The following is a 56,799-nucleotide window of genomic DNA, read 5'->3' on the forward strand; positions in this document are numbered from 1 at the left end:
AGGAAAGAGCAACAGCTAACGGAATAAATAGCGCACTGGATTGTTTCGTACAATCACCCAAAAACTATAGAAACATTTATTCACTAGGAGGACTCAATTATGCGTCAAACATTTATGGCAAATGAATCAAACATTGAGCGCAAATGGTACGTTGTCGATGCTGAAGGGCAAACATTAGGTCGTTTATCATCAGAAGTAGCAGCTATCTTACGCGGTAAAAATAAAGTAACTTACACACCACACGTTGATACAGGTGACTACGTGATCATCATCAACGCATCAAAAATCGAATTGACTGGTAACAAAGAAAACGATAAAATTTACTACCGTCACTCAAATCACCCAGGTGGTTTAAAATCAATCACAGCTGGCGAGTTAAAACGTACTAACCCAGAACGTTTACTTGAAACATCTATTAAAGGAATGTTACCAAGTTCACGTTTAGGTGAAAAACAAGGTAAAAAATTATTCGTTTATGGTGGCGCTGAACATCCACACGCTGCACAACAACCAGAAAACTACGAGTTACGTGGTTAATTAGAAGGAGGAAATGACATTGGCACAAGTTGAATATAGAGGCACAGGCCGTCGTAAAAACTCAGTAGCACGTGTACGTTTAGTACCAGGTGAAGGTAACATTAAAGTAAATGATCGTGACGTACGTGAATACTTACCATTCGAATCATTAATCTTAGACTTAAACCAACCATTCGACGTAACAGAAACGAAAGGTAACTATGACGTTTTAGTTAACGTTCACGGTGGTGGCTTCACTGGTCAAGCACAAGCAATCCGTCACGGTATCGCACGTGCATTATTAGAAGCTGATCCGGAATACAGAGGTTCATTAAAACGTGCTGGTTTATTAACACGTGACCCACGTATGAAAGAACGTAAAAAACCAGGTCTTAAAAAAGCCCGTCGTTCACCTCAATTCTCAAAACGTTAATATCGATTATATATTATGTTTCAAGACATCTTCTCATTGCGGGAAGATGTCTTTTTCATTGTTGAAAGTCAGATGACTCATAGTGATGTATTGCAGAATAGGTGGGGCATAAAGCGAATGTTATTAATCACTGAAATGACCGGGCGAATTGAAAAATAACAAATGCTGTATGATAAATGGCAGCAATAACTGTAAGATAAAAGAAAGCCTGCTAAATTGTACATGACGTTATGAATGAGTTTGTCATCATGCCTATACACCAATAGTAGTCAAAGAATATAGAATGAATTATGCTTTTATCCAATCGTCAGTAGACATTACCGTTGAAAAATTACTTAATGACGAAATAAATGCGTTTTGTACATCATTTGCTTGAACATTGTTTTCATTAAATGCTAAATTGCGTGTCGCTGTCGCATTATGAATCAACACAGGATTGTAACCTAATTCAGCGGCAGCTCTTGTTGTAGAATCGACACACATATGCGTCATCATACCAGTAATGACGAGTGTATCCACCTCTAGCTGATCAAGTGTGGCTTGAAGTTTTGTTTGAAAGAAACTGTTTGGAAAATGCTTTTCAATGATGACGCTATCATCTTGCAATGATAATTCAGAGTGTAATGCCACCCCATCCGTTCCTTTTTCAAAAAATGCAGGATTTGGCTGTATATTGATATGTTGAATATAAATGATAGGTAAATTTTTTGATTTAAAGTCATGCTCAAGTTGTTGAATATGATGAAGGGCCTTTTCGGGTTCATGTAAAACCATTTTTCCTCCACTGAAATAATCGTTCTGAACGTCAATTATAAGTAAACCATATTTTGTCATAACTCAAACCTCCTTAGTTTATACTATTTAGCATAAACGAGATGGGGACAATGTTAAAGTGATTGAGAAGCGGAAAGTCAATCAATATTAACGGTAGGATCCTATGCACATATCATGTATAATAGATTTACGAATAGACTTGAGAAGGTTTGAGCTGGTGATGATGGAAAGAGGTGTGACGATGGCAACAATCAATATTTTAAATAAAGTGTTTTCTAAAAATGTGTTAAGAGAATTGATACGTGAAGGCGAAAGTGACCTACTGAACAAGGCTTATTACCAAATTTTTAATGACGATGCCCCTCATCTCAATAATCATAAAAAAATAGAACAACTGTATAATGTATTAAAAAAGAATTATCGGAATGAATATTTTTTTAAAAACACGATGTTAAACAAATTACTTCTAGGTAAGCACGCTTTGAATACGACTGTTGCTATGACAGAATTACCTATAAAGCGCTCAAAAGCAGATTTCATATTAATCAATGGTAAGGCGATTGTATATGAAATAAAGACAAAACTTGACGCTTTACAAAGATTGGACAATCAAATTATGGATTATTATACAGTGTTTGACCATGTCGAAATCATTGTAGATGAAGCACATCTCAATAAAGTAAAGTCACGCTACTTAAATACGTCGGTTGGAATTTCTGTGTTGTCTAAGAAAAATACGATTAGTCAAAAACAGAGGCCTAGCCCAAATCGCCAATGGTTAAATCATATCGCGATTTACAAAGTGTTAAGGAAAGAAGAAAGAAAATCAATTATTAAAATGTTTTATGGCTACAGTCCTGAATTTGATCAGTTTTCTGAGTATCAAGCGTTATTAAAAATGTTCCAGAAAATTGAAATAGAACCTTTGTACGAACAGTTCATTCAGTTATTGAAGCAAAGAGACACAGTTAAAGCTTATCAAAATGATTTTAAGAATGTACCTTATGAACTCAGATTTATAACGTATTTTAGTCAATTCAGGAAAAATGATTACCACAATTTAAATATCGCATTAGGAGGAGGTAAAGATGTATTATCCATATCTAAGAGGTAAGCAGTATGAATTAATCGCAGTACGTGAATTAATTGAAAAAAAGTTAATCAGCAAAAATGTTGTTCCAATTATAGAACCTATTAAAGAAACTGCGACTTTAAGATCAACATTAGAAACCGGAATTGAAAATAACCATCAGATTTATACGATTATCAATCCTCAAGTAGGGGAGTATAGCTTGTATGAAGAAAATCATCCTATTACAGGTGAGGTTTTGGATCTTAATTATGATGCGATTTTAATGAACAATGCTAAAGATGTATCGAAAAACGCGCATTTGCTTTCGAAAAGTGAAAAATTTATTGCCATTTATTCTTCAAGAGATGATCTTAAAAATTTTGCGATGCTTAAAGAAAAAAGCTTAGTGCCAAGTATTAATTTTGTGAAAGACGGTCATCGCTTTAGTCGTTTTTTTAGACAAGAGCACCAAGAAATAGGGTTAATTAGAGATGCATTTGACAAACAAAAAAGGAATGTTGATTATGCAGATGAGTCAGACAAATTTTTCTCTGATGATCATTTGTACTATAGAGACGAGGGCTATGTTGCATTCTCAGATTATTCGATTGTAGGTGATCATTATTTAGATAATGGTTTTGCACCTGTTGCAGTTGCGATACACATCGTTTATTTTGATTCAAATGATGTTTTGAGAATTAAGCATTTTGTTTCAGAATCAAACGATGATAATTCAGATCCAGCCGGAAAATTTCGAGAAGCACTTGAAAAATTAATCAATTGGGCGGAGACAACAACAACATTAAACCATTCAGATGCTTTGAAACAATTTCAAGTGTTGTGGAATGAAAAAAGGTATCCTGGATTAGGTTTTACAAAGAAGTTGTCAATTATGCATCACTTAGAAATTATGGACAATTATTTGAGTAGAAGGTGAAGTCATTGAAATTTTGTGAAGAATGTTTTTCTAATATTGAAATTCAAGCCATTATCAAATCGTTTGGTACAGTTGGTCACTGTGATATTAATAGAAATCACACAGACGTTCATACAGTTGAAATTGAAAATGATACTCAAATGACGCCTATTAGAGATATACTCAGACAAATTATTGATATTTATAAACCTAAAGCAGATCTGCCAGCAAATTTTCCTATGTCTAAATTAAAATCATTACATGACAGTCTTGCAACTAAGTGGTCAATATTCAATTTAAATGGTGAGTCTATTTATACCATTATAGCAGAACTTTATAAAAATGATGAAAATATAGATAAACGTCTACTTCAAGAATTTGTAGGTGTGAAAGAAGAGTTTGTTACCGATAATCATAAACTTATTGTAAAAGACAACGACTGGGATAAGTTTGCTAACGCCATCAAATATCAAAATCGATTTCATACCCAAAATATCAATTTACAACTATTAAATCATTTTTTAAAGTTTACAGAAAGTATCATTAAGCCTGAAGACTTTCTGTTGTATCGTTGTAGGATTTCTAACTCCGAGCCAATAGATATTTCAGGAATGTACGCCCCACCCAAAGAAAAAGCATCAGCAGGAAGATTGAATTCCCAGTGGATAAGTCATCTTTATTTAGGAGATGATGAATTGGCATGTATTCAAGAAGTCAGAGCGGGTTTTCATGACAACGTATATATAGGAGAATTTAAATTAAAAGAACCGATAAAAGTTGTTGATTTACGACATTTTGAAGACAAAACGTTAGATTTTAGAGATGAACTCCAATTAGAGTATTATTTAAATAGAGATACATTTATAAGAATTTCTAATGAACTCGCCAAGCCTGCTAATAATGATGACAAATATATCCATTACTTGCCCCTACAATACATGAGTGATTTTATTAAAAGTTCGGATGAAAAGTTTCAAGGTATTTTGTACAAAAGTGTTATGAATGAAAATGCTACGAATTTATTGCTTTTTAATCCCAATCTTGTTGAATGTGAACGCGTTAAAAAGAAAACAATCAAATATATTGACTATCAATACAGTCGATAATGCAGCATTAAATGTTTTGAATCATTGTAAATAGATAGTTGAACCAGTTACTCGTATTTTATCTTCTGCTTCACAAGCCACTTTATACCGCCTAAGAATACTGTAATGAACTACTCCCCCTAAAAAGCGATAAAATAGAATTATATTTAAGAGATGAATAAGGAAATGACAACTTCTTGCGGTTTGATCCTACCGAGTGATTAAAATGTTGTTCTCCTTTTTCGAACTGGTTTTCACTAAAAAGATTGAATTTTCTGTTTTTATGTAAGATATAATTGTCGGGATGTAAGGGATGATGGTACCGTACCAAACACATCAACCTAAACTGTCATATAAAACGAAAGCATTTGTGCTGGAAATAAATAAGCACTTGTGTAGAAAGCTATAATAACAGCAGTGGAGAAACAAGGCGATTGTTCAAACAATGAAATTTAACAGAAAATAGGACATTTAATAGGGGATATCATGAACAAAAGTATAATTATATATCTGATTTCGTATGCTTTGATTATATTAGGGAATAGTGCAACATTTGTGGCGGTATATTGGATTATTGGCGAAAAATCAACTTATTCTACTTTAGCTCTTATCGTTTCAATCGTCTTTTTCATTCGATTTTTGACGTCTAGAGTGATTACCAACAAAATTGATTTATTTCATCATGTGAAATTAAATAGCAATTTGTTTATTACAAGAATATGCATTTTGATTATCGCTTTATTTTCACTGAAATATTTTGATGATGTATGGACGGTCTGTCTATTAACGATTGTTTTGAACTGTTTAGACGTGGTCAGCGGTTCTATTACACCGAAATTCATTAAGAGTTTTGGAGAACAGCAAATTGTTACATTGAATTCATATTTATCTATTGTTGAAAAATTGCTCTATGTGTTATGAATGTCAATCGGCTCATTTTTAATTGCAAGGACAGGAATTGATAAGATCATCTATATTGAGTTAGTCATGTATGCGATTAGTTTAGTCTTCATATTATCGATATCAAAAGATTTGGACCACAATTTTGAAAAGGTGGCTGAGCAAGAAGAGAACGTGGTTACGATACTTCTATTGTGAATTACATTTTGATGATAGCGATTGCGGCAAATATTATGATTACACCCTATACGACACTCATTATCCCGTATATTAGAGAAAATATTAGTGCCACTCCTGATATCTTTACAGCAACTGAAATATTGATGATGGTTGGTGGCGTGTTAATAGGGATATTGACCTCGAAATATTTAAAACTGGATTCGTATCAATCGGACAAGTTATTTGTAGTGAGCGCGATATCTCAAGGTATTTTGATTATATTGCTTTCGTATAATTCGAGTATGATCCTATATTTTATTGTCATGTTTCTTCTAGGGGCTTGCAGTACGGCATTTAACATTCCATTTTCAATTATTTTACAAAGCAAAGTACCTATCAAAGCTATCGGCAAAGCAAAATCTCATATTATCAGTATATCGACCATATTTTCAGCCATTTTATATGTGTTATCGTCGTTTTTAGTTAGATACATGGACATTTCTCATGTCTACCTTATTTTTCCGATATTAGGTTTGTTGACATTGGCGGTTTATAAGTTTAGAGGCAAGATTAAATTTGGAATGTAAAAATGGTTGCGTGTGTATGTTTTTGAAGGCAGTCACTTTTAGTCCATATTCTCAGCATTTCTCAAATTCACGTTTGGGAAGTGCTTTTTAATTGTTGGAAAGTAGGAAAGGAAGTTGATGAATTAGAGTTAACGCCAATGATTTACTTCAACTGGTCCGAACGGTGTCTTTTATAAAAAAATTATAACTAAATATAATATATTTTTGATTTAAAAGTCTAAAATGTTATGATGAGGTCGATGGCACGATACGTATGAAAGGGCTTGGAGGGGTTCGATGATTAAGAAAGAGAGTGTCCATATATTAAAAGACGGCAGAGAAATTAAAGTGTTAGATGTGATTCAAGATTTTAAAGATGAAAAACAATATGCTCTGATATTATATGACAACCACCAGTATATTTATGAGATGACTGCCTTGAAACAATCCGTTGCGCCGAAAAATAATACGACAACTAACAAATCGACTGATGAGAAAATTGCGTTGTATCGTGCATATTTTCGTGGGAATGACGAAATTGTTGCGACAAGTTTTCGGACAAAAGTAGGCAAGATGGTGTATTATCCATGGTGTTTAATTCGTAAGCAAGCACCATGTCCGAAAGTTAAAAAGCCACAATTTCAATGCTCGAAGTGTACCGTACATCGCTTTCAAAAGATGACGGATGATGTGATTTTTAATCATTTAAAAGGAGTAAATCGTTACGGGAAAGAAGTGATGTACGGACTTTATCCGATTGTCGATCAAAATCAAACATTTCTGCTTGTATTTGACTTTGATAAAGCGGACTGGCGACAAGAAGTGAAAGTGTTAGCGAAAGTGGCTCAATCGTTAAAATTAGACTATTTAATTGAAATTTCGCAATCTGGTAATGGTGCACATGTATGGTTGTTTTTTGAAGATAAAATATTAGCACGTAAAGCAAGAGCGTTGGGTGATATTATGCTGACTCAAGCGATGAAACAATATCCTGAGCTGAGTTTTGAAGCATTTGATCGGATGTTTCCGAATCAAGATGATGTATCCAATGGTGGTTTTGGAAATTTAATTGCTTTACCGCTACAAGGCAAACGCGTATTGAATGGTTTCAGTCGATTTGTAGATGATGATTTGGTGCTTATTGATGATATATGGAGTACTTTAGAACAGACCACGAAAATTAGTGAGGAGGAAGTCGATGGTATTATAAATAAGTATACGCATAATCTCCCTTCTAATTATTATAAAGCTGAGAAAAAAGTACAGCAAGATGATTTGACGCTATTTGAATATGCGAGTGCTTCATCGGACAAGAAAATTGATGTGACTTTAGGTTCAGAAATAACCATTCCGATAAAAGAGTTAACGAGAGATGAAACAGTGCGGTTAAGATTTTTAGCTAGTTTTTATAATAAAGCTTATTTTAAAGCATTAAATCAGAGGCTCAACACACGAAATATTCCTAAAATGATTTCACTATCCGAGGTTGAAGCGGGTGAAATAAAACTGCCACGAGGGTTATATCAAAACGTGTTAAAACTTTATCCAAAAGCAAATATCATTCATCAACAAGTCGAAGGTAAAACGATTCATGCGACTTTTCAAGCTGAATTATATGAAGCGCAACAACAGGCTTATGACGCACTTACTCAACATAACGATGGTTTATTATGTGCGGGAACAGGTTTTGGTAAAACGGTTATTGCGAGCAAAATGATAGTTGAAAAAGGCGTCAGTACATTGATTATCGTACATAGTAAAAGTCTAGCAGCACAATGGAAATCACAGATAGAGACGTTTGTAGATTTAGAAGATGACCCCTTTCCTGAATATACTGAGAAAGGTAGATTAAAGAAGAAAGATAAAATTGGTATGATTCAAGGAGGCAAATCAAAAAGAAGTAAAAATATAGATATTGCACTATTTCAAACATTAACGACGATGGATAATTTAGAAGATGTATTTAATGACTATGGCATGGTAATTGTCGATGAGGCCCACCATGTGGCAGCAAAAACTTTTGAGGATGTCATGGCTAAGGTCAACAGTCGTTATGTTTATGGTTTAACAGCCACGCCTAAACGAGAAGATGGTTTAGAAAATATTATTTATTTTAGAATTGGACCTATTCGTCATTTTGCTAAAAAAGAAGTGCCTCATCATATTGCACAAAAATTGTATTTGAGGTTTACAGCAAGTGGAGAACATCTCTCAAACATTCAAGATCAATCAATTCATGATAATCATGAACTGATTGTAGCTGATGCTCAAAGAAATGAAGTCATTGTTCAAGATATAGTAGATTGTATTAAAGAAAAACGACATATCATCGTGCTATCACGTTTTATTAATCATATTCAAGCACTAAAAAGACAATTTGAAAAGTTAAATCAAGAGACAAATGTGTATATTTTAAATAGTCATATGAAAACCTCACAATTAAAAGAGGAAATGACAGCATTAAAAGAAGAGGGGAAACCGTTTGTTCTCTTTACAACAGGAAGTTATGCTGGCGAAGGATTTGACTTGCCAGCGTTAGATACATTAATGCTAGTGATGCCTATAAAAGCAAAAGGAAGTATTCAACAGTATTTAGGGAGACTCTTGAGAAACTTGAATGATAAAGAAGAGTTACGTGTATATGATTATGTCGATTATGCGATCCCTATGTTTTATAAAATGTATATGAAGCGATTACGCACGTATAAAACGCTTGGTTATATATTGGAGGAGAATAGCGGTTCAGAGTTATATCAAAGTAATATGATTGAAGGGGATTATATGTCATTACTCATGAAAGATTTGAAAGCAGCTAATTGGACTGTATTCATGATGGCTTATTTATCCAAAGATATGATTCACTGGCTGGTGTCATTAGATGATTTACATTCAACAGACAAAATAATTGTTATGTCAGAAAAAACGGAAAGGATAATGGCAAAAAATTTAACACCATTATATGAAAGTGGCTTTCAAATACAAGTGGTACCCAAAGTGAGTCAAAATTTCATCATTATTGATAATAGACTTGTGTGGATGTTGTCCAGTACGAGAGAAGACGATGTTAAACATCAAATGTCTTTACGCTTGTTTAGTGAGTCGATAGCGAAGAAATTAGTGAACAAAACATAAAAACACAGAATGCACAATGATGTTTGAATTTGTTGGAAATATCGTTTTTGTGTGACTTTCAAACATTTTGTAGTAACCTTATGATAATATATGTTTGAAATGTTAAATATAACTTAAGATAAGTATTAAAAACGTTAATATAAAGGTGTGAAATGTTTGAACAAATATGAACGACTAGATGAGATAGCACGTCGAGTAAACGAAAAAGGTACAATACGTATTACGGATATTGTGGAAGACTTGAATGTGTCCGATATGACTGTAAGACGGGATTTAATCGAATTAGAGGAACAAGGGATATTGACGAAAATACATGGGGGTGCCAGAAGTAATAAAGCTTCTCAATATAAAGAGATGTCTCACCGTGAAAAACATACCCGAAAAAGCGAAGAAAAGTTAGAAATTGCTAAAAAAGCGGCAAAGTTGATTGAAGATGGAAATGTTATTTTTCTAGGTCCTGGTACAACAGTTGAAATGTTAGCGAAAGAAATCGATAATCAACGCCTATCTATCGTGACTAATTGTTTGCCTGTTTTTCAAATTCTAGAACATAAGCGTTCAGAACAATTTTCTGTGTATTTAATCGGTGGTTCAAAAAGACAGTTAACAGAATCATTTGTTGGTGAGATGGCCAATACATTGTTAGAAAAAATGCGCTTCTCAAAAATATTTTTTAGTGCAAATGGGATTAAAGGGAATGATGTGATGACGTCATCTTATGAGGAAGCCTATACACAAAACTTAGCTATTAAGCACTCAAATGAAAAATATATTTTAGCTGATGATTCAAAAATAGGAAAAGAGGATTTTGTATCATTTTGTGAATTGAAAGATTTAACTGCGATTGTAACGAATACTTTGAACAATGATCAGTTGCAGTATTTACAAAAGTTTATTGAGATTATTTAATAATGAATTAATGAAAAGGACTACGACAACCCCATGTCTTAGTTCTCTTTTTTTGTTTATAAATGATTAAAAATGTTTATATTTGATTGAAAGTAAACAAATAATGTTGAATTTTTGTTTAGATAGTTGTATGATTTAACTGTAAAACAATGAAAGCGTTTGAAAATTGATGGATTTAGCTTTTATTTCGAAAGGATGATTATTGTGAAAGTGATTATTGGTGCAGATCAATATGGTTTAAGTTTAAAAGAACATATAAAAACTTTTTTACTTCAACACCAATATGAGGTTTTAGATGTCACAAGCGAAGAATTAGAAGATTTCGTAGATGTTACCGTTGCTGTTGCTAAAGAAGTACAACAAAATGATGAAAATTTAGGTGTTGTTATTGATGCATATGGCGTTGGAAGCTTCATGGTCGCAACAAAAATTAAAGGAATGATAGCAGCAGAGGTGTCAGACGAACGTTCGGCCTATATGACGAGAAGCCATAATAACTCGAAAATGATTACAATGGGTGCAGCATTGGTAGGGCAAACTTTAGCTGAAAACATTGTGAAAGGCTTTATCGAAGGTCACTATGATGGTGGACGTCACCAAATTCGTGTAGACATGTTAAATAAAATGGGATAAGAGGAGGAGCATGAGATGAAGATTGCAATTGGTTCGGATCATATTGTAACAGATACGAAAATGGAAGTATCACAATTTTTAAAATCATTGGGTCACGAGGTGCTTGATTGTGGTACGTATGATTTTGCACGAACACATTATCCAATTTTTGGAAAAAAAGTGGGAGAAGCTGTCACAAGTGGAGAAGCAGATTTAGGGATATGTATTTGTGGTACAGGAGTGGGAATCAATAACGCTGTCAATAAAGTGCCAGGTGTGCGTTCTGCATTGGTTCGTGATATGTCATCAGCTATCTATGCTAAGGAAGAACTAAATGCAAATGTCATAGGCTTTGGTGGCAAAATTATTGGCGAGTTATTACTTTGTGATATAGTCGAAGCCTTTATTAATGCTGAATATCACCCTACCGCAGAAAATAAAAGGTTGATAGAAAAAATAGCGCAAGTTGAGTCGGAAAATGAAAATCAAAAAGAAGATTCCTTTTTTGATGAGTTTTTAGAAAAGTGGGACAACGGAGAATATCACGATTAACTTATCTAAATCATTAAAGTATATTTGCAGATTTGAGTGTATTGATTTTATTAAATGTAGAGGTGTAAAAATGAGTAACAAACAAGAATTATTAGCACGCTTAAGTGACGAGAATGGAATCATTTCAGCATTGGCTTTTGACCAACGTGGCGCATTAAAACGTATGATGGCACAATTTCAAGCATCTGAACCCGAAGTTAGAGATATAGAACAATTAAAAAAATTAGTTTCAGAGGAGCTCACACCTTATGCGTCTTCTATTTTATTAGATCCGGAATATGGTTTGCCTGCAACACAAGTAAGACATAGCTCGACAGGTTTATTATTAGCATATGAAAAAACGGGATATGACGTGAATGCTAAAGGACGTTTACCTGACTGCTTAGTTGATTGGTCGGCCAAACGTATTAAGGAAGCAGGCGCACAAGCTGTCAAATTCTTGCTCTATTATGATGTCGATGATGAAGCATATATCAATGATCAAAAAGAGGCATATATCGAGAGAATCGGTTCAGAATGTAAGGCAGAAGAGATACCGTTCTTTTTAGAAATTCTAGCATATGATGATTCAATAAAAGATAACAAAAGTAAGGAATACGCAAAAGTAAAGCCAAGAAAAGTTATTGAAGCGATGCGCGTATTTTCAAATGAACGTTTTGGAGTGGATGTTTTAAAAGTGGAAGTACCTGTAGATATGAACTATGTCGAAGGGTTCAGTCAAGGTGAATTTGTGTACACGCGTGAAGAAGCAGCAGCGTATTTCAAGCAACAAGATGAAGCAACACACTTACCGTATATTTATTTAAGTGCCGGTGTTTCTGCCCGATTATTCCAAGAGACATTAAAATTTGCACACGAGGCTGGAGCGCAGTTTAATGGTGTGTTATGTGGACGAGCAACATGGTCTGGTGCAGTGAAAGCATATATAGAAAACGGTGAGGAGGCAGCAAGAGAATGGCTGCGCACTGAAGGTTATCACAATATAAATGAACTAAATCATGTGCTAAAAGAAACAGCTGTTTCATACAAAAGCAAATAATTAACAAACGGTGGAGGTAATGAGGATGAACAGAGAAGAAGTTGCAATGTTAGGATTTGAAATTGTGGCATACGCTGGAGATGCACGCTCAAAATATTTAGAAGCATTATCAGCAGCACAAGTTGGCGATTATGATAAAGCTGAACAACTGATTGAAGAAGGTAATCAATGTATTGTGGATGCGCACAAAGCACAAACGAGTTTATTACAAAAAGAAGCGATGGGTGATGATATTGCTTACAGCGTAACCATGATGCATGGACAAGATCACTTAATGACAACCATTTTATTAAAAGACATGTTAAAACATATCATCGAATTGTACAAACGAGGGAGCTGACATCTATGAACAAACTGATTGGGTTTATTGAAAAAGGGAAACCGTTTTTTGAAAAACTTTCTCGTAATATTTATTTAAGAGCGATTCGTGACGGTTTTATCTCAGCTATGCCAATTATTTTATTTTCAAGTATTTTCTTATTGATTGCTTATGTACCGAATATATTTGATTTCAAGTGGAGTAAAGAGACCGAAGCACTCATTATGAAGCCATACCATTATTCAATGGGAATTGTAGGATTATTTGTTGCGGGAACAACAGCCAAAGCGCTAACGGATTCATACAATCGTAAATTAGAAAGAACAAATCAAATCAACTTTATCTCGACGATGCTGGCTTCGATGAGTGGTTTCTTATTTCTAGCTTCGAATACACTTGAAGCAGGAGGATTTGCAAATGCTTTCATGGGAACGAAAGGCTTACTAACAGCATTTTTATCTGCCTTTATTACTGTGATGATTTATAACATTTGTATTAAAAATAATATTACAATCAAAATGCCTAAAGAAGTGCCCCCAAATATTTCACAAGTGTTTAAAGATTTAATTCCATTCAGCCTTGTTATTTTAACTTTGTATGGATTGGATATCCTTTCAAGATCAGTGAATAAAACAAATGTCGCTGAATCAATTTTAAAGGTTTTTGAACCATTATTTACCGCAGCAGATGGCTATGTGGGTATTACAATTATATTTGGTGCTTTTGCGTTTTTCTGGTTTGTTGGTATTCACGGTCCTTCTATCGTGGAGCCTGCTATTGCAGCCATTACTTATGCCAATATCGAAACAAACTTTAAATTACTACACGCTGGTGAACATGCAGATAAAATTTTAACACCAGGTACACAAATGTTTATCGTAACTATGGGGGGCACTGGTGCGACGGACATTGTAACATAACTACCATTCAATATTTAAAGCATATCCGATTGATTTTAATTGTGTTTGTACTACCGTTTTTATTCTCTTTACGCGATATATAATCAAAATGTATTTCTTTCACCGTACTTAAAATTATCTCTTCTTTTTCCTCAACACTCATTAATTGCCAACCTTTTAAAAGCAAATTAGTGACAGATTCTATTTGTTTTCTACTCAAATCATTACTGATAGGCTGTATTTCTTCTTTTTCTATCGAATCGAGCAGTTTTTGCGTTTCACCCATCAACTCGTAATATTCATCGTCATCAATATATCCCATAGACCATGATCGCGTATATTTTTTTCTTTGAGCTTTTATCTTTGTTTCGTTATATTCTATTTTAGGTACTTTTTTCGGTTCTAAATCGATTTTAAATTTGTTTAAATCGAACCCCTTAAGCGTTTCTATAAAAACGCGCTCAACTTCACTTTCATTTATAGAAACGCTTTGCACTGTCTTATCTTTGCTACATCTATCGCATTTACATCTTCTAACTTTGTATTGATAGCCATTTGAAGTTTTTATTCTACCAGCATACAAATGTAGCCTATTTTTGCATTGAGGGCACACTAACACACCTCTAAAGATAGAATGATGTTTTGTATTACTCTTATGCGTACGCTTTTCTAGCGTTTCTAAAATTGTTAAATAATCATTTTCTGAAATAACAGGCTCGTGAGTGTTTTCGATAAACATGTCTCCATGTTTTGTGTGGCCTCTCAAAACGGGATTGCGTATTAATCTGTTAATCGTAACACGGTTCCAACTTTTGATTTTAGGTGGTAATTGATTTGTTGCATTCAAACGTTTGGCGATTTCATTCGCTGACAACCCTTTTTTAAACTCACTAACGATATAATCTATTATTTTAGAATGTTGGTTTGGTACAAGTTTGCCATCATTATTGTCATAACAAAAAGGAGCTTCTCTTATATAGTTACCTTCGCTAACTGCTGCCCGACTTCCGAATAACGATCTTTCTCTAATTGTTTCACGCTCCCATTCAGCCATAGCTCCGACCATAGTTATAAATAACTTACCTATTGCAGTTGTAGTGTCGAAAACTTCTGTAGCGCTTTTAAACGATACGTTTTTACTTTCGAAAACTTCTAACATTTCAAGCAAATCACGCACGTTTCGTGTAAGCCTATCTAGCTTGTAAACTAGCACTAAATCATAATCATCTAAGCTATCAAATAATTTTTGTAGTGACGGACGTTTTGTACTCCCACCACTAAATCCGGCGTCTGTAAAAACTTCGTAAGAATTCCAATCATGTACTTCGCAAAAAGATATTAATTTACGTTTTTGTTCTGTTATAGAATAACCTTCATTTGCCTGCTCTTGTGTACTAACTCGTGTGTAGATCGCTACTTTCATTACTATACCCCCTCAAAAAAAGTAAAAAATAATAAGGGTAGGCGTGCTACCCGTGGAAATTATTCATAATGTCCAGGTTCTAACCCATCCTCAATTAAAATTCTATCACTTTCCTCTTTTGCTCTTTGAGCTTCTTCTGGCGTATAAAAGTGTTTATATTCATGTTCGTAAATAGGGTCGGTTTCTCCTTCAACATATTCCTCTCTGACTGGATTATTAGTCGTTGTGTGTGTTTGTCCGTTGTAATATTCTGTAACAGTATTTTTATTAACCACTGGGGTTTCTTGTTGAGAAGCATAATTTTGAGATGCTTGTTGTTCTGGCTGTTGATACCCATTATTATTTTGTTGTTGCGGCATCTCAACTGTTTGCTCTTGTGAATTAGGTTGTTCGTCTGATTGTTGCTGCGGTTGTTTTGCGACTTCTTTATCTTGATTTTCTTTATCTTTTTTCTTTCTGTTCTCTTTATCTTTATCAACGTTCTTTTCTTTTGATTTTGTCTCTTTTTTAGGTTCTTCCTTTTCCTTTTCATTTCCACACGCTGATAAAACTAATAAACTAGCGAACAATAAAAATATCAATCTATTCATGTTTTACACTCCTTAAAAATTGTTTTTATATAAAGCGTATAAAGCGATTTAACCAGTTTTATAAATCCTTATATATAATCAACGGTTCAAACTCAATTATGTAGTTACCATACCTAGTCCTTAAACCGTATTTTTGTTTGTAATGTTGTATAGTATCTAGCACAAAATCTTTAGTGACCTCGAAATATAACGCTAAGTCATAAATGTTTTGTACACCATAATTGAAAGCGTTAATTAAACCTTGCAAAGTAATCACTGATTCATTTGCAAGGCGTCTCGCTTTTAATTCGAATTTTCGATTAAGCATGTCTGATTGATCTAAGATGTTTCCATATGTAATTTTATGATGTGCGATTTCTTCTGCTAATGTTTCGTGTTTTTTATAATCACTCATATTCTCTTTTATGTAAATTGTTCCCTCATAATACAATCCACTTTGAAAATATGGTAGGAAAGATGTCTCAATTACATCTATGTTTTCATTTTCTATTAATAGGTCTTCGTATCTCAATTTACATCACCCTTTGCCTGTTGCTAGTTACTTTTTACGGTTTTTAATAAATTCTATAAATTGACGTACTTCCTCCATTTCTTCCTCTGTCAAATCTTCTTTATCAAAATGAGCTGCAATTGTCTCTTGGTGTTCTTCTTTTTTTTCTTGGTCTTGCGTCAATCTAGACATAGGAACATCAAAATATTCTGCTATTTCTTCTATCTTCCCAATTCTTGGATACTTATTTTCTTTAATCCAATGTGTTACGGAAGCGGGTGAAATATTCAAATCTATAGCCAATTGTTTTTGGTCAATACCTTTTTGGTGTAATAAAGATAAAAGATTCTCGGAGAAAATTTTTCTAGCTGATTTTTTGGTCATTTTAACCCCTCTTTTTCAAAGTTTAGTATTACTTTGTAATACTAATTTACCATAAGTTAAAGCAATTGACAATAAGTTATTTAACTTTTAGGAAACTTTTTTATCGAAACATGTTGACATTTAACTTTAAGTAAATTAAAATTTGATTATCGGAGGTGACAAAATGGCAAAATTATCAATCAGAGCCTTGCGAGTAAATAATGAAAAGACTCAACAAGACGTAGCTGATATCTTAGGTGTTAGTAAACCCACTGTAATTAAGTGGGAAAAAGGTGAAGTCGAACCAAAAGGGTTAGTTATTTATGCACTAGCCAAGCTGTACAATGTAGAAATAGAAGACATTGAAATCCGACAAAAAATTTTACAACACGATTAACTTTAAGTAAAACGAAAGGGGATACTATGAATATTCAAGAGGCAACAAAGTTAGCAATGAAAAAAGGTATCGCTATTAGACGAAAGAATCAAGGCGTATACGGAATATTACCAACGAATTTGGTTAATTACCAGTGTCTAATTATCTCGAAAAATTACAAAACAAAAGGGCAAACCGCCGGCGCTAGGTGGCAGCCAAGCGCCGACGATTTAATTGCAGATGATTGGGTTCTAGATTATTAGTTTTTTCAAGTCAGAGATAGCTTTTAACAATAATGAATAATTCTTATTAGTTTCATTTTCACAATAAGCTATTCCTTTGTTAGATAAAGCTAATGCAGCAAAACCATTATCACCCTTAGCAACTGTTGCGAATCCGTATCTACCTAATTGGTGAACCGAGGAAACATACTTATCAAAATTCATACCCAAAAAGTAATTATAATGTGATTCCTCATCACTACCAAAATACGATGCAGTGTTAATAGATCCTCCATCTTCAATCCTATCTAAATAAATTTTATAGAGATGGAGTATCACGAACTTACTATCGGAAGTAAGCATACTTCTCACCTCCTTTCAATAGGAGATAAGAAAAGTATAGCACAACAAAAATTAAGGGGGGACAGACATGCCGAAAGAAGTACAACAAATTTGGTTTGATTACATGTTAGAAAAAGGCATTATCAAACGTGTTTTAGAAAACGAGGGGAAGAGGTGATTAACATCAAACACACACTAGCAATATTCATGACTGTATCAGTCGCTATCGTATTGACAACTGTCTTAGCATTCAGTGGCGTGTACTTCACCACACTGCTATTCATAGTAATTTTAGCAGAAGCGGTGACGTACAACTTAACTAAGTATGTGTACGACACATTAAAAAAGACTGAAACTTGCGCCAACAAGTAACAGTCAAAGCAATTAAAAAACAATTTATATCTTAAATATATAACTTATTGGAGGTAATTACAAGATGGGTATTTTAGAGGAACTTTTAGAAGAAGTGAAGCGTCTAAACAAAAACCTACAAGTTACAAACGTTGAACTTTCTACCGTAGACGAGTCTGTAATGCAAAAAGTAAAAGAAGTGCCAATGAAAAAAGAGGAAGCATCAAAAGAGGATGTCAAAGAATTTGAAGAACCTACACAAGACTACTCTAAAGATTATGTTTTATCGCTTGGTAAAGAGTTTGTAAAAAATGCAGATGATAGCGACAAAAAGGCTTTTAAAGAAAAATTATCAGAACTTAATTCAAGCAAATTATCTACTGTTGAATCAGAACACTATCCAATTATTGTTGACTTCATGAAAGCGAGACTCGACGCATGAGTCTTGATCACACAAGTAGAGCACACGCCAAATTAAGTGCAAGTGGTGCAAAGCAGTGGCTCAACTGTCCGCCTAGTATAAAAGCTAGTGAAGGTATAAGTGATAAGACTTCAACATTTGCCGAAGAAGGCACTTTTGCTCATGAATTAAGTGAATTGTACTTTAGCCACATGTATGAAGGGTTGACTGAGTTTGAATTCAATAAGGCTTATGCCAATTATCAGCGTAACGAATATTACAGCGAAGAGCTAAGAGAATATGTTGAGCAGTATGTTGACATGGTTGAAGAACGTGTTAATGATGCGAAAGCTCGAGATAAAGATGTAATAACGATGTTTGAAACGAGACTTGATTTAGGTAAGTACGTTCCTGAGTCATTCGGGACTGGTGATGTAATTGTGTATGCGGGTGGTGTACTTGAAATCATAGACCTTAAATTTGGTAAAGGTGTTGAGGTGTCAGCTATAGACAATCCTCAATTACGTCTTTATGGTCTAGGCGCTTATGAACTGCTAAGCGTTTTGGAAGACATACACACTATTAAAATGACAATTATACAACCTCGACTCGATAATTACTCAACTGAAGAATTAGAGACTGAGGCGCTTATTAATTGGGGTCTAGAGTATGTTAAACCTAGAGCCGAACTTGCCTATAATGGCGACGGAGAATTCAAGGCTGGCGAACATTGTCGGTTTTGTAAGATTAAGCATTCTTGCCGAACACGCGCTCAATACATGCTTGATATACCTAATAAGCCTGCTCATTTATTAAGCGACGATGAAATAGCCGAGCTACTTTATAAGGTACCTGACATCAAAAAGTGGGCGGATGATTTAGAAAGCTATGCTTTAGAACAAATGACAGAACACGACAAAAACTATGACGGATGGAAGTTAGTAGAGGGGCGTTCAAAACGTGTCATGACAGACACAGAAGCCGTTAAGGACAAGCTAATTGAAAACGGCTTTAAGCCCGAGAATATTACTGAAACAAAACTTTTAAGCATTACAAAATTAGAAAAGAAAATCGGTAAAAAAGCATTCAACGATATTGCAGGAGAGTTTATCTCCAAACCTCAAGGCAAGCTGACACTTGCTAAAGAGTCAGATAAAAGACCTGCAATAAAACAGAGTGCTGAAGAAGATTTTGATCAAATATAAAACGACTAAAAAAGGACGGTAATTATTTATGAAAGCAAAACAAAAAGGAACTAAAGTAATCACAGGAAAAGTACGTGCGTCTTACGCTCATATTTTTGAACCACACAGCATGCAAGAAGGACAAGATGCTAAATACTCAGTTAGTTTAATCATTCCTAAATCAGATACAAGCACAATTGAAGCAATTGAAAAAGCAATTGAAGAAGCAAAAGAAGCAGGTAAAGCAACAAAGTTTGGCGGTAAAATTCCTGCAAACTTAAAAACTCCATTGCGTGACGGTGATATCGACAGAGAGGATGACCCGAATTATAAAGACGCTTATTTTATGAACGTTTCAAGCAAACAAGCTCCCGGTATTGTTGATCAAAACAAAATCCGATTAACAGACCCAGGAACAGTTGTAAGCGGTGATTACATTAGAGCGTCTGTCAACATGTACGCTTTTAGCGCAAGTGGCAATAAAGGTATTGCTGCAGGCTTAAACAATATCCAACTTGTTGAGAAAGGCGAGCCGCTTGGCGGAGCAAGCAGTGCAGAAGACGACTTTGACGAATTAGATACAGATGATGATGACTTATTGTAGTCAACACACGGGGCTACACAGCCCCTTACTTTTTTAACTGATTGAGGTGATACGCACTTGAAATATATGAATATTGATATTGAGACCTACAGTAGTAATGACATTTCTAAATGTGGTGCGTATAAATACGTAGAAGCGGAAGACTTTGAAATTTTAATAATCGCTTATTCAATAGACGGCGGTCCTGTTAGTGCTATTGACATGACTAAAGTCGACAACGAACCATTTCACGCAGATTATGAGACTTTCAAAATTGCGTTGTTCGACCCGGAAGTTAGAAAGTATGCTTTTAACGCTAATTTTGAAAGGGTTTGTCTAGCTCAACATTTTAATAAAGAGATGCCTCCCGAAGAATGGACGTGCACGATGGTTAATGTCACTCGCATTGGTCTGCCGGCTTCACTTGATAAAGTTGGCGAGGTGCTAAACCTACAAAATCAAAAAGATAAAGCAGGTAAAAACCTCATCAGATATTTTTCTGTGCCATGTAAACCTACAAAAGTGAACGGTGGCCGAACAAGAAACCTACCACAGCATGACCCAAAAAAGTGGCAACAATTTATTGATTACTGTGTAAGAGATGTAGAAGTCGAAATGTCTATTGCTACGAAGATTAAAGACTTTCCTGTTACTAAAGAAGAACAGAAATACTGGTCGCTAGATCAGCATATTAATGATAGAGGGATAAAGCTTTCTAAGCCCTTAATGCTAGGTGCTAATGAACTTGACAAGATAAGCAAAGCAGAACTTCTTAAACAAGCCACGAAAATTACAGGATTAGAAAACCCTAACAGTCCGAGTCAGTTGCTTAAATGGCTAAACGAGGAACAAGGACTCGACATACCAAACTTGCAAAAGAAAACGGTGCAAGAATATCTAAAGTACGCTATTGGCAAAGCAAAACAGATGTTAGAGATTCGACTTCAAATGTCGAAAACAAGCGTTAAAAAGTACAACAAGATGCACGACATGATGTGTGGCGATGAACGCGTAAGAGGTCTTTTCCAATTTTACGGGGCAGGTACAGGCAGATGGGCAGGAAGAGGCGTACAACTTCAGAATCTAACCAAGCACTACATTAGCGATACCGAGCTCAACATCGCACGTGACTTTATTAAAGAACAAAGATTTGATGATTTGGATTTACTACTTGATATTCATCCACAAGACCTATTAAGCCAATTAGTACGTACCACATTTACAGCTGAAGAGGGATATGCCCTAGCGGTGAGTGACTTTTCTGCAATAGAAGCGCGTGTTATTGCATGGTATGCGAAAGAACAGTGGCGATTAGATGTGTTTAATACACATGGCAAAATTTATGAGGCGTCAGCTGCACAAATGTTTGGCGTTCCAGTTGACTCCATAAAAAAAGGTGACCCACTCAGACAAAAAGGTAAAGTATCAGAATTGGCATTGGGCTATCAAGGTGGCCCAGGAGCCTTAAAAGCAATGGGTGCTTTGGATATGGGCATCGATGAATCAGAATTACAAGGCTTAGTAGATAGTTGGCGTAAAGCAAACCCGAATATTGTCGCCTTTTGGAAAGGTTGTCAAGATGCTGCAATTGAGACAGTCAGAACAAGACAAACACATCTGACACATGGGCTTAGATTCTACATGAAAAAAGGCTTTCTTATGATTGAACTGCCAAGCGGTAGATCACTAGCCTATCCGAAAGCACGAGTAGGAGAAAACAGTTGGGGCAGTCCTGTTGTTGAGTTTATGGGTTTAGACCTTAATCGTAAATGGACAAAGTTAAAAACTTATGGCGGTAAGCTTGTCGAAAACATCGTACAAGCAACTGCTAGGGATTTATTAGCGATATCAATGTACAGAATTGAGCATGCAGGCTTTTCAATTGTGGGGCATGTACACGATGAAGTGATTGTTGAGATTCCTGATGGCTCAGGAGGATTGAAAGCCATAGAAAATATTATGAGCAAACCAGTCAAATGGGCGGAAGGATTAAAACTTAATAGCGATGGCTTTACATCGCCTTTCTACATGAAAGATTAGGAGGAATGAAAATGTACACGATTGCGTTAGGACGTAATGGCGATAAAGTAACAGAATCAACACAAGATAGTTTCGACAAATTAAAAACTGATCGTGCGTATAGAGAATATAAAAATAGTCGTAAAGATAAAACACACTTAGTTAAATATCCGCAATCAGTTAAAGCGAGTGACTACTATAAATATTTAAAAAGCCAGGCGTTGTGGAGTGAATGATGTAACTTGGAAAGACCTCAAATTTATAGGATTTACTAGGTCGCAAAAAGCAAAAATGATACACAAAGGTATCACGCCTAGCATCGCGCTGAGTAGATATAAAAACTATTGGAGCATTGAGGAAATTGTTAATACAAAACCTTATATGAAAAGGAGACGCAAATAATGCAAATTAAAGACTTGAAAATTGGTGATAAAGTACAGATTGTTCGTGGTGTACAACGCGTGCGTGATGAAGATGACGAAAAATGGGTTTATGAACCGTGTTTTGAAAATGGAGAGGTTATCGATGTGTATGAAAAAGGTAGCAAAGCGCAAGTTGATTTTAAAAATGGTACCTGCACTGTTATAAATGCAAACACAGAATGGTACAAAGTGCCTAGCAACACAAAAATTGCGACACATTCAGAGGTAAAGAGACCTCATCACTATATGTTTGAAAATGGTACTGAAGCCATCAAGGTTATAAACATGATTGTAAAAAGATACAAACAATCGATTGTTTCAGCACAAATTTATAACGCGATCAAATACATCATTAGAGCACCTTTTAAAAATGGAGTTAAAGATTTGAAGAAAGCAAAAGAGAGTATAAATTTTGCTATCAAATTTTGGGATAACAAAGAGATGGAGTATAAAAAATGAACGTTACGAATGAGGTCAACAAAATATTAAACATCAAAGATAGTTATCAAGCGCCCAAAAGACTAATGGACATCTTGTGTGGTGATAGAGATGAACGAGACAAAGTGTTTAAACAATTTCTAGAGTTATTCAAATATGACGTTACATTCGATTGGTTCCATGAGTACTTTCAAGACGAACATGCAGACCGTAAAAAGAAGAAGCAAGACTTTACACCCCAGTCAATTTCAAAGTTGCTTTCTGAAATAGTTAACGGCGAAGATGGTACTTATTACGAACCCGCAGCAGGAACTGGAGGAATCTTAATTCAAAAATGGGATGACGACAGAATGAAGCACTCACCTCTTGAATATATGCCCTCGTTTTACTTCTATACCGCTGAGGAGTTAAGCGATAGAACAATACCATTCTTATTATTCAACATGCTAATAAGAGGCATGAACGGGCTTGTGGTACAGTGTGATGTTTTAACGCGTGAAGCTTATGGTGCGTGGTTTATACAAAATGATGATAATGATCACTTCCATTTTTCATCACTGAATAAATTGTCGCCAAACGAAATGATTGAACGTGAGTTAAACGTGACGTTTGTAGACGACAATTATCCGCACATTATGCAGACAACGAAGTGGCCTGAGTGGCTAGGTGATGTGAATGAGTACATCCCATCGTGATTTAAGCAATGTTAAACGTGCGAAATATAAATACAACACAGCAGGCAAAACGCCGACAGAAATTAATCAGGAGTTGCGCAAACGTGGCGTAAAAGGTTTTGTCGTAAACGTAAATCACAATCGCGTAACGATGTTAGTAGACAGACGCGATGTAAAGAGGAATAAGGAGTGTATGAGATGAAACCCAAATTTAGAGCATGGGATAAAAGAAGGAATGAAATGTATAGCCCTAATGAACTAACCATTCAAATTAACGGGTCGGAAATTCTAGTAGCATTAGCAAGCTCCTTACATCAAATATTTAATTATGAACTTATGCAGTCGACAGGATTGACTGACAAGCATACTGTCGAGGTGTACCAAGGTGATATTGTGTGGGACGACATGAATGAAGAATATGGTGTAGTTCGAATTGAAGAAGCTAAAACAATTATTGAGTGGGATATCTATGTGGAAGATTTATTCGAGAGAATAGAACTTTTAGAGGTTGTTGGGAATATTTACGAAAACAAAAAATTGTTAAAGGAGGAACGATGATGAAAATTAAGAAAAAAGTAAAAATGAATTTACACGAGTTAATTCAATGGGCTCGAGAGAATAATGTGAAAGGTGAAACTTTCACATCAAATTATGGAAGGAACGTGAAGTTTTATAGCGACGTCTCGTTCAACACCATGGAACCCATCTATCATTGGGACACTTTCACCGTCGAAGCGGAAGAAGAAATCACGGAGAGAACGGTTATTCCTTTGTTATTAGAAGTGTATGAGCATGAGGGAGAATTAGTTTTTTTACCTCAAAGAGAAAAGTCTATAAAAAAACTTCTAGAACAATCTGACCTTGAAGAAAATATTACTACTAAAACATTATACATTATAAATGATGATGGGACGCTAACGTTAATCTGGCGTGACGGGGAGCTGATTAAGTAATGGAACACGGTTCAAAAGAATACTGGCATAACGAACTAATTAAATGTTCAAAAGAACGAGACGATCTAAAACGCAAATTAGACGATGTAGTTGATTTGTTCAACGCTCACTTACACCACAAAAAAGCATGGTCGGACAATCCTTATTACGACAGAGTGCAACAGAGATTAAATAAAATTATGGAGGACGAATAGATGGAAGCACCTTATAAAATTCAATCAGAGATTAAAAAAAGAATTATTAAGCCCGAATATAAATTTGAATATATGAACAAATTAGCGGGTGAAACTTTAACACATGTCTTTCATGTAAATCTTAGTGTCAATTCATTTAATAAATTACCTGCAATAGTTTTTGTTTCCGAAAGTAAGAAGGTATTTATCCATTGTTTGAGAATTGATACAGATATGCAAGAAGACGAAGACTTAGCTGATATTGATGCTATTAAAAGGTATCAGATTAACCTTTTTAGATTTGTAAATATGTTACTAGATGATGAAATACAATTTGAAATACTTGATAAAGGAAAATTGCCATTCATCAACCAACAAGTGCTAAAAGAATATTTTGATTACAAGATAAATAAGCGAAAACAGGAAGAAGAAAAATACCGAAAAGAACAAGAATACAAAACATATTTAAAATTAAAAGAAAAGTTTGAGGAGGACGAGTGAATGACTAATGAAGAACTATTTGAGGTGTTTCAAGAAGCAATGCGTGAATTAGAACATTCTATTCGGCAAATTGATAACGAAGCCGATAGATATATTATTAATAAAGCTATTGAATTGATTGATTCGGTTGCATGGAAATATGAGGAGGACGAGTGAAATGGAGATAAGCCTAGCTGAAACTAGAGAACTTTTAACGATAGCAAAGAGAGTTACACCAGTATTAACACGAGAAGAGTTTGAAATGGTTGGCTTAATTTATTTAGGCGCGCTTGAAAGATTAGAAAATAATATGGAGGACACAAACAATGACTAATACATTACAAATCAAATTATTATCAGACAACGCAACAATGCCAAAACGTGAGCACGATACTGATGCAGGATTCGACATATACGCTGCCGAAACAGTGGTGTTGGAACCACAAGAGAAAGCGTTAATTGCGACAGATATTGCAGTGAATATTCCTAAAGGTTATGTTGGGTTATTGACTAGCCGTAGTGGTGTGAGTAGTAAAACGCATTTAGTGATTGAGACAGGAAAGATTGACGCAGGGTTTCACGGAAATATGAAGATTAATATTAAGAATGATTATATCAACTTAAAAGAATATGATGAGGCAAAAATAGACACTAACTACGGCGATGTTATGTATCCTATTTACAATGTCGATGGTCAAGCGTATTACGATAAAATTTATGATAATCCAGTATACAAAATCAACAAAGGCGACCGACTAGCGCAATTAGTTATTGTGCCTATCTGGACGCCAGAGCTAGAGCAAGTGGAGGAATTTACAAGTGAGTCAGCAAGAGGAGAAAAAGGGTTCGGGTCAAGTGGATTCTAAACGGGTCGAATTCGACGGGTTTAAGAAGGACATACTAACTAAAGTGAAAGAGGTGCTGCGTAAGTGAATATAAAAAAAGCTAAATCTAGACAAGAAGAATTTGAGTTTATTCAATATGTCGATACCGAAATCGGTGAAAAAATAAAAAAATGGGCTAATAACAAAGCACGTTTTTCTATAGCGTTTGTTGATTGGGAGTATCAATTAGAATTTTTTAACAATGGTTGGACAGAAGTTGCTAAACTTGGTGACTATGTAATAAAAGGTCACGATAGTAACTTTTATGCATTAAATGAGATGACGTTCAAGCTATTGTTCGATGTGATGGAGGAGGATTAAATGAAACGTATTTTAGACGCTTGTTGTGGTAGTCGAATGTTTTGGTTTGATAAGAATAACCGAAACACAGTTTTTATGGATAACCGTCAACTACAAACGAATTTGTGTGACGGTCGAAAATTAGAAGTTAATCCTGACATAGTGGCCGACTTTAGAAATATGCCATTTGATGATGAAAGTTTTTATATGGTCGTGTTTGATCCACCGCATTTGATAAGGGGTGGCGATAAAAGTTGGTTAGTACAAAAATATGGTCGGCTTAATGAAACGTGGCCAGAAGATTTAAAACAAGGTTTTGAAGAGTGCATGCGTGTTTTGAAAACGAACGGGACATTAATTTTTAAATGGAACGAAGAACAAATAAAATTGTCAGAAGTTTTAAAGTGTTTCAGTCAAAAGCCGCTGTTAGGTAACAAACGAAGTAAGACACATTGGTTAGTTTTTATGAAAGGAGCAGACGAATGACTCAATACTTAATTACTACATTTACAGACTCAACAGGTCAAACATTCACAGAAGCAACTAAAGCGCGTGAGAATCAAACGTTTAGTGTTGTGTTAGCAGAAAGTAAAGAGGAAGCGCTGGAGATATACACGAACGATAAAGGGTGGCAAGATTTTATAAAGACGCTTAAGGAGGAAACAGAATGGGATTAGCTGAATTATTAACAATTGTATTTGTCGTTTTAAAACTAACTGGGGTTATTGATTGGTCGTGGTGGTTAGTACTTCTGCCTGAGATTATAGCAATCTTGATTTATACTGTATTGTTTATTATCACCGTTGTCTATGCAAGAATGCAGAACAAAATATTCATGAGTAAATACGAACGCGCAGCTAAACGAACACGTAATAAACATGAAGAATATTTAAAGCGACGTCAAAAATGGTTTGAGAATCATAAATTAGATAGAGGTGAAAAGAAATGAAATACATCATCACAACAGCAATGATTTTATATATCGCATATCAATACTACATCAAACGTACTGCTAACGATGAGGTAGACGCATTTAATGAATATGATCATACACATTTAAATAATATACGTGCAGAGGTGAGTGGGTAATGGACATTGCTGCGTTAAGAAATCAAACAGAAAAAAATAAAGAGGAAATATTTCAACGTTCTAAAGATTACTGTATTTGTGTAATAAACAGTGCAATACATGAGGCAGTCGAGAAAGGTAAGTATTCAGCTCAAATAAGAATTAGTACATTAAAGTATGGAATGCCTGTGGTTATGAATAATTTTTATTATAACGTTACACGTGATGTTATAAACGCAATAGGTAAACAATATACCGCACTGGGTTTTAACGTTGAGTTCAGTAGTACATTTGGAATGACTATAGATTGGAGTGAACAAAATTAATGTGGATTATAACAACGATCATCTTAGCACTGATTGCGTTAATTCTATTAGCTGAAAACAGTGCGCTAAAAACCAAAAATGAAAGTCTTAAATACGCCATTCTTTATTTACAGACTAAGTTTAAAGATGATATTGATTATGAAGAACTAAAGCGAATTACTGATCAATATAAATAAGGTAGTTATTAGAAAGTATTAAAGAAAGGGGACCATCATGTTAGACAAAGTCACACAACCTAAAAAAATTAAATATGATCGTGATATTCAGTATGCCTTTGCTAGCAGTCGTTTAGCTACGAACTGGACAAATCACAATATGGCTTGGTCTGACTTTATGCAAAAGCTTTCTTCAACCGTAAGAACAAAAGAGAGCCTACTCGATTACAACAAAATGTCTAAATCCGAACAAGCTAATGTGAAAGACGTTGGTGGGTTCGTTGGGGGCTATCTAAAAGAAGGCAAGCGCAGAGCGGGGCAAGTGATGAACCGCTCCATGCTAACGCTTGACATTGACTATGCTGCGCAAGATATGGTCGACATGTTATCAATGTTTTATGATTTTGCATATTGTGTCTATTCAACGCACAAGCATAGAGATGTCAGCCCTAGATTAAGATTAGTTGTTCCTCTTAAACGCAATGTCAATTCGGACGAATATGAGGCGGTTGGGCGTAAAGTTGCTGATATGGTAGGTATGGACTATTTTGATGATACGACATACCAACCTCATCGGCTAATGTACTGGCCATCTACAAGTAATGATGCAGAATTCTTCTTTGCTTATGAGGACTTACCTTTATTAGATCCCGATAAAGTTTTAGATGAATATGTAAATTGGACAGATACCCTCGAGTGGCCGACGTCGTCGAGAGAAGAAAGCAAAACAAGACATTTAGCAGACAAACAAGGAAACCCAGAAGAAAAACCTGGTATTGTTGGTGCATTTTGTCGCGCGTATTCAATAGAAGAAGCAATTGATACCTTTATACCTGAATTGTATGACCACCATAGCAGCAACCGTTACACGTACCATGAAGGCTCAACATCAGGTGGGCTTGTATTATATGAGAATGGCAAATTTGCCTATTCACATCACAATACTGACCCCGTGAGTGGGCTATTGGTGAATAGCTTTGACTTAATACGGATTCACTTATATGGTGCGCAAGATGAGGACCTAAAAGCCGATACGCCGATTAACAGGATGCCAAGTTTTAAGGCAATGCAGACCAAAGCCCAAAATGACGAGCGCGTTAAAAAGCAATTGATTAACGACAAGATTTCAAGTGCAGTAGATGATTTTGACGAGATTAATACAGGCGATGATGACAGTTGGGACGAAACTCTTGAGATCACTTCAAAAGGTACATTCAAAGCGAGTATACCTAATATAGAAATTATTTTGCGCAATGATTCTAACTTAAAAGGTAAAATCGCATTTAATGAATTTACCAAACAGATTGAATGTCTAGGTAAAACTCCATGGAACAAAGACTTCAAGACAAGACAATGGCAAGATGGCGATGATAGCGCGTTACGTAGCTACATTGAAAAGATTTATGAGATACACCATTCTGGTAAAACAAAAGATGCCATTATAAGTGTGGCGCTTCAAAATGCCTATCACCCAGTTAGGGACTATCTTAACAATTTAGAGTGGGACAAAAAGCCAAGATTAGAAACGCTATTCATTAAATATTTAGGCGTTGAAGATTCAAAAGTGAATCGCACAATTACACGTAAATCATTAACGGCTGGCGTTGCTAGAGTGATGGAACCTGGTTGCAAATTCGACTATATGCTTACGTTATATGGCCCTCAAGGCGTCGGTAAATCGGCAATTCTTAAAAAACTAGGTGGCGCGTGGTTTTCAGATAGTTTAGTTTCGGTGACTGGAAAAGAAGCTTATGAAGCATTACAAGGGGTTTGGATTATGGAAATGGCCGAACTTGCAGCAACACGTAAAGCAGAGGTTGAAGCGATTAAGCACTTTATATCAAAACAAATTGACCGCTTCCGTGTCGCGTACGGACATTACATTGAAGATTTTCCACGCCAATGTATTTTTATCGGTACAACAAACAAAGTTGATTTCTTAAGAGATGAAACGGGAGGTCGTCGTTTTTGGCCTATGACTGTTAATCCTGACAAAGTGGAAGTTAAGTGGTCTAAGTTGACTAAAGACGAAATCAATCAAATTTGGGCTGAAGCAAAGCACTATTACGAACAAGGTGAAGAACTTTATCTTGATCCTGAACTTGAAGAAGAAATGCGTTCAATACAAAGTAAACATACAGAAGAATCTCCATACTTGGGTATTATTGAAGAATTTTTAAATACGCCTATACCTAGCAACTGGAATGAAATGTCTATTTCTGAACGACGGGACTTTTATAAGTTTGGTGATGACTCAATCAGTGAGCAGAGCAGCAAATTGGTTCAAAGGGATAGAGTGTGTGCTTTAGAAATTTTTGTCGAATGCTTTGGAAAAGATAAAGGCGACGGCAGGGGTTCTATGGAACTTAAAAAAATAACAAATGCTTTAAGACAGTTAAATGATTGGGAAGTTTATGACGGCAATAAAGAAGGCAAATTAAGATTCGGAAAGGACTACGGATTGCAGAAAGCTTATGTTAGGCAAGATGATTTTGACAACTTAATATAAGTTAAAATGAATTTTTATGCAATTTAAGGTGTTACTCTACTGTTACTGGAAGTGTTACTTCAATTTTTTAAAAGTAACAGCAAAATGGTAATAATACACTTAGGTGTTACTAGTGTTACTTTACTGGATATCTAAAAGTAACACCTCTAGTAACACCTCTATGCCTTGAGGCTCTAAGAGGCAACCTTTACTGTTACCAGTGTTACTTTAAATTTACTAAATAGATTAAAAAGTAATGTTAGGGAGTAATAGTAGTAGAGCTTCACCCCTAATAGCAAATAAGTATAGAAAAAGAGTTTTTGAAGTAACACGAGTAACACCACTACGAATTATGTATACATTATGCAGGTGAGCTAAATGAGAGAATCAAACATTGAAAAGTATTTAGTAAGAGAAGTTAAAAAGCAAAACGGCTTGTGCTTAAAATGGGTTGCACCTGGTACAAGAGGTGTTCCTGATAGAATCGTCATCATGCCAAAAGGAAAAACCTATTATGTTGAGATGAAACAACCTAAAGGACGAACAGATCCGTTACAAAAATATATGCACAAGCAATTAGAAGATAGAGGGCATCAAGTATTCATCTTATGGGATAAAAAACAAGTTGATGCGTTTATAAAAAAAGTAGGTGGTAAATGTGGCGATTGAGTTTAAGCCCCATATCTACCAAAAACATTCGATTGATAAATTAATTGATAATGAAAAATATGGTTTGTTTTTGGACATGGGTTTAGGTAAAACGGTATCAACACTTACGGCATTTAGTGATTTACAGTTACTTGATACAAATAAGATGTTAGTCATAGCACCTTTAAATGTAGCTAAAGACACGTGGGCGGATGAGATAAATAAGTGGGAGCACTTAAAGCATTTACGTGTATCTAAAGTATTAGGCACACCCAAGCAAAGGTTAGCAGCACTGAGTAAAGAGGCTGACATCTATATCACAAATAAAGAGAATACAAAATGGTTGTGTGATCAATATAAAAAAGAATGGCCCTTCGATATGGTGGTGATTGATGAGTTATCAACGTTTAAAAATCCATCAAGTCAAAGGTTTAAAGCAATTAGGAAGAAGCAACCTTTAATAAAAAGGTTTGTTGGTTTAACTGGTACACCTAGCCCGAACAGCTTACTGGATTTGTGGGCACAGGTCTATTTGATTGATAGGGGTGAACGTTTAGAAACGTCCTTTAGTCGATACCGAGAAAAATTTTTTAGACCTACACATCAAGTCAGTGACCACGTTTTTAATTGGGAGCTTAGAGACGGAGCAGAAGAAAAGATATATGAGTTGATAGAGGATGTATGTTTGAGTATGAAGGCCAGTGACTATTTAGATATGCCCGAAAGAATAGATGCCGTTCAATCCGTTAACTTATCCAGTAAAGAACGTAAGTTGTATGATGAGCTTGAAAAACATTACATCCTAGACTCAGAAGAAGATGGAACCATAGTAGCGCAAAGTGGTGCTTCATTAAGTCAAAAGCTTTTACAGTTATCTAATGGTGCCGTTTATACAGATGACGAAAGCGTCAGACACATACATGATAAAAAATTAGATAAACTTGAGGAGATTGTTGAAGAATCACAAGGACAGCCTATTCTTTTATTCTACAACTTTAAGCATGATAAAGAGCGTATACTCGAAAGGTTTGATGACGTACTTACATTAGATGATGACGGCTATAAAGATAAATGGAATGCGGGCAAAGTTAAAATCTTATTAGCGCATCCGGCGAGTGCAGGTCACGGATTAAACTTACAACAAGGTGGGCACATCATTGTATGGTTTGGTCTAACGTGGTCCTTAGAATTATATCAACAAGCAAACGCTAGGCTTTATAGACAAGGACAACAACATACAACGATTATTCATCATATTATGACAGATAACACCATAGAGCAAAGAGTCTATAAAGCACTTCAGAATAAGGAGCTCACACAAGATGAATTGATGAAAGCTGTTAAAGCGAGAATAGAAAAATATAAATAGTGGAGGTTGTTTGATGTATACGCCATCTGAAGTAAAGCAAATAATATTAGATTATCATTGGATGAGAAGATTAATAGATCATCGAGTGTATGAATATGATAGTACCTCAACTGGGCAATATGGTATAGAGTCAGCCATGCCTAAAGCTAAAGGCGCAACTGGCGATAAGGTACTCGTTCGTGTGATACAGAACGATAGGGACAGACGAAAGACACAAGAGCTTATTGACAAGGTGACGTTTATAGATGAGCACGAGCATCTAATATCGAACGACAAGAACTATCATATCTTGCAACTACTTAAACAAGGTGAGAGTATCGCAAGAATAGAAGTATTAATGTTGATAAGTAGAAGGAACATATACAATCGATTAAGCGATATTGTTAGTGTATACCTGAATGTTCAATAGTACACAGATTGCACAAAATGCACAGATTGCACAAAATGCACACAATTATGTTTGTTGAAGATTATTTTATATACTTGAGTTACAACGATAAATAAAGGCGTTCAAACATACTATATTATACTAGGCACATCACGTTGTGGTGTGTCTTTTTTTGATGGAGCGATTAATATTCAATGGATCGAATAGATTATAGAGATGTTAACGATAGAAAAAGATTCTACAAAACATCAGAATGGAAAGGATTAAGGAAGCAAAGATTAATCAAAGATAACTATGAATGTCAGTGGTGCAAAAACAAGGGTAAAGTTGTTACTAACAATGACGCACGCCTTATTGTGCATCATAAGCAAGAAGTTAAAGACAGACCTGATTTAGCTTTAGACATTGATAACTTAGTTACAGTTTGTTTTGAATGTCATGAAAAACATCATGACAGAAATATTTACAAAAGAAATAAAACAAAATGGAAAGATGAATGGTGGTAAATCACACCCCCCACCTAAAAGTTTTTAATTATATTTTATTCTTGGGGAACGGGGCGGGGACTCTTCTCTCCACATTCATTGTAAAAAATTCACATACGACCCCCTAGAAGAAAGAAGGTGACTAAAATGGAAAGAAATCAAGAAGAAATTAAACAACATGAAGCAAGAGTAGAAAAAGAAAAGAAGCGACTCGATAAAATATTCAAATCAATTCCAGAAGATAAAAAGCGCGTTGCGCAAGGGTTAATTGTTCAAGCTGCAAGAATGCGTGTTTTATTAGACGATGCGTGGTTAGATATTCAAGAAAAAGGCGATTACGAATTATTCACCCAATCTGAAAACACGCCAGCATACGAACGAGAACGCCCGATAGCCAAATTGTTTAATTCACGTGATGCAGCTTATCAAAAAATCATGATGCAATTGTCAAAACTTCTTCCTGACGAAATAGAGGTAGTAGTTGATAAAGAAACTGGCAATTTAAGGAGTTTGTTAAATGAAAATAAATAAACATGTTAAATGGTATATCGACAAATATAAGCACGGTGAGATTAAACTTAATAGTGACAGAATAAAACTGATTGATCATTTAGAAACTAATGTTTTGTGTAGAGATGGATTGTATTTTGATAACGATCAAATCGAATTATGTATTGCTTTCATCGAACGATTCTATTTCAAGTTACAACCTTTTCAAAAATTCTTAATAGCGTTTGTCTTTTTATTCGATGAAGAAGATGAACTTTATTTTGAACAATTTTTCTGGTTGGTTGCTCGTGGCGCAGGTAAAAATGGTTTAATCAGTGGATTATCAACATATTTTATTAGCGAACTGCATGGTATCGATAATTATGATGGTACTGTTGTTGCGAACACAGAGAAACAAGCTAAGACGTCTTTTGAAGAAATGCATAGAATGATTATCAAGCATGGTTTATACGAAGGTAATATAAATGATGTAGAAGGTGAAGGAGTATTTGACCTTACTAAACAACGTATAACTTCGACTCAAACACAAAGTAAGTTCGAATTCGCAACGAGTAATGCAGGCAGTAAAGATGGTGGCCGTGAAGGGTTTATCATTTATGATGAAGTTCACAGGTACGAAAACAACGATATTGTAGACGTGTTTTCTAGTGGTTTAGGTAAAGTTAAACACCCTAGAGAGTTTTTTATAGGCACGGATGGATTTGTTCGTGAAGGTTTCCTAGATAAGATGAAAGAACGCTCTAAGGAGATATTAGAAGGACGCGCGACTGATGACCGTCTATTTCCTTTCATTTGCCGATTAGACAAACGGGAAGAAAAAGACGACCCTAGCACATGGTCAAAAGCAAATCCGATGTTTGAAGAGCCTATGAGCGATTATGGTAAGCGTCTTTATCGTAAAGTTTTAAACCAATACAAGGATTTGAAACACAGTCCTAGCGGTTACGAAAATTTTATGACTAAGCGTATGAATCTGCCGGAAGAAGATTCCAGTAAGATTGTCGCTTCTCGTGATGATGTGCTTGCTACGAAACGCGATATACCACCACTAAAAAATAAAACAGCTATCGGTGGCGTGGATTACGCAAGTATTAAAGACTTTGCAGCTGTAGGTTTGTTGTTTAAACAAGGTGATAACGTTGTTTGGCTCTCTCACTCATTTGCGCGTAAAGAGTATTTGGACCAAGCGCAGTTAAAGCCTCCTATCAAAGAATGGGAGAGACAGGGGCATTTGACAATTGTAGATGAACCGTCAATTAATCCTGCGCATATAGTGGGTTGGTTTATACAAATGCGTGAGAAGTACGCTATTCAAAAAGTGGTAGCCGATAATTTCCGAATGGATTTAATGCGCCCGCTATTTGAAGAAGCTGGATTTGAAATTGAAGTTTTAAGGAATCCAAGAGGTGTACACAGTAAGCTAGCACCTCGCATAGAAACGTTATTTGCAAATCATAGAATTATATTCGGAGATAATCCTTTAATGCGTTGGTATACAAATAATGTTGCGGTTCAAGTTAAAAAAGATGGTAATAAAGAATTCGTTAAGAAAGATGAGCATAGACGAAAAACGGACGGATTTCATGCATTCTTACACGCATTATATAGTGTAGACGAGTTGCAAGAAATAGATTTAGATAAAGCATTCGACTTGTTAGATCAACTTAATTTTTAGTGACAAAGGAGGTGGTTAATTGGGATTTTTAGATTCAGTTTTCAAGCGTAATTTGGAATTAAGAGACATGCTTGATTTAGATTTAGCTAATGACCCATCAAATCGAGCATATTTGAAGCGAATGGCAATTGAAACCGTAATTAATTTTATTTCACGCACGTTCAGCCAATCCGAATTCTGGGTTAAAGATGGACAGGAATTAAAAAAGGACAGACTTTACTACAAATTAAACGTAAGGCCAAACACAGATTCAAGCGCTACTGATTTTTGGCACAAGGTTATTTATAAACTTGTGTATGACAATGAAGTGTTAATCATAAAAAATGATTCAGATGATTTGTTAATCGCTGACGATTTCTACAGAGAAGAATTCGCGGTTTATGAAGATGTGTTTAAAGATGTTGTAGTTAAAAATTTCAAATTTGAACGATCATTTAAGATGAATGAAGTCATCTATTTAAACTATAACAACGATAAGTTGCAACGTTTTGTAGAAAGCTTATTTGCGGATTATGGTGAATTATTTGGGCGTATGATGGATACACAGCTTAGAAAAAATCAGATTAGAGGTATAGTGAGTGTTGATTCTGGCGCTGGTAATATCGATAGTAAAAAAATGGCAAAGTTGCAGAAATATATCGATAAAATTTATAGTCAATTCAAAAATAATGGTGTTGCGCTCGTCCCTCAAGTTCCCGGTTTCGATTATAAAGAGTTATCGAAAGACAGTACTAGCGGAACTGATAATGGAGGGGAAAATCTACAAAAAGTAAAGCGCATGATTATTGATGATGTTGCTAAGATTATAGGTGTTCCATCAAATTTGATACATGGAGATGTCGCAGATTTAAGTAATGCCATGACTGCATATATAGATTTTTGTATCAATCCTTTAATCGCAAAGATTGAAGATGAGTTAAACAGTAAATTTTTTACTGAAGATGAATTTATAAGTGGTAAATGTATTAAGGTTGTCGGTATTAACACAGTGGATCCAATTAAAAATGCTGAAAAAGTAGATAAACTAATTTCATCAAGCGCAGCTAAACAAAACGAAGTGCGTGAAATGCTCGGTCTTGCACCTGTTGACGGTGGAGACCGTTTTATTTTGACTAAAAACTATCAAACTGAAGATGAATTGAAAGGGGGTGAGAATGAAAATGAAGACGAAACAAGAGCTAATGAAAGCAACGTCTAAATATGCTTTTAAAAATGAAGTGAAAGACGATAAGGTCGTTCTCACTCTTAGTGGTCCTGTTGCACAATCCTCAATTTTTGCAGATGAAACCATTAACAGCCATGATATTGCAGAAGCTTTGGACGGTGTCGATAAAGACATTTTAATTCGCTTAAACAGCCCAGGTGGTGATGCTTTTCAAGGGATTGAAATTTATAACTATTTAAAGAATCATTCATCACATATTACAGTTGAAGTGACTGCATTAGCTGCAAGCGCTGCTTCTATCATTGCAATGGGTGCTGATGAACTTGTCATGAGCAAGGGTGCTTCATTAATGATTCATGAGGCTGCGACAATTGCAATCGGTAATAAAGCGGATGTTAAAAAGACATTAAATGCTTTAGAAACAGTGGATGCATCGATTGTAGAGGTTTACAAAGATAAAACGGGACTTGATGACAAAGAAATCGAGCAACTTATGACTGATGAAACTTGGTTTACAGCGAAAGATGCTGTTGATAAAGGATTCGCAGATAAGTTGAAAGATACGGTTGAAACACCTAAAGAAACTCAAGATGCTGTGGAAAACAATAGCGAAATGATTGCTATAAAAAATGAAATCGAGGGATTGAAAATTCAATTATCCAATTTCAAAAATATTGAGAATAAATCAAAGAAAAAACGATATTTATAGGAGGAATTTTAAATGGTTGTTAAATTTAAAGACGATATTGAAAACAACGTAGACAAATTGAAAAATGAATATTTTGAGGCAGTACGCAACGATGCTGATCCTGAAACGATTGAGAATAAATATGCAGAATACATGGCTGCTTTCTCGTCTAATTTGCATGACAATATTTTAAAAGATGCGCGCGAAGAGGCTTTAAATGCTAATACAGACGAACAAGTATTAATGAAGCGTGGTCAAAACGTATTAACATCTGAAGAAAAACGATTTTTCACAAATTTAGTTGAAGATGATGCTAATTTAGACACTTATAAGGAAGAAATCATCTTACCTGAGACAACTGTTTCTAGAGTGTTTGAAGATATGCAAAGTGAACGTCCTTTGTTATCTAAAATTAATTTCCAAATCGCAGGTATTAAAACGCGTATTATTGCAGGTGATCCTGATGGTGCCGCGATGTGGGGTGAGATTTTCGGTAAAATTCAAGGACAAATTCAAGCTAATTTCCGTGAATACACATTCTCTCAAAACAAACTAACAGCGTTTGCGATTGTACCTAAAGATTTATTAGACTTTGGTCCAGAATGGGTAGAGCGTTATGTTCGCCTACAATTAGCAGAAGCTATGGGAGCTAAATTAGAAGAAGGTATTGTAAAAGGTAATGGTCCAGTACAGAACCAACCCGTTGGATTAATTAAAGATATGGTAAAAGATGACAGCGGTAATATTACTTCTGTTAAAGATAAAACAGAAAAAGGAAAACTTACATTTGCTGATGCTAAAACGACGGTGACTGAATTATCAAATCTTATGAATTCGCTATCTGTTAAAGAAGATGGTAAGCGTATTAACATTTCAGGAAAGGTGTCATTACTTGTTAACCCTGACCAATTATTTGCAATTCAAGCTAAATACACGATTCAAAATGCTAATGGTCAATGGGTTACTTCATTACCTTTTAACTTAGATATTTTACCATCTGAATTTGTTGAAAAAGGAAAAATTATTGCCTTTGTTCCGTCACGTTATTACGCAATGTATAAAGGTGCTACACAAATTCGCGAATACGGCGAAGTATTGGCTCTTGAAGATGCTAATGTTTACATTGCAAAACAATATGCGCATGGTATGCCAGATGATAATAAAGTAGCTGAGGTTTATTCTTTTAGTGATGTTGTAGTAGCTGAATCAGACGAATCAGATTTAAGCGCATAATTGAAAGAGGTGGTTAGATGATCACTCAAAAGCATGTTAAAGAGATGAAGCAACGATTAAAAATATTTCATACGTTCGAAGATGAGCACATACAATCATTACTTGAACAATCCTGTGAGGATATTAAATATCGTTGTCAAGAATTTGATATGGATAAGAATAAACGTGGTGCCGAACTTGTTTATGAGCGTACAAGATATGCTTATAACGACAGTTTAGAGTTTTTCCACGAAAACTTTCTAGGACAAATCACCTCTTTCGCGTTAGAAAACATGAAGGAGACTGATTATGAACAAGAATTATAGACCACCTAAAATAAGTAATGGGGACTTGAGAGTTCCTGTTACTTTTTTTCGTATGATTGAAAATGATGGACCATTTCCAGGAAGTAAAAAGAAAGAAGAAGTGTTCGCTACCCTTTGTGAAGTGTACGAAAGTTCAACAAAGGATTTAGAAAAGACAAGCGGCATCACTGGTATCCATAAAATCACTATTAATTTTAGAAATCCACATGCCGATTATCATATCAATCATTCAGATACGTTCGAACTGATTCATGGATTGTATGAAAATTCGACATTTAAAATAATCGACTTTGCGCCTAATTCAAGTAATAAAGAAATGATTAAGGTAGTAGGTGTAGCAAATGCCAATTAAATTAAAAGGTATGAAAGAGTTGGAACGTGAACTTGAAAATAGATATGGTAAAGCGAAAATGAAGCGTATAGTAGATGAAGCTTTAGTTGCTGGTGGTCTTGTAATCGTGCAAAAAATCAAAAGTAACTTTGAAAGCTTTAAAGACACAGGAGCTAGTAAAGCTGAAGTAAAGTTATCTAAACCTTTTACTTTAAATGGTGTTCGAACGATTAAAATACACTGGAAAGGCCCTAAAGAACGTTACAGAATTATTCATTTAAATGAATTTGGCACAATCAAGAACCCTAACCCACGTGGTAAAGGGGCTGTTGAAAGAGCTTTAAGAAGTGGACAAGAAGCTTATTTCCAAGCTATTAAACAAAGGTTAAAAAGGGGTTGATATGATTGAGAGATATTTTAATGGATATTTTTAACGTGCTTATTAAAGATACATTAGTCCAAAAATATGTTGGCAATCGTATTAAGTTTTATGAATACCCCGAACCATCAGATATGACAAAACCTTATATTGTGATGAGTGAAATTGATGACACACTACCTGTAGAATATGCAGACAATGACAATATGGCTTTAAGCTATCTTGTACAAATTGATGTGTTTGTACCTGAATCTGATAAGTATCAAGCGTATTTTGTAAGGAATAAAGTCAGTTATCACATTTCGCGATTAATGAAAGAACAATTGAAAATGGAGAACACATCAAATGCAAAACCGGAATACGACGAAGAATCAAAAATGTACAGGTCCGCTCGAAGATACGAGGGGACCTTTTATCGTACTGAATTAAATTTATAGGAGGAATTAAGAATGGCAAAAAAATACAATTCATTTACAGGTATTACAGGATTTTACTATATGCCTTTAGGGACAGAAGAAGTTTTAGGCGGAAAAGAGCCTGAACGTATTAAATACTTACAAGAAGTACAAGTTTCAAAGGAACAATCTATTGAGAAAGCATACGGGGACAACAGTGTGGCGGAATTAGCAGTGTCTAATGGTACCGTTGAATTAGAGTCTACATTCCACCACTTACCGATTGAAGATAGAGAAGTATTGTTCGGTTTAGATAAATCAAGTGATGGTGTTATTGGTGTGGGTAATAACACGCCACCATATGTTGCGGTTATCTTCGAAAAAACAACAGAAACTGGCGCATCTGAATATGTTGGATTATTAAAAGGTATGTTCACGTTTCCTGAAGTTTCTGGTCAAACAAAAGAAGATGGTGTTGAATTCTCTCAAGATAAATCTACAGCTGAATTCATGCCTGCTGAAGTTGAAGGCTTTGAGAAAGAACAAACTATGCTTCTCGGTCGCGATGAAAAAGGTGTAACTGTCATGCGTGATGCAATTTGGAAAAAAGTTTTTGGTAAAGAACATCCAAATAAGTCAGTTTCCGAAGATTTAGATTCAGATGATCTTAGCGCTTAATCTTTTAGGAGGTAATAGTTAATGACTAAATATGAAGTTTTAAAAACATTTAAAGATTTACAAGATAACGATAAATTGTATGAAAAAGGTAAGACATATCCCCGTCCAGCTAATAAAAAGGTTGACGAGGAACGTATTCTTGAACTTTCTTCAAGTGACAATCGTCAACGTAAACCACTAATCAAAAAGATTGAAGATTAATTTTGAGGGCATTGCGCCCTCTTTTTATTTGCAAATAAAAATTTAAAGGAGTTTTACACATGGCTAAAAAAATCAATTTTATTAAATTAGTAGTATTAGATAGTGAAGGTAATGCAAAAGAAGATAAAAATGGTAATTTCGAGGTTGAGACGCATTTTACACCTAACTTTATCCCATTCCGTAAAATTTATGAAGCGACTGACATTATGGAAGGTACGTCTGAAGACGGTAGCGAACTAACAGAAAAAGAAATGGTTAAACGCATGACTGATTTTGTTGTTGATGTATATAACAATCAATTCACAAGTGACGATTTATTAGATCGTTTACATGCACCTGATGCGGTTGAAGAAATCAAATCACAAGTTCAATTTATCGCTCAAGGTCAGATGGATGAACAAAGAAAAAAGCAATTAGCGAAGATGATTTAAAGAATAAAGTCATCACATGGGCTGAACACAAACGAAATTTAAAAAAAGTAGCATACGACATGATGAAAGAGGGCGGAAAAGATATCAACGATATCTTGGACATGCCCTTTTCTTTTTTTATGGACGTTATTGAGGATGGTAGAAAGCCTGTCAAACAAGTTGATAAGAAAGATAGCATGTTAGATGCATTCACCAATTTATAAGTAAGGAGGTGGAAGAATGGCAGAAAGAATTAAGGGTTTGCAGATTGACCTATCTATGCAAGATATGGGGATTGGTTCAACACTTGCAGGTATTAAGCGCAGTTTTAAACAATTAAATTCTGACTTGAAATTGTCGAGTAACAACTTTAAATATTCCGAGAAGTCTATGACAAGTTATAAAAATAGAATACGAGAACTAGATGCTGCGACGAAACAACAACGTAACAATGTTAAAGAATTGCGCAAGCAATATGAACAAATGGTTAAAGATAAAGGAGCGAATAACGCTGCTGCTGTTAGGTTGCGTACAGAGTACAATAAGCAAGCGGATACATTGAATAGACTTGAGCACGAGTTAGAACAAACTGTAGATGGCTTCAAACGATTTCAAAAAGAAGCGCAAGAAGCAGCTAGAGTATCTAATAGTAGTTTCGGTCGATTGGGACAAAAGTTTACTGATATAGGACCAAAACTTACTAGTGTCGGTGAATCGATGAAAAGTGTTGGTCGTTCAATGTCTATGTATGTGACGGCACCAGTAGTAGCTGGTTTTGGACTAGCGGCTAAGAAAAGCATAGATTTTGATGACTCAATGCGCAAAGTTAAAGCGACGTCAGGGGCAACTGGTAAAGAGTTTAATTTATTAAGAGACAAAGCGCTTGAAATGGGTGCGAAAACTAAGTTTAGTGCATCCGAATCAGCAGAAGCTCTTCAATATATGAGCTTGGCCGGGTGGGATACCAAAGATATGCTTAACGGTATTGATGGTGTCATGCAGTTAGCGGCTGCATCTGGTGAAGATTTAGGACAAGTAAGTGATATTGTTACAGATGGATTGAGTGCATTCGGCTTAAAAGCAAAAGACAGTAGTCATTTTGCTGACGTACTTGCTCAAACAAGTTCCAAAGCAAATACTGACGTATCAGGATTAGGTGAAGCGTTTAAATATGTTGCACCAGTAGCAGGGTCGTTTGGATTTTCTGTGGAGGATACATCAATAGCACTGGGGTTAATGGCTAATTCAGGAGTTAAAGCATCGCAAGCTGGTACGGCTTTAAAATCCATGATGACTAAGTTAGCAAAGCCAACAGGTGAAGCTAAAAAGACGATGGAAAGCTTAGGTATTTCAATTACTGATAGCGAGGGCAAAATGTTGCCTTTCAGGGATATCATGGATCAATTAAGAGGGAGTTTAGGAGGATTATCCAAAGCTCAACAATCTGCCGCTGTTAAAACCTTATTTGGTCAAGAAGCAATGAGTGGTATTTTGCCTATTATTAATGCGTCAGATGAAGATTATCAAAAGTTAACTAAGTCTATTGATAATTCCGCAGGAGCAAGCAAACGTATGTCAGATGAAATGGAAGGTGGCATAGGCGGTTCTATCCGTAAGATGAAGTCAGCCATCGAATCGATGGCGATTAGCATAGGAGACGTTTTAGCGCCGCATATTAGAAGAGCAGCTGATTTTCTCGCCATGCTAGCGGATAAATTCACAAGTATGCCCGGCTGGGTTAAAACAGGCGTTGTAGGGCTTGGCGTATTCGCAGCCTCACTAGGACCATTAATTTTAACAACAGGAATGTTTACAGCTGCATTAGGTAGCATTATGACAACGTTAGGTCCATTGATGACGGGAATCGTTAAAGCTGGTGGTGTAATGAACTTCTTAGGAATCAAAGCACCATTTGCAGCTAAAGGTTTAACTCTTGTCGGTGGAGCATTTAAATTTATGCTCGGACCAGTCGGATTAGCTATTGCGGCAGTTGTAGCAATTGGTACGGCGTTTGTAGTAGCTTATAAAAAATCTGAGACATTTAGAAATATCGTTCACACAGTGATTGATCCAGCCGTGAACGCATTTAAAAATCTTTGGAACACAGCTAAAGAAGTTTTTAACTCTTTAAAAAGTCTTTTATCAGGAAATACATTACCTACAGTTGATTTACTGTCTAAAATTATGCCTAAAGCCACAGCAAATAGAGTTACAGTAAATTTAATGAAAGTTAGACAAACTTTTATAAATGTTTTTAACGCTATATGGAATTTCGGTCGAGAAATAGGTGGAAAAATTGCTTCTTTTTGGAAACAAAACGGCGATGATGTGATTCAAGCATTCGTAAATATCGGCAACTTCTTCAAAGGGTTCTTTATCGAATTGAGAAACTTAATAGGTCCTAATTTAAGAGAGTTAGGTACTTTAGTTAAGACGATATTTACCAATATTATTGTGCCAACAATCCAAATAGCGATGAAAGTTATTTGGGAGGTTATGAAATTCTTATGGCCTCTCATTAAAACACTAATTGTAGATACGTGGAATAACATCAAAAATATCATCAAAGGTGCGCTAGATGTTATCTTAGGTATCGTCAAAATATTTAGCGGAATCTTTACTGGCCAATGGGGTCAAGTGTGGAACGGTGTAAAACAAATATTCAGTGGTGCATTGACTCTAATATGGAATCTTGTTCAATTATGGTTCATTGGTAAAATACTAAAGGTTGTTAAATTGTTCGGAGGCTTCTTTAAAAGTGCAATCAGTACAGCATTTAATGGTGTTAAAAGTGTAATAGCAACTGTGTTGAAGTTTATATGGTCAATTATTAGTTCTATATTTAAACGTATATTATCAATCACAAAATTAATTTTTAACGGGATATGGACATTCATTAAATTTGTATGGAATGGTATTAAAAACGCTATATCGAATGCAGTTAAGTTTATATTTAATGCTGTGAAGCGTTATTTTACAGCAGTTAAAAATACAACTAGCACTATCTTTAATGCAGTTAAAAGTTATATTTCAAAACTTTGGACAGGCATAAAGAATATAGTTTCGAGTATTGTAAGGTCTTTATGGTCTTCCGTTAAAAACACATGGAATACTCTTTATAGTGGAACAAGAGGTATTTTTAACAAAGTAAAATCATGGATTACAAATTTATGGAACTCTATAAAAAGAACAGTGTCAAAAATTGCTTCAAATTTATGGAACTCAATAAAAAGAACTTGGAATTATTTGTGGTCAGGAACTCGAAATATTTTTAATCGAGTGAAAAATAGTATTGTAAATGTTTGGAACTCTATAAAACGTTCTGTAACTGGAATTGTTTCAAGTTTATGGAATGGCGTTCGGCGTATTTTTACTAATATGTCAAACGGTTTACGCGGTATTATAGGGAGAATCAAAGGCCATATTGGTGGAATGGTAAGTAAAATTAAGAGTGGCTTAAATAGCTTAATTAGAGGATTGAACTGGGTAGGTTCAAAATTAAGTTTACCTAAAATTCCTACACTCTCAACTGGTACGGTTCATAACCAACAAATCAATAGAAGTGTTAAGACTACTTCTGATGGACGTATGAAGCAAGATACAATGGCTATAGTAGGAGATAAAGGTCCTGGCAATGGTAAAGGTCGTGATGGTAGACGTGAGCTGATTCAATATCCAAATGGTCGCACAGCTTTAACACCCGCAAAAGACACCCCAACCATCATCCCTAAAGGTGGACGTGTTATAAGCGGTGGCATTCGTCAACAAATGGCAAATTCGGGAACGTTGCCTAAGCTTAATGGAGGAACGTGGTTTAGTAAAGCTGGTAGTTGGATTGGAAGTAAAATGAGAAGTGCCGGCGATTGGTTGAAAGATCGATTGGGCGATGTCCTAGATTTTGTAGGCAAACCTAGTAAATTATTGAATAAACTTCTATCTTCGTTAGGTATTGATTTCGGAAGCTTAACTAAAGGGATGGGTATTGTTGGTCAAATCACGCGTGGCGCTTGGAACAAAATTAAAGATGGCGCTATTAAATGGTTAAAAGGCGGGCTTGATTCAGCCGGTGGAGACATCAAAGGCGGAATTTTAGACCCTCGATTGATTAACTATCATTTTGGTCACACTGCTGCATATACAGCCGCTACAGGTCGCCCGTTCCATGAAGGTGTTGACTTCCCGTTCGTTTATAAAACTATACGCACACCTATGGGCGGTAAAGTAGCTAGACAATCGTTTATGCACGGCGGATATGGTAATTGGGTTAAAGTTATAAGTGGTGCAATGGAAATGATATTCGCCCATTTGAGAGATTTTAGTAAAACACCACCAAGCGGTAAAACTGTTAAGGCAGGAGACGTTATCGGCCTTACTGGTAATACAGGCTTTAGTACAGGACCCCACTTGCATTTTGGTATTAGGAAAAACGGCCGAGATGTTGACCCTGAACCATATTTATGGAGAGCTCAAAGGCAAGGTCGTTTAAAAGTGAGCGGAAAAGGTGGCGGTGGTCTAGGGCGTATTGCTGAAACCGTCAAAACGGCATTAAACCAAACCGGACTTCCTACAACTAAACGATTTGTAGATTTTTGGTCGAAGAAAATTAATGAAAAAGATGGTACGGGCTTATTAGATATAAGTAAATCGACATTCAATGCCTTCAAAGCTAAAGGTCACGACAAATATAATAACACTTTAGACAACTTAATGGCGGGCATGCGATATGCTAAAGTTAATTATGGAAGTAGTTTATTAGATAAGGCTAAGCGCTTCGCTAGTGGAGGATTTATCAAAAATTCAGGTTGGTATAACCTTGCTGAAGGTGGTTATCCTGAATATGTAATCTCCACTGACCCTGCTTTATATAGTGATTCGATGAAGTTACTTGCTTTAGCAGCGCAAGATATTGACAGTGGTAAAACATCAGGTAATAAACGACCTGGTCAGCTACCACGCATAAATTCTAATGATAACACTGAATTGTTATTAAAAATGATCGAGAATCAACAACAACAAATTAATGTACTAATGGAAATTGCACGTAGTAATCAAGTTGTTTCAGAAAAGGACTTTGAACTTGTCGTAGACGATGATTCATTTGAACGTCGTCATAATCGTTATCAAGATAAACGAGAGCGTAGAGAACGGAAGTCAAACATGTATAGAGGTGGTGCATTCGCAACATGACAAATGAAACAATCATTGTAAATAATAAAAAAATAGACTGGCTTATTGTTGAACGAGGGTTTGAGATACCCTCGTTTAATTTTGCCACAGAAACTGAAAAAGTTCCTGGCCGAGCAGGTGGTATTGTGTCGTCTCGTGAATTAAACGGCTATGAATTTGATTTGCCACTGATTGCTAGAAATGATTATTTAGTAGGTCGAAAGAATCATGATGAAATACTTAATGAGCTAACAAAATTTTTTAACTACAACGAACCGGTGAAATTACAACTATCTAAAAAGAATTGGTTTTGGTATGCGTATTTCGATGGCCCTATAGAAGTTGTAAGTATTAATAATGGTTTTGTGCAATTCAAAATACAAGTCGTACTTACTGATCCATACAAATATTCAGCTACAGGTAATAAGAATACAGCTATTTCTGATTCGATTTCAGTTGTAAATGCAGGTACTGCAGATACACCAATAATTGTAGAAGCAAGAGCGTTAAAAGACTCTACTAATTTCATTATTGCTAAAGATGAACGGAATTATTTTATGATTGGGAAATCAGAGGACGCAAACAAAGTCACAAAAGACATCGAACCATTTGTATTCAATGACGAATTTCATACAACTGGTTTAAGTAATTGGAGATATATGCCGAATGATACGTCTTTTGGGAATTTGTTAGATGGCGGCGACGCTATGGGTGGCAAATTCAAGTTATCTAAAGAGAGGGAGAGTATATATCCTGAAAATTGGGGGAATAATACTCAAACAAACTGGCATGGACCTGCAATATATAAATCGCTAACTAAATCAGTTCAAGACTTTAGAATTCGTTTCAAAGTTTCTATTCATCAAGGTTTAGGAATTGGGACAGGTAAAGCGGTCGCATTTTTAGTTGATGAGAACAATCGAACATTGTTTAGTATTACTTATGTGAATACGAGTGCAACGACTAATAATAGTCAAATCCTTGTGTATGCATATAACGAACACAATGAAGCGCGTCGTATATACAAAAGAGATGTACCCCAACAATTAAAGCGTCTTAAAAACATACACGCTTTTATATTTTTAGAGCGTAAAGGTACAAACCTTAAAGTGACTACTTATTTTTATGATATTAATAAAGACCCAGACAGAAAAAAACCCTTGAACAAAGATGAGAGAATTACAGTTGACAGAGGGAATTTGTATCAACGTCCTGCAAGGATTGCACGTTTATATCGTGGTAAAGCAGCTAAATATAGTAAGTATTTATGGCATAGTATCCTTGCATTTAAAATACAAGAATTATTGCCTAAGCAATCTGATGTTACACCAATTGAAATCCGAGAAGGTGATTTAATACAAATTGATATGCATAGAAAGTCTGTAACAATTAATGACGAAGATGCGCTTAGCTTAAAAGATTTTGGTTCAAACTACTTTAATGTAGACACAGGCGTATCAGAACTAGTAGTATATCCATCTGAAACTTTTGATACGACCGTAAAATGGCAAGATAGATACTTATAGAAAGGAGGACAGATCATGATTCACGTATTGAATTTCAATAGTCAAATTATCGATTTTATCAGCCGTGATGATAACGCTGTAACTATAGCAAAATATCATAAGACGAAAGACAACGATTTGCTTGATATACGCATTTTAAGTCAACGTGCAGAACATTTTAAGAAAAGAAATCGTATCATCATTCAAGATAAGAATGGTGTATATCGCGAGTATATTATTGATCGCGCTGAAGAAGATGGCAGATACGTTGACGTAGAGTGTACAGCATCACATCTAGTTGATATTTCAACTTCTAAACCAATTCCTCCAGGAAAATATGAAAAGATGACGATTAATCAGAAGTTATCTGAAACTTTGAGAGATAGTGGTTGGGTTGTTGGTGATTGTGATTACGCGGGACTAAAAACGAATTCTTGGACGTCTGTACGAACGCCGTTAGAAATGATTAGTCAACTTGAAACAGCTCATGAAGTACAAGCAGATTATGAAATCGAAATCGATGGTTATGAAGTTGTTGAACGTCGTGTAAATATGAAAATACCGGCTCCTTTATTTAAAGGTAAAGAAATCGAATATGGTAAAGACTTATTAAGCATGAAGCGCGTTATTGATTTTTCGGAAGTTAAAACAGCGTTATTTGCGCTTGGTCCTGAACCTGAACAAGGAAAAAGAGTCGAAACATTTGTTTACGATGACGAAGCGCAAAAACAGTTTGATTTACCATATCGCTATATTTGGGGTGTATATGAACCTGAAACAGAAGACGACAACATGTCGTTACAACGACTGACGACTCTCGCTAAAACTGAACTTAATAAACGCAAATCAGCAGCAGTATCGTATGAGATTAGTGTTGTTGATATTGAAAAAGAATTTCCTCATGAAGTGATAAGATATGGTGATATTGTAAGAATCAAGAATCCTGACTTTACACCTACTTTGTATGCAGAAAGTGAAGTTATAGGCATCGAACATGACTTGATTAGCAATAAGTGTACTTACGAATTTGGTAAAGTCGTCGAGTATCAAGAAGATGATTTATTGCGCTATTTCAGAAATAGATTAGGCTACTTTAATCAGAAATTTAATGATAAATTCAGTAACGTCAATACAATCGTTAGAGAAAGCATCGAGGGAGAACTACAGTATTTTGAACGTAAGATATTAAAAGGTGATACACCACCAGAGAATCCTATTAACGATTTACTATGGTTAGACACGAGCAATACTAAAGTGCCTGTATTACGTCGTTACTTTAACGGTAAATGGATTAAGTCATCGGCCGAAAACGCTTCTGATGTAGGAGCTATTACACGTGAACAAGCGATGTATAGCGGGTTGAGTAATACATTCATAAACCTAACTATTCAACATAGTCGACTATTAAAAGAAGTTTCGGAAATTGTTGAATCAGAATACTTTGTTGATGTTGAGTTGAAAAAAGAAGTTAATGACAAGTTAAATGCTACTGTTGACGTGTTTAACCACATCAAAACAAACCTCGACAGTATGAATGAGGAAACGGCAACAATTGGAAAACTTATCGATACACAAGCATTATTTGTAGATTATCGTGAAAAAATGCAATCCTTATATAACGCTGTCGAAAATGCAAAAATTGCAATTGATGAGCGGTTTAAACTTTTGCAATCACAATATACAGACGAAAAGTTTAACGAGGCGATGGAAAAGGTTGCCAGTGCGTTACCTAATGGACATTGGGATTCTGATAATAAGCAATTAACAAGTGACGTTCCAAACGAAGCAAGATTAAAAGAAATTGAAAAAGTTTTAAAAGAGAATGTAAGTGAACTCGACAAAACTTTGAAAAACTATACCGATAGCGCAGTACTGAAAACAAGAAATGAATTAAGCGCCAGTGTGAGAGATATAGACGAAAAAGTTGAAAATCTTCAGTTTGGAGGTAGAAACCTACTTTTAGGAACAAATGATTTGCTAAAATTCGTGAGAATGGTAGGAGCGAAAGGCGATAGGTCTTTAGAGTCCTCTGAAACTTCTCGAACAGGGAATATGGTAAAAGTTACTAATATTGTCAGAACGAGTTCAAGTAGTGTTGTTGGTTTTAATTTTAAAGATATAGCACCATTGTTTGGAGTAGACCTAGAGGAATATGTGTTGAGTTTCTATTTAAAAACAAATAGTGAACAAAAAGTTAATTTTTTAGCATATAACACAGAGACGATAAGTGTAACACCTAAATTGATTTCGGATAAATTCCAAAGAGTAATCATTAGGTTAAGACCTAAAGCACTAAAAAAAGACGTACCACACCACAACGGTAATTTATATCTAGTGGGCGAAAATTTAACAGATTTATGGATTTACGATATTAAACTTGAAAAAGGTTTAATACCTACTGACTGGACACCTGCGCCAGAGGACACAGAAAATGCCATAAATAACGTTTCAAATTCTTTAGAACCTATCAAAATTCGCACGACAAAAGCCGAAAACAGCATCAAAGTGCTACAAGATAGTTTACTACTAACAGCAACAAAGACGGACGTACAACGCACGTTAGACGAGCAATTAAATCCGTTAAAAAACGAAGTGAATGAGCAAAAAGCACAACTACAAATCATGTCAAACTCGATTGATAGTAAAGTGAGTCAATCTGAATATACATCTAATTTGCAAGGTGTGGTAGAACGTCTAGATAATGCTGAAACACATCGTCAACAGTTAAGTAATCAAATTACCGATAGAGTTACTTTGAACGATTATAACAGTGGTATTGATAGCATGAAACAATATGCTGACGAACAAGTTAACAATTTAACTTTAGGTAACGTTAACCTTATCAAAAGCTATAAGTCACCAGAGTATTTAAAAACAGCAACGGTTGAAGATGATTATAGCTTACTTTTTTCGACAACAGGAAAAACTATCAATATCTTTTTTTATGATGCGAATGGTTATATTAACGTGCCGCTCGAAGAAAATACTGACTACATTTTAAAATTACACGAGGCTGATGAAAATATTGAAATGGGCGTCTTTTACAATAAGGGACGTAACATTATTAAAACGTACACAAAAGACAGGATAATACGTTTTAATACGGGTGATAAAGAGGACTTTAGAATTATATTGATTGCACGTGACGCAAATGTGCATGCTGGTAAATTAAGTCTATATAAAGGAACAAAAGAATTGGATTGGACACCTAATCCGGAAGATGTTCAAAAAAATATAGATAACGCTGAAACAAACGCAAAACAATACGCAGACACACTCAAACAACAACAAGATAAAGTATTGACAACATATGATACTCGTATCACACAAAATGGTAAAGACATTGAACAAAGAGCAACAAAAGAAGAATATAATGCGTCAAAACAGTTGCTAGATAAAACGATAGCGCAAGTCGTGACTAGCGCGGTCAATGGGGTGTCGTTAAGTTATAACGACAACGGCACTATTTCTGATTTAGTGTTGAACGATCAAGGCGTATTATTAAACTCTAGTCTTATCAATATCAATCAAGGCGACGTAATTATAGAAAATGGCGTTACTACAATTAAAAACTTGTCATCAGAAAAAATAAAAGTAGCATTTAATAATATTAGTACATCTTTGAGTATGACTGGAAATGGCTTAGAAACATGGGAAAATGGACAGATGACTAGCCTTTTAAACGGCGGAGGACACCATTTTTACAACAATACTTTTTATGTTGGGTATATTGGCACATCAGTTTTAACGGTAGACAGTTATACAAGAGGCTTGAGTTTGAGTTTGCAAGGTGCAGGTAATTTCATGGCGTTTACTTATAGCAAAGACAAAACAAACCCAGACGACGCATCAAACGTAGCGATGATGTGGTCAAAAGGAATTCCAGGCTATCGTCAAGGATTCTTTTACAATGAAGATATCGTTATAAGAGACACACGAGTTTTAGAAACTGCTTATTTAAGACCGTATGGAATGGAACCAAAATATAGACTAATGTTTTCGGGTAGAGTGCTGGAGAAACAAGAAGGCGTCGGCATTCAGTACAATAGCGTTAATGGATCTGGCATTCACTTTTCTAACGCGAGTATCAATATAATCTCTAAAACTAAAGACGGCGGATGGCAAGGGATGAACGTTGCAGGAGACTATATCACTTCTAACGCAATTTACAACAGAACATATTCTAGTGCCTCGAACGTATACATCACTTCTTATGGAACATTAGGACGTTCGACATCAGCTAGTAAATATAAATTATCGCAAGAGAAACAGTTCAACGATGAAGAACAGCAATATAACCATTCTAAGAAAATTTTAAATTTAGATGTTAAGACATGGTTTGATAAATTTGAAGCTGAAACGTATGCTCGAGAAATTTTGACAGGTGAACGTCAAGAAAACGAAAATTTTAAGCTGAAAAGATACGCAGGGTTAATCGCTGAAGATGTTGAGTCGGTTGGACTTAAAGAATTTGTGACTTATGGAAAAGATAAAGAAATTGAAGGTATTGAATATGACAGGTTGTGGATTCATTTAATACCCATCTTAAAAAAACAAAACGAAGAAATTGAAAAATTAAAATCTGAAATGGAAGTGTTAAAATATGGAAAATAATCAAAATCAAGATGTGACGATTGATAATAAGTATTTAATTAGTGTACTTGAACAAGAGAACAATCAACTTATTCATGAGAATAGAATACTTAAAGCATATATCGAACAATTAAAACACGTTAAAAATGAGCCTGCTCAACAAGAGTAAGGCTATTTTTAATATATTAAAAAATTTAGGAGGAATTATCATGAATCAAATCACTGAATATTACTTAGTTGAAGTTAATAAACAAGGAGAAGAAAGTCCTTTGACACAAAACTATTCAAACAGTTTTATGAGAGGTGCAACACCTAACACAGCTTTTAAATTTAACGAAGAAGAAAAGGTGAAACAAGCGTGCAAAATCCAAAACATGCTCGCAGGAATTTTTAACAACGGCACAGAGACATACTATGTAAAACAAGAGGTGACGCGTACAAAGTACAATCAAGACGGCACAGTGTACGAAGAAACAGCAGAGGAGCCGTCAATGAGAGAAGAGACAGAATAGACCTCTAAACAAATAGAGACAGAGGAGGTACAGTTATTTGAAAAAGCAAACTTTTAGTGAAACGATTGCATTTGTTTTAATTTTTGGATTAAGTGCTTTTACTTTTGTAAGAGCGCTTTTTTGGTCTTATGAACAAAACAAAGTCATTAAAGATTCTGAATTTTATCTGAGATTACATGAAGTTATGCCTATCTGGGCGTGGGGTTATTTATTGATGATTGCGTCCATAATTTTGATGTCATCGGCTTTTTTTCTGCCACGACAACCTTACAATAACATATGTAATTGGTTGCTTTTAGTGGGCGGATTATCAAGCGCTATTATCTATTTTTTGATGACGAGTGCAAGTATATTCAATGCGATTAATTGGCTGACATGGGCACAATTTGCTGTATTAACTGTTGTGTGTGGTGCGATTGGTTTCCTCGGAGGTGCGGCGATTTATGAACGACGACAATAAATTCGTTTTAAGGCACGAATGGGAAAATTCAAGAGGTAAGATATATGAGAAAATTAACGAGAATGATCGTAAACACACAGAAGCACTGAACAAATTAGAAAAGACAGTTGATAGACAAGTTTTACTACAAGAGCGTGCCTTTGAGTCCCAAGAGCGTTCAGAAAAACATCTTGAAACATTAAACGAAACAATGCTTAAATTTGGTAATGACTTTACAGAGATTAGATTTAAAGTACAAACACATGACGAAAAACTAGAAGACATTTCTAACGACATCTCAGAAAAGCAAAAAGGAAATGTACAAATTACAACGACGATTATTACTGGCATTTTCGGCGTTATCATGGCAGCGCTAGGATTAGCGCATTACTTTTTTTAAGGTCGGCGCTTATGCGTCGGCTTTTTATTTTGAGGAGGATTATATATATGAATAAATCAATGGTATTAAGAACAGCAGTATTAATTTTAGCTTTAGTGAATCAATGGTTAGCTAATCACAATATGTCACCACTTCCAACAACGGAAGATGACCTTAACACACTCATCTTAACAGGTGCAGCATTGTGGACTTGGTACAAGGATAACCCCGTTACTAAAGAGGGTATTTGGGCAAATCAAAAGCTAAAAAAATATAAGGCTGAGAAGAAATTCGCTAAAGCGACAGGGCAAGCACCTATTAAGCAATCGGTTGAACCTGCTCACCCGTATGATGACATCGACCAAAATATTTAAGGGGGTTACACGATGAGAACGAAACAAGAAGCAATCAACTGGATAAATAAATCGGTGGGCAAACAATATGATTTTGATGGCGCTTATGGCTACCAGTGTTACGATTATGCTAATGCTTACTTCAATTATATGACTGGTTTAGCGCTGTACGGAATGTACGCTAAAAATATTGCTATCGATAACGCCAAAACATTAGCTAGCGTCGCAACAGTATATAACAACACACCAAATTTTTTACCGCAAGCGGGCGACATTGTCTTATTTAATGGACGTTACGGAAACGGTGCGGGACACGTCGCAGTCGTTACACAGGCAACGTTAGACAGCTTTGAAGTTGTTGAGCAAAACTGGCTCGGTGGCGGCTTTGTTAACGACTTTCCAGGTTGGGAAACAGTCACAAAAAGATGGCATTACTATGACAATCCAATGAAATTTATTCGATTGCATTATGCTGAAAAGAAAACGATTAAAAGTATTCTACCGGCTAAAAAACCTAAACCAGTAAAACGTAAAATCGTTTTGGTTGCCGGTCACGGATATAATGATCCTGGCGCTGTTGGAAACGGCACAAATGAACGTGACTTTATTCGTAAGTACATTGTACCTAATGTCGCTAAATACTTGCGTACAGCGGGACATGACGTGTACTTATATGGTGGTTCAACAATGAAACAAGATTTATATCAAGATACTGCATACGGTCAGCGTGTAGGTAATCGTAAAGATTATGGTATGTATTGGATTAAAAACACTCAAAAACCGGACGCGATCATTGAGTTTCATCTAGATGCAGCAGGTGCATCAGCGAAAGGAGGACATGTTATCATTTCAGGACAATTCAAAGCTGATTCAATCGACAACACGATTCAGTCTGTAATTAAGTCAAATGTGGGGCAAATTCGAGGCGTAACGCCGCGCAATGACTTGTTGAATGTAAACGTATCGGCAGAAATTAACGTCAATTACAGACTGTCTGAGCTAGGTTTTATCACAAGCAAAAAAGATATGGATTATATCAAAAAGAATTATGACAAATATGCCAAAGACATTGCGGGTGCGATTCATGGCAAGCCAATTGGTGGAGCTCCAGCAAGTAAAAAACAAGCTAAACAAACGACGTGGAACTGGGGCGGTGTATTCTACCCTAATCAAGCAATTAAAGTTAGACGTGAACCTGGATTAAAAGGTGAAGTGGTCGACAAAGGATCGTGGCTATACAATAAAAACGATTGGGTTGAATTCTACCAAGTTATTAAAAAAGATGGCTACTGGTGGATTAAGTTTAAATATCAAGCTCCAGGAGCAAGCAAAAAGTTTTTCTATTGTGCAGTATGTAAGATTACTGACAAAGAAGAAAAAATTAAAAAAGAAAAATACTGGGGCAGTATTAAGTGGGCATAATGTGGTATACTAACAGCACACGACATGATTTAAGGGTAGCTTATACGGCTGCCCTCTTTTTTTATGTTATAATTAAGTTGAAATAGCGGTATACATCTGCGGAGTGTACTCGAGGGTAACTGTTGCGACGGTTGCCTATCCACCCACCACACCCTAACTGGTGTGGTATTTTTTGTGCGAAAAATAGAAAAAGTTAGTGAAAATAGTAGACGAACGTATACGTATTTGTTATAATATATATAGGAGGTGAGGGAAATGAGGCGAAAACAACGAATAAAAAAAGAACACCGAGAAGATGTTGAGTACAAATTAAAGATTGCAACTTTTATCGTGTTACTCTTAACATTCATCTACAAGGTGTTCTAAGGTAAGACCCCGAATGGGGCTCCTTACCTCTCATTATATAAAGGAGTGGTTAAAATGAAAAGAGAAACGAAACAAAAAATTTCATTCGCTTTGACAATTGGCATTCTAATACTAGCAATTTTATTATTCATTATATAGGGGATTTCGCCTCATTTCATAATTATGGATAGTTTCCGAAAAGTTTACGAAAGCATTCAATATCTAATTAAAAATAAATCAATCACAAGTTACAAAATCGAAAAAGAAACTGGAGTAAGCAGAGCGAAGATTGGAAGATTAAGAAACGGCAAAAATAAAATCGACGATCTAACACTAGACACTGCTGAAAAATTATACAATTACCAAAAGGGGTTGGAAGTAATGGAAAAATTAAAAAATAAGGTAGTAGAATTAGAAAATGAAAATAATATTACATTAATTGATAGTCTCGGTCAGTATTTTACTGACATCGAAAACGACAATAACGGTCGTTTCAACGTTGAATATGTTTTGTTGAATAAAGTTGAGCATGACAATGGCAAGATGTATTATGAAGTTCAAATCAATAGAACTGAAGAAGTGCCATTCGACGATATGGTTACAAAATATAATGTAGACGCTTTAGAATCTAAATGGCTC

Annotated in this window: 70 protein-coding genes and 2 pseudogenes (1 of these 72 cut by a window edge); 66 read left to right on the forward strand and 6 right to left on the reverse strand. The window is 35.4% G+C overall.

Annotation, left to right across the window (positions count from 1 at the left end; translation table 11 throughout):
* The first annotated feature begins 99 nt into the window (after positions 1-99).
* Together rplM and rpsI are read left to right on the forward strand one after the other, a co-directional pair.
* Positions 100-537 (forward strand): 50S ribosomal protein L13, encoded by a 438-nt coding sequence (rplM, locus tag P3U61_RS02735; RefSeq protein ID WP_014613242.1) that lies wholly within the window; start codon positions 100-102, stop codon positions 535-537.
* A 19-nt stretch (positions 538-556) separates the two neighbouring features.
* Complete coding sequence (rpsI, locus tag P3U61_RS02740; RefSeq protein WP_037542446.1) at positions 557-949, forward strand: 30S ribosomal protein S9; 393 nt, start codon at positions 557-559, stop codon at positions 947-949.
* Positions 950-1,237: 288 nt separating this feature from the next.
* Here the strand turns inward: rpsI and P3U61_RS02745 are convergent, their stop codons facing one another.
* The gene (locus P3U61_RS02745) at positions 1,238-1,783 is read right to left on the reverse strand and encodes a cysteine hydrolase family protein (RefSeq protein ID WP_015729508.1); all 546 of its coding nucleotides are present in this window, start codon (positions 1,781-1,783) and stop codon (positions 1,238-1,240) included.
* A gap of 160 nt (positions 1,784-1,943) precedes the next feature.
* On the opposite strand from P3U61_RS02745, the gene P3U61_RS02750 reads away from it, so the two are divergent.
* The 12 genes and pseudogenes from P3U61_RS02750 to P3U61_RS02805 all read left to right on the forward strand — a co-directional run.
* The gene (locus P3U61_RS02750; RefSeq protein WP_225550139.1) at positions 1,944-2,837 is read left to right on the forward strand and encodes a sce7726 family protein; all 894 of its coding nucleotides are present in this window, start codon (positions 1,944-1,946) and stop codon (positions 2,835-2,837) included.
* Positions 2,812-3,732 (forward strand): sce7725 family protein, encoded by a 921-nt coding sequence (locus P3U61_RS02755; RefSeq protein ID WP_037542453.1) that lies wholly within the window; start codon positions 2,812-2,814, stop codon positions 3,730-3,732. Before P3U61_RS02750 ends, P3U61_RS02755 begins: the two co-directional genes overlap by 26 nt.
* Before the next feature lie 5 nt (positions 3,733-3,737).
* Entirely contained in the window at positions 3,738-4,817 is a 1,080-nt protein-coding gene (locus P3U61_RS02760; protein ID WP_172425810.1) for an RES family NAD+ phosphorylase, read from the forward strand.
* Positions 4,818-5,282: 465 nt separating this feature from the next.
* On the forward strand, positions 5,283-5,717 hold the full coding sequence (locus tag P3U61_RS02765) for a hypothetical protein (RefSeq protein ID WP_020219634.1): 435 nt from the start codon (positions 5,283-5,285) through the stop codon (positions 5,715-5,717).
* A gap of 173 nt (positions 5,718-5,890) precedes the next feature.
* Entirely contained in the window at positions 5,891-6,442 is a 552-nt protein-coding gene (locus P3U61_RS02770) for an MFS transporter (protein WP_247647949.1), read from the forward strand.
* 276 nt (positions 6,443-6,718) lie between these two features.
* Positions 6,719-9,553, forward strand: a complete 2,835-nt coding sequence (locus P3U61_RS02775) for a TOTE conflict system archaeo-eukaryotic primase domain-containing protein (protein WP_065520395.1) — start codon at positions 6,719-6,721, stop codon at positions 9,551-9,553.
* Between the two features lie 156 nt (positions 9,554-9,709).
* A complete protein-coding gene (locus tag P3U61_RS02780) occupies positions 9,710-10,462 on the forward strand; it encodes a DeoR/GlpR family DNA-binding transcription regulator (protein ID WP_037542457.1) in 753 nt (250 codons plus the stop codon).
* Positions 10,463-10,666: 204 nt separating this feature from the next.
* The gene (gene lacA / locus P3U61_RS02785; protein WP_014613253.1) at positions 10,667-11,095 is read left to right on the forward strand and encodes a galactose-6-phosphate isomerase subunit LacA; all 429 of its coding nucleotides are present in this window, start codon (positions 10,667-10,669) and stop codon (positions 11,093-11,095) included.
* A 15-nt stretch (positions 11,096-11,110) separates the two neighbouring features.
* Positions 11,111-11,626 (forward strand): galactose-6-phosphate isomerase subunit LacB, encoded by a 516-nt coding sequence (gene lacB, locus P3U61_RS02790; protein WP_014613254.1) that lies wholly within the window; start codon positions 11,111-11,113, stop codon positions 11,624-11,626.
* A gap of 70 nt (positions 11,627-11,696) precedes the next feature.
* A complete protein-coding gene (gene lacD / locus P3U61_RS02795) occupies positions 11,697-12,665 on the forward strand; it encodes a tagatose-bisphosphate aldolase (RefSeq protein ID WP_096636655.1) in 969 nt (322 codons plus the stop codon).
* 25 nt (positions 12,666-12,690) lie between these two features.
* Positions 12,691-13,005 carry a PTS lactose/cellobiose transporter subunit IIA gene (locus P3U61_RS02800; protein WP_014613256.1) on the forward strand — a complete coding sequence of 105 codons (315 nt, stop codon included), beginning with the start codon at positions 12,691-12,693 and terminating at the stop codon, positions 13,003-13,005.
* Between the two features lie 5 nt (positions 13,006-13,010).
* Positions 13,011-13,898 (forward strand): annotated as a pseudogene (locus tag P3U61_RS02805) (PTS transporter subunit EIIC); the annotation flags it as partial.
* Positions 13,899-13,911: 13 nt separating this feature from the next.
* Here the strand turns inward: P3U61_RS02805 and P3U61_RS02810 are convergent.
* From P3U61_RS02810 to P3U61_RS02825, 4 genes are read right to left on the reverse strand one after another with little or no spacing between them, the layout of a single operon-like run.
* Complete coding sequence (locus tag P3U61_RS02810; protein WP_104030099.1) at positions 13,912-15,306, reverse strand: recombinase family protein; 1,395 nt, start codon at positions 15,304-15,306, stop codon at positions 13,912-13,914.
* Between the two features lie 59 nt (positions 15,307-15,365).
* Positions 15,366-15,896 (reverse strand): hypothetical protein, encoded by a 531-nt coding sequence (locus P3U61_RS02815; protein ID WP_199576575.1) that lies wholly within the window; start codon positions 15,894-15,896, stop codon positions 15,366-15,368.
* A gap of 58 nt (positions 15,897-15,954) precedes the next feature.
* The gene (locus P3U61_RS02820; protein ID WP_322214947.1) at positions 15,955-16,407 is read right to left on the reverse strand and encodes an ImmA/IrrE family metallo-endopeptidase; all 453 of its coding nucleotides are present in this window, start codon (positions 16,405-16,407) and stop codon (positions 15,955-15,957) included.
* Positions 16,408-16,434: 27 nt separating this feature from the next.
* Entirely contained in the window at positions 16,435-16,770 is a 336-nt protein-coding gene (locus P3U61_RS02825) for a helix-turn-helix domain-containing protein (RefSeq protein WP_096561698.1), read from the reverse strand.
* 163 nt (positions 16,771-16,933) lie between these two features.
* Between P3U61_RS02825 and P3U61_RS02830 the strand changes: the two genes are divergently transcribed.
* Both P3U61_RS02830 and P3U61_RS02835 read left to right on the forward strand, forming a co-directional pair.
* Positions 16,934-17,146, forward strand: a complete 213-nt coding sequence (locus P3U61_RS02830; protein ID WP_101485401.1) for a helix-turn-helix transcriptional regulator — start codon at positions 16,934-16,936, stop codon at positions 17,144-17,146.
* 26 nt (positions 17,147-17,172) lie between these two features.
* The gene (locus tag P3U61_RS02835) at positions 17,173-17,388 is read left to right on the forward strand and encodes a Thoeris anti-defense Tad2 family protein (protein WP_020220441.1); all 216 of its coding nucleotides are present in this window, start codon (positions 17,173-17,175) and stop codon (positions 17,386-17,388) included.
* Here the strand turns inward: P3U61_RS02835 and P3U61_RS02840 are convergent.
* Positions 17,377-17,709 (reverse strand): hypothetical protein, encoded by a 333-nt coding sequence (locus tag P3U61_RS02840; protein WP_310465969.1) that lies wholly within the window; start codon positions 17,707-17,709, stop codon positions 17,377-17,379. The two genes, P3U61_RS02835 and P3U61_RS02840, sit on opposite strands and share 12 nt — an antisense overlap.
* A 415-nt stretch (positions 17,710-18,124) precedes the next feature.
* Here P3U61_RS02840 and P3U61_RS02845 point away from each other — a divergent pair, with 415 nt between their 5' ends.
* The 50 genes and pseudogenes from P3U61_RS02845 to P3U61_RS03085 all read left to right on the forward strand — a co-directional run.
* Positions 18,125-18,481 (forward strand): hypothetical protein, encoded by a 357-nt coding sequence (locus tag P3U61_RS02845; RefSeq protein WP_100004868.1) that lies wholly within the window; start codon positions 18,125-18,127, stop codon positions 18,479-18,481.
* On the forward strand, positions 18,478-19,644 hold the full coding sequence (locus P3U61_RS02850; RefSeq protein WP_189695568.1) for a DUF2800 domain-containing protein: 1,167 nt from the start codon (positions 18,478-18,480) through the stop codon (positions 19,642-19,644). The genes P3U61_RS02845 and P3U61_RS02850 overlap by 4 nt, the downstream gene beginning before the upstream one ends.
* A 28-nt stretch (positions 19,645-19,672) precedes the next feature.
* Entirely contained in the window at positions 19,673-20,227 is a 555-nt protein-coding gene (locus P3U61_RS02855) for a DUF2815 family protein (protein ID WP_096536486.1), read from the forward strand.
* A 66-nt stretch (positions 20,228-20,293) separates the two neighbouring features.
* Entirely contained in the window at positions 20,294-22,246 is a 1,953-nt protein-coding gene (locus P3U61_RS02860; RefSeq protein ID WP_275341123.1) for a DNA polymerase, read from the forward strand.
* Positions 22,247-22,257: 11 nt separating this feature from the next.
* On the forward strand, positions 22,258-22,461 hold the full coding sequence (locus P3U61_RS02865) for a hypothetical protein (protein ID WP_015978023.1): 204 nt from the start codon (positions 22,258-22,260) through the stop codon (positions 22,459-22,461).
* A gap of 165 nt (positions 22,462-22,626) precedes the next feature.
* Positions 22,627-23,106: a DUF3310 domain-containing protein gene (locus P3U61_RS02870; RefSeq protein WP_275341102.1), complete on the forward strand. Its 480-nt coding sequence runs from the start codon at positions 22,627-22,629 to the stop codon at positions 23,104-23,106.
* The gene (locus P3U61_RS02875) at positions 23,103-23,780 is read left to right on the forward strand and encodes an N-6 DNA methylase (protein ID WP_060830225.1); all 678 of its coding nucleotides are present in this window, start codon (positions 23,103-23,105) and stop codon (positions 23,778-23,780) included. The genes P3U61_RS02870 and P3U61_RS02875 overlap by 4 nt, the downstream gene beginning before the upstream one ends.
* Positions 23,761-23,961 (forward strand): hypothetical protein, encoded by a 201-nt coding sequence (locus P3U61_RS02880; RefSeq protein ID WP_140237921.1) that lies wholly within the window; start codon positions 23,761-23,763, stop codon positions 23,959-23,961. The genes P3U61_RS02875 and P3U61_RS02880 overlap by 20 nt, the downstream gene beginning before the upstream one ends.
* On the forward strand, positions 23,958-24,317 hold the full coding sequence (locus P3U61_RS02885; protein WP_323695712.1) for a YopX family protein: 360 nt from the start codon (positions 23,958-23,960) through the stop codon (positions 24,315-24,317). The genes P3U61_RS02880 and P3U61_RS02885 overlap by 4 nt, the downstream gene beginning before the upstream one ends.
* On the forward strand, positions 24,317-24,712 hold the full coding sequence (locus P3U61_RS02890) for a hypothetical protein (protein ID WP_214520640.1): 396 nt from the start codon (positions 24,317-24,319) through the stop codon (positions 24,710-24,712). The genes P3U61_RS02885 and P3U61_RS02890 overlap by 1 nt, the downstream gene beginning before the upstream one ends.
* A 194-nt stretch (positions 24,713-24,906) precedes the next feature.
* Entirely contained in the window at positions 24,907-25,386 is a 480-nt protein-coding gene (locus tag P3U61_RS02895; protein WP_065354064.1) for a hypothetical protein, read from the forward strand.
* Positions 25,387-25,542, forward strand: a complete 156-nt coding sequence (locus P3U61_RS02900) for a hypothetical protein (protein ID WP_157978122.1) — start codon at positions 25,387-25,389, stop codon at positions 25,540-25,542.
* A gap of 1 nt (position 25,543) precedes the next feature.
* On the forward strand, positions 25,544-25,699 hold the full coding sequence (locus P3U61_RS02905; RefSeq protein WP_015978034.1) for a hypothetical protein: 156 nt from the start codon (positions 25,544-25,546) through the stop codon (positions 25,697-25,699).
* A complete protein-coding gene (locus P3U61_RS02910) occupies positions 25,692-26,231 on the forward strand; it encodes a dUTP diphosphatase (protein ID WP_065354065.1) in 540 nt (179 codons plus the stop codon). The genes P3U61_RS02905 and P3U61_RS02910 overlap by 8 nt, the downstream gene beginning before the upstream one ends.
* 63 nt (positions 26,232-26,294) lie before the next feature.
* Positions 26,295-26,570: a hypothetical protein gene (locus tag P3U61_RS02915; protein ID WP_065354066.1), complete on the forward strand. Its 276-nt coding sequence runs from the start codon at positions 26,295-26,297 to the stop codon at positions 26,568-26,570.
* Positions 26,571-27,035 carry a class I SAM-dependent methyltransferase gene (locus tag P3U61_RS02920; RefSeq protein WP_275342505.1) on the forward strand — a complete coding sequence of 155 codons (465 nt, stop codon included), beginning with the start codon at positions 26,571-26,573 and terminating at the stop codon, positions 27,033-27,035.
* Entirely contained in the window at positions 27,032-27,226 is a 195-nt protein-coding gene (locus tag P3U61_RS02925; protein WP_065520550.1) for a DUF1381 domain-containing protein, read from the forward strand. Before P3U61_RS02920 ends, P3U61_RS02925 begins: the two co-directional genes overlap by 4 nt.
* Positions 27,217-27,498 carry a hypothetical protein gene (locus P3U61_RS02930; protein ID WP_015978014.1) on the forward strand — a complete coding sequence of 94 codons (282 nt, stop codon included), beginning with the start codon at positions 27,217-27,219 and terminating at the stop codon, positions 27,496-27,498. Before P3U61_RS02925 ends, P3U61_RS02930 begins: the two co-directional genes overlap by 10 nt.
* On the forward strand, positions 27,495-27,638 hold the full coding sequence (locus P3U61_RS02935) for a hypothetical protein (RefSeq protein ID WP_202992461.1): 144 nt from the start codon (positions 27,495-27,497) through the stop codon (positions 27,636-27,638). The genes P3U61_RS02930 and P3U61_RS02935 overlap by 4 nt, the downstream gene beginning before the upstream one ends.
* Positions 27,638-27,943, forward strand: a complete 306-nt coding sequence (locus P3U61_RS02940; RefSeq protein WP_202992460.1) for a hypothetical protein — start codon at positions 27,638-27,640, stop codon at positions 27,941-27,943. The genes P3U61_RS02935 and P3U61_RS02940 overlap by 1 nt, the downstream gene beginning before the upstream one ends.
* Positions 27,943-28,119, forward strand: coding sequence for a DUF1514 family protein (locus P3U61_RS02945; protein ID WP_100008610.1), 177 nt, complete (start codon positions 27,943-27,945; stop codon positions 28,117-28,119). The genes P3U61_RS02940 and P3U61_RS02945 overlap by 1 nt, the downstream gene beginning before the upstream one ends.
* Positions 28,120-28,156: 37 nt before the next feature.
* The gene (locus P3U61_RS02950) at positions 28,157-30,607 is read left to right on the forward strand and encodes a virulence-associated E family protein (protein WP_322214951.1); all 2,451 of its coding nucleotides are present in this window, start codon (positions 28,157-28,159) and stop codon (positions 30,605-30,607) included.
* A gap of 357 nt (positions 30,608-30,964) precedes the next feature.
* Positions 30,965-31,255, forward strand: coding sequence for a PDDEXK family nuclease (locus P3U61_RS02955; protein WP_310465892.1), 291 nt, complete (start codon positions 30,965-30,967; stop codon positions 31,253-31,255).
* Positions 31,236-32,603, forward strand: coding sequence for a DEAD/DEAH box helicase (locus tag P3U61_RS02960; protein WP_322214953.1), 1,368 nt, complete (start codon positions 31,236-31,238; stop codon positions 32,601-32,603). Before P3U61_RS02955 ends, P3U61_RS02960 begins: the two co-directional genes overlap by 20 nt.
* A gap of 13 nt (positions 32,604-32,616) precedes the next feature.
* Positions 32,617-33,012, forward strand: a complete 396-nt coding sequence (locus tag P3U61_RS02965; RefSeq protein ID WP_310465890.1) for a hypothetical protein — start codon at positions 32,617-32,619, stop codon at positions 33,010-33,012.
* A gap of 173 nt (positions 33,013-33,185) precedes the next feature.
* Entirely contained in the window at positions 33,186-33,497 is a 312-nt protein-coding gene (locus tag P3U61_RS02970) for an HNH endonuclease (RefSeq protein ID WP_110158927.1), read from the forward strand.
* A 126-nt stretch (positions 33,498-33,623) separates the two neighbouring features.
* Positions 33,624-34,007 carry a hypothetical protein gene (locus P3U61_RS02975; protein ID WP_270861558.1) on the forward strand — a complete coding sequence of 128 codons (384 nt, stop codon included), beginning with the start codon at positions 33,624-33,626 and terminating at the stop codon, positions 34,005-34,007.
* On the forward strand, positions 33,994-35,661 hold the full coding sequence (locus P3U61_RS02980; RefSeq protein ID WP_101485395.1) for a terminase TerL endonuclease subunit: 1,668 nt from the start codon (positions 33,994-33,996) through the stop codon (positions 35,659-35,661). The genes P3U61_RS02975 and P3U61_RS02980 overlap by 14 nt, the downstream gene beginning before the upstream one ends.
* Before the next feature lie 19 nt (positions 35,662-35,680).
* On the forward strand, positions 35,681-36,859 hold the full coding sequence (locus tag P3U61_RS02985; protein WP_101485396.1) for a phage portal protein: 1,179 nt from the start codon (positions 35,681-35,683) through the stop codon (positions 36,857-36,859).
* Complete coding sequence (locus P3U61_RS02990; RefSeq protein WP_101485398.1) at positions 36,822-37,535, forward strand: head maturation protease, ClpP-related; 714 nt, start codon at positions 36,822-36,824, stop codon at positions 37,533-37,535. The genes P3U61_RS02985 and P3U61_RS02990 overlap by 38 nt, the downstream gene beginning before the upstream one ends.
* Before the next feature lie 12 nt (positions 37,536-37,547).
* Positions 37,548-38,747, forward strand: a complete 1,200-nt coding sequence (locus P3U61_RS02995; protein WP_096586310.1) for a phage major capsid protein — start codon at positions 37,548-37,550, stop codon at positions 38,745-38,747.
* 17 nt (positions 38,748-38,764) lie between these two features.
* The gene (locus tag P3U61_RS03000) at positions 38,765-39,052 is read left to right on the forward strand and encodes a head-tail connector protein (RefSeq protein WP_101485386.1); all 288 of its coding nucleotides are present in this window, start codon (positions 38,765-38,767) and stop codon (positions 39,050-39,052) included.
* Positions 39,036-39,404, forward strand: a complete 369-nt coding sequence (locus P3U61_RS03005) for a hypothetical protein (protein ID WP_115898112.1) — start codon at positions 39,036-39,038, stop codon at positions 39,402-39,404. Before P3U61_RS03000 ends, P3U61_RS03005 begins: the two co-directional genes overlap by 17 nt.
* Entirely contained in the window at positions 39,394-39,783 is a 390-nt protein-coding gene (locus P3U61_RS03010) for an HK97 gp10 family phage protein (RefSeq protein WP_110158924.1), read from the forward strand. Before P3U61_RS03005 ends, P3U61_RS03010 begins: the two co-directional genes overlap by 11 nt.
* 5 nt (positions 39,784-39,788) lie before the next feature.
* On the forward strand, positions 39,789-40,199 hold the full coding sequence (locus P3U61_RS03015; RefSeq protein ID WP_230493254.1) for a hypothetical protein: 411 nt from the start codon (positions 39,789-39,791) through the stop codon (positions 40,197-40,199).
* Between the two features lie 12 nt (positions 40,200-40,211).
* Complete coding sequence (locus P3U61_RS03020; RefSeq protein ID WP_101485382.1) at positions 40,212-40,835, forward strand: major tail protein; 624 nt, start codon at positions 40,212-40,214, stop codon at positions 40,833-40,835.
* 21 nt (positions 40,836-40,856) lie between these two features.
* Positions 40,857-41,036: a hypothetical protein gene (locus P3U61_RS03025; RefSeq protein WP_101485381.1), complete on the forward strand. Its 180-nt coding sequence runs from the start codon at positions 40,857-40,859 to the stop codon at positions 41,034-41,036.
* 59 nt (positions 41,037-41,095) lie between these two features.
* Entirely contained in the window at positions 41,096-41,467 is a 372-nt protein-coding gene (gpG, locus tag P3U61_RS03030; protein ID WP_322214957.1) for a phage tail assembly chaperone G, read from the forward strand.
* A gap of 59 nt (positions 41,468-41,526) precedes the next feature.
* On the forward strand, positions 41,527-41,670 hold the full coding sequence (gene gpGT / locus P3U61_RS12250; protein WP_168250651.1) for a phage tail assembly chaperone GT: 144 nt from the start codon (positions 41,527-41,529) through the stop codon (positions 41,668-41,670).
* A 16-nt stretch (positions 41,671-41,686) separates the two neighbouring features.
* Positions 41,687-46,633 (forward strand): phage tail tape measure protein, encoded by a 4,947-nt coding sequence (locus P3U61_RS03035; RefSeq protein WP_270861560.1) that lies wholly within the window; start codon positions 41,687-41,689, stop codon positions 46,631-46,633.
* Positions 46,630-48,138 carry a phage distal tail protein gene (locus P3U61_RS03040; protein ID WP_129950954.1) on the forward strand — a complete coding sequence of 503 codons (1,509 nt, stop codon included), beginning with the start codon at positions 46,630-46,632 and terminating at the stop codon, positions 48,136-48,138. Before P3U61_RS03035 ends, P3U61_RS03040 begins: the two co-directional genes overlap by 4 nt.
* A 15-nt stretch (positions 48,139-48,153) precedes the next feature.
* On the forward strand, positions 48,154-52,731 hold the full coding sequence (locus tag P3U61_RS03045) for a phage tail spike protein (RefSeq protein WP_323695713.1): 4,578 nt from the start codon (positions 48,154-48,156) through the stop codon (positions 52,729-52,731).
* A complete protein-coding gene (locus tag P3U61_RS03050) occupies positions 52,721-52,879 on the forward strand; it encodes a hypothetical protein (RefSeq protein ID WP_020219680.1) in 159 nt (52 codons plus the stop codon). The genes P3U61_RS03045 and P3U61_RS03050 overlap by 11 nt, the downstream gene beginning before the upstream one ends.
* A 40-nt stretch (positions 52,880-52,919) precedes the next feature.
* On the forward strand, positions 52,920-53,222 hold the full coding sequence (locus P3U61_RS03055) for a hypothetical protein (RefSeq protein ID WP_100008545.1): 303 nt from the start codon (positions 52,920-52,922) through the stop codon (positions 53,220-53,222).
* Between the two features lie 37 nt (positions 53,223-53,259).
* Positions 53,260-53,682 carry a hypothetical protein gene (locus P3U61_RS03060; protein ID WP_086429241.1) on the forward strand — a complete coding sequence of 141 codons (423 nt, stop codon included), beginning with the start codon at positions 53,260-53,262 and terminating at the stop codon, positions 53,680-53,682.
* Positions 53,666-54,061 (forward strand): hypothetical protein, encoded by a 396-nt coding sequence (locus tag P3U61_RS03065; protein WP_020219677.1) that lies wholly within the window; start codon positions 53,666-53,668, stop codon positions 54,059-54,061. The genes P3U61_RS03060 and P3U61_RS03065 overlap by 17 nt, the downstream gene beginning before the upstream one ends.
* 47 nt (positions 54,062-54,108) lie before the next feature.
* A complete protein-coding gene (locus P3U61_RS03070; protein ID WP_096588836.1) occupies positions 54,109-54,414 on the forward strand; it encodes a phage holin in 306 nt (101 codons plus the stop codon).
* 12 nt (positions 54,415-54,426) lie between these two features.
* Positions 54,427-55,815: an N-acetylmuramoyl-L-alanine amidase gene (locus P3U61_RS03075; protein ID WP_189695472.1), complete on the forward strand. Its 1,389-nt coding sequence runs from the start codon at positions 54,427-54,429 to the stop codon at positions 55,813-55,815.
* A 528-nt stretch (positions 55,816-56,343) separates the two neighbouring features.
* Positions 56,344-56,544 (forward strand): annotated as a pseudogene (locus P3U61_RS03080) (helix-turn-helix domain-containing protein); the annotation flags it as partial.
* Positions 56,542-56,799: the 5' portion of a hypothetical protein gene (locus P3U61_RS03085; RefSeq protein WP_199576802.1), read on the forward strand. Its footprint extends 141 nt past the window's final position; the window shows 258 of its 399 coding nt (coding positions 1-258); its start codon is at positions 56,542-56,544; its stop codon lies beyond the right edge, outside the window. The pseudogene P3U61_RS03080 and the gene P3U61_RS03085, both read left to right, overlap by 3 nt.

The sequence above is a fragment of the Staphylococcus pseudintermedius genome, assembly GCF_034042775.1.
GTDB classification, from domain to species: domain Bacteria; phylum Bacillota; class Bacilli; order Staphylococcales; family Staphylococcaceae; genus Staphylococcus; species Staphylococcus pseudintermedius.

What these genes read in the sequence shown, in the direction of transcription:
- rplM (WP_014613242.1), top strand. Translation starts at nt 100, where the DNA reads ATGCGTCAAACATTTATGGCAAATGAATCAAACATTGAGCGCAAATGG.
- P3U61_RS02745 (WP_015729508.1), bottom strand. Translation starts at nt 1,783, where the DNA reads ATGACAAAATATGGTTTACTTATAATTGACGTTCAGAACGATTATTTC.
- P3U61_RS02750 (WP_225550139.1), top strand. Translation starts at nt 1,944, where the DNA reads ATGATGGAAAGAGGTGTGACGATGGCAACAATCAATATTTTAAATAAA.
- P3U61_RS02755 (WP_037542453.1), top strand. Translation starts at nt 2,812, where the DNA reads ATGTATTATCCATATCTAAGAGGTAAGCAGTATGAATTAATCGCAGTA.
- P3U61_RS02765 (WP_020219634.1), top strand. Translation starts at nt 5,283, where the DNA reads ATGAACAAAAGTATAATTATATATCTGATTTCGTATGCTTTGATTATA.
- P3U61_RS02775 (WP_065520395.1), top strand. Translation starts at nt 6,719, where the DNA reads ATGATTAAGAAAGAGAGTGTCCATATATTAAAAGACGGCAGAGAAATT.
- lacB (WP_014613254.1), top strand. Translation starts at nt 11,111, where the DNA reads ATGAAGATTGCAATTGGTTCGGATCATATTGTAACAGATACGAAAATG.
- lacD (WP_096636655.1), top strand. Translation starts at nt 11,697, where the DNA reads ATGAGTAACAAACAAGAATTATTAGCACGCTTAAGTGACGAGAATGGA.
- P3U61_RS02800 (WP_014613256.1), top strand. Translation starts at nt 12,691, where the DNA reads ATGAACAGAGAAGAAGTTGCAATGTTAGGATTTGAAATTGTGGCATAC.
- P3U61_RS02810 (WP_104030099.1), bottom strand. Translation starts at nt 15,306, where the DNA reads ATGAAAGTAGCGATCTACACACGAGTTAGTACACAAGAGCAGGCAAAT.
- P3U61_RS02815 (WP_199576575.1), bottom strand. Translation starts at nt 15,896, where the DNA reads ATGAATAGATTGATATTTTTATTGTTCGCTAGTTTATTAGTTTTATCA.
- P3U61_RS02825 (WP_096561698.1), bottom strand. Translation starts at nt 16,770, where the DNA reads ATGACCAAAAAATCAGCTAGAAAAATTTTCTCCGAGAATCTTTTATCT.
- P3U61_RS02830 (WP_101485401.1), top strand. Translation starts at nt 16,934, where the DNA reads ATGGCAAAATTATCAATCAGAGCCTTGCGAGTAAATAATGAAAAGACT.
- P3U61_RS02835 (WP_020220441.1), top strand. Translation starts at nt 17,173, where the DNA reads ATGAATATTCAAGAGGCAACAAAGTTAGCAATGAAAAAAGGTATCGCT.
- P3U61_RS02840 (WP_310465969.1), bottom strand. Translation starts at nt 17,709, where the DNA reads ATGCTTACTTCCGATAGTAAGTTCGTGATACTCCATCTCTATAAAATT.
- P3U61_RS02845 (WP_100004868.1), top strand. Translation starts at nt 18,125, where the DNA reads ATGGGTATTTTAGAGGAACTTTTAGAAGAAGTGAAGCGTCTAAACAAA.
- P3U61_RS02850 (WP_189695568.1), top strand. Translation starts at nt 18,478, where the DNA reads ATGAGTCTTGATCACACAAGTAGAGCACACGCCAAATTAAGTGCAAGT.
- P3U61_RS02855 (WP_096536486.1), top strand. Translation starts at nt 19,673, where the DNA reads ATGAAAGCAAAACAAAAAGGAACTAAAGTAATCACAGGAAAAGTACGT.
- P3U61_RS02860 (WP_275341123.1), top strand. Translation starts at nt 20,294, where the DNA reads ATGAATATTGATATTGAGACCTACAGTAGTAATGACATTTCTAAATGT.
- P3U61_RS02865 (WP_015978023.1), top strand. Translation starts at nt 22,258, where the DNA reads ATGTACACGATTGCGTTAGGACGTAATGGCGATAAAGTAACAGAATCA.
- P3U61_RS02870 (WP_275341102.1), top strand. Translation starts at nt 22,627, where the DNA reads ATGCAAATTAAAGACTTGAAAATTGGTGATAAAGTACAGATTGTTCGT.
- P3U61_RS02875 (WP_060830225.1), top strand. Translation starts at nt 23,103, where the DNA reads ATGAACGTTACGAATGAGGTCAACAAAATATTAAACATCAAAGATAGT.
- P3U61_RS02880 (WP_140237921.1), top strand. Translation starts at nt 23,761, where the DNA reads ATGAGTACATCCCATCGTGATTTAAGCAATGTTAAACGTGCGAAATAT.
- P3U61_RS02885 (WP_323695712.1), top strand. Translation starts at nt 23,958, where the DNA reads ATGAAACCCAAATTTAGAGCATGGGATAAAAGAAGGAATGAAATGTAT.
- P3U61_RS02890 (WP_214520640.1), top strand. Translation starts at nt 24,317, where the DNA reads ATGAAAATTAAGAAAAAAGTAAAAATGAATTTACACGAGTTAATTCAA.
- P3U61_RS02895 (WP_065354064.1), top strand. Translation starts at nt 24,907, where the DNA reads ATGGAAGCACCTTATAAAATTCAATCAGAGATTAAAAAAAGAATTATT.
- P3U61_RS02900 (WP_157978122.1), top strand. Translation starts at nt 25,387, where the DNA reads ATGACTAATGAAGAACTATTTGAGGTGTTTCAAGAAGCAATGCGTGAA.
- P3U61_RS02905 (WP_015978034.1), top strand. Translation starts at nt 25,544, where the DNA reads ATGGAGATAAGCCTAGCTGAAACTAGAGAACTTTTAACGATAGCAAAG.
- P3U61_RS02910 (WP_065354065.1), top strand. Translation starts at nt 25,692, where the DNA reads ATGACTAATACATTACAAATCAAATTATTATCAGACAACGCAACAATG.
- P3U61_RS02920 (WP_275342505.1), top strand. Translation starts at nt 26,571, where the DNA reads ATGAAACGTATTTTAGACGCTTGTTGTGGTAGTCGAATGTTTTGGTTT.
- P3U61_RS02925 (WP_065520550.1), top strand. Translation starts at nt 27,032, where the DNA reads ATGACTCAATACTTAATTACTACATTTACAGACTCAACAGGTCAAACA.
- P3U61_RS02930 (WP_015978014.1), top strand. Translation starts at nt 27,217, where the DNA reads ATGGGATTAGCTGAATTATTAACAATTGTATTTGTCGTTTTAAAACTA.
- P3U61_RS02935 (WP_202992461.1), top strand. Translation starts at nt 27,495, where the DNA reads ATGAAATACATCATCACAACAGCAATGATTTTATATATCGCATATCAA.
- P3U61_RS02940 (WP_202992460.1), top strand. Translation starts at nt 27,638, where the DNA reads ATGGACATTGCTGCGTTAAGAAATCAAACAGAAAAAAATAAAGAGGAA.
- P3U61_RS02945 (WP_100008610.1), top strand. Translation starts at nt 27,943, where the DNA reads ATGTGGATTATAACAACGATCATCTTAGCACTGATTGCGTTAATTCTA.
- P3U61_RS02950 (WP_322214951.1), top strand. Translation starts at nt 28,157, where the DNA reads ATGTTAGACAAAGTCACACAACCTAAAAAAATTAAATATGATCGTGAT.
- P3U61_RS02955 (WP_310465892.1), top strand. Translation starts at nt 30,965, where the DNA reads ATGAGAGAATCAAACATTGAAAAGTATTTAGTAAGAGAAGTTAAAAAG.
- P3U61_RS02965 (WP_310465890.1), top strand. Translation starts at nt 32,617, where the DNA reads ATGTATACGCCATCTGAAGTAAAGCAAATAATATTAGATTATCATTGG.
- P3U61_RS02970 (WP_110158927.1), top strand. Translation starts at nt 33,186, where the DNA reads ATGGATCGAATAGATTATAGAGATGTTAACGATAGAAAAAGATTCTAC.
- P3U61_RS02975 (WP_270861558.1), top strand. Translation starts at nt 33,624, where the DNA reads ATGGAAAGAAATCAAGAAGAAATTAAACAACATGAAGCAAGAGTAGAA.
- P3U61_RS02980 (WP_101485395.1), top strand. Translation starts at nt 33,994, where the DNA reads ATGAAAATAAATAAACATGTTAAATGGTATATCGACAAATATAAGCAC.
- P3U61_RS02990 (WP_101485398.1), top strand. Translation starts at nt 36,822, where the DNA reads ATGAAGACGAAACAAGAGCTAATGAAAGCAACGTCTAAATATGCTTTT.
- P3U61_RS02995 (WP_096586310.1), top strand. Translation starts at nt 37,548, where the DNA reads ATGGTTGTTAAATTTAAAGACGATATTGAAAACAACGTAGACAAATTG.
- P3U61_RS03000 (WP_101485386.1), top strand. Translation starts at nt 38,765, where the DNA reads ATGATCACTCAAAAGCATGTTAAAGAGATGAAGCAACGATTAAAAATA.
- P3U61_RS03005 (WP_115898112.1), top strand. Translation starts at nt 39,036, where the DNA reads ATGAACAAGAATTATAGACCACCTAAAATAAGTAATGGGGACTTGAGA.
- P3U61_RS03010 (WP_110158924.1), top strand. Translation starts at nt 39,394, where the DNA reads ATGCCAATTAAATTAAAAGGTATGAAAGAGTTGGAACGTGAACTTGAA.
- P3U61_RS03020 (WP_101485382.1), top strand. Translation starts at nt 40,212, where the DNA reads ATGGCAAAAAAATACAATTCATTTACAGGTATTACAGGATTTTACTAT.
- P3U61_RS03025 (WP_101485381.1), top strand. Translation starts at nt 40,857, where the DNA reads ATGACTAAATATGAAGTTTTAAAAACATTTAAAGATTTACAAGATAAC.
- gpG (WP_322214957.1), top strand. Translation starts at nt 41,096, where the DNA reads ATGGCTAAAAAAATCAATTTTATTAAATTAGTAGTATTAGATAGTGAA.
- gpGT (WP_168250651.1), top strand. Translation starts at nt 41,527, where the DNA reads ATGATGAAAGAGGGCGGAAAAGATATCAACGATATCTTGGACATGCCC.
- P3U61_RS03035 (WP_270861560.1), top strand. Translation starts at nt 41,687, where the DNA reads ATGGCAGAAAGAATTAAGGGTTTGCAGATTGACCTATCTATGCAAGAT.
- P3U61_RS03040 (WP_129950954.1), top strand. Translation starts at nt 46,630, where the DNA reads ATGACAAATGAAACAATCATTGTAAATAATAAAAAAATAGACTGGCTT.
- P3U61_RS03045 (WP_323695713.1), top strand. Translation starts at nt 48,154, where the DNA reads ATGATTCACGTATTGAATTTCAATAGTCAAATTATCGATTTTATCAGC.
- P3U61_RS03050 (WP_020219680.1), top strand. Translation starts at nt 52,721, where the DNA reads ATGGAAAATAATCAAAATCAAGATGTGACGATTGATAATAAGTATTTA.
- P3U61_RS03055 (WP_100008545.1), top strand. Translation starts at nt 52,920, where the DNA reads ATGAATCAAATCACTGAATATTACTTAGTTGAAGTTAATAAACAAGGA.
- P3U61_RS03065 (WP_020219677.1), top strand. Translation starts at nt 53,666, where the DNA reads ATGAACGACGACAATAAATTCGTTTTAAGGCACGAATGGGAAAATTCA.
- P3U61_RS03070 (WP_096588836.1), top strand. Translation starts at nt 54,109, where the DNA reads ATGAATAAATCAATGGTATTAAGAACAGCAGTATTAATTTTAGCTTTA.
- P3U61_RS03075 (WP_189695472.1), top strand. Translation starts at nt 54,427, where the DNA reads ATGAGAACGAAACAAGAAGCAATCAACTGGATAAATAAATCGGTGGGC.